The organism is Rathayibacter sp. PhB127 (genome assembly GCF_003751665.1).
GTDB lineage: Bacteria > Actinomycetota > Actinomycetes > Actinomycetales > Microbacteriaceae > Rathayibacter > Rathayibacter festucae.
In genome coordinates this window covers 1,962,731-2,020,401 of record NZ_RKHW01000001.1, presented here as the reverse complement: position 1 = coordinate 2,020,401, position 57,671 = coordinate 1,962,731, and the positions used below count along the sequence as shown (strand labels likewise).

Genomic DNA, 57,671 nt, shown 5'->3' with positions numbered 1-57,671 from the left:
GTGACCGACGGCACGCCGACGACGGCGATCTCCTCGATCGGGAAGCGGTCCGGCACGAGCGCCTCGGCGCTGCGCAGCGCGGGCTCGTCGACGAGGAGCCGCGCGAAGGTGCGCACGAGAGCGTCTCCCTCGGTGAAGCGGGTGAGCACGTGTGACGCGTCGCCGTCGCTCAGCACGGGGGCGGAGGACAGCGAGCCGACCAGGACGACGAACTGCGACGCCGTGGTGGTGTGCGCGCGGGGCGACCAGTGCGGCAGGACGCGGTCGCCGCGGAGGTCGGCCCAGAGCGCGGCGTCGGGGGAGAGGAAGAACGGGACGTAGCCGGCGACGCTGACCCCGTCCTTGACCTGGACGGCGCGGCGGTGCTCGCGGGTCGTCTCGGCGCTGACGTCGACCGCGGGGCGGCCCTCGAGGTTCTGGTCGGCCAGGACGGCGCCGGCGGCGACGATCGCCTCGAGGTTGTCGAGGTGTGTCACGTGGTAGATGCGCTGTGCGGTGATGTCCACCTGCGGGAGCGGCTTCTCGCGGGCGGTGCCGCGGGCGGCGGCGCGAGCGGTGGCCGCGCGGGACGTGCCGGGCACGCGCACCGGAGCTCGGGTGCGGCCCTGCGGCTCGGGGAGCTTGGCGGGGGAGCAGACGTCGCAGAGAGCGATGTCCAGACCGTGGATGCATTCTTCGGGCACGCGTGTAATCCTTCTGCGCGCGGTCTCGGGATTCCGGCGCAAGGTCGACGTTACGCGACCGCGGCGACCCCGTGCCGTCCCGGCGGTGATCCGCGGACCTCCGACGTGCCCGGCCGCGCATCGCCTGGGAGCGGGAGAGGCGCCGCCGTCCGCCCGCGTAGCGTGGGCCGGATGAAGCGCACACCCCCCGCCGAGGGACAGGAATCCGTCTGGGACTACCCGCGACCGCCCAGGGTCGAGCCGACCGCCGAGCACGTCGTGGTCCGGCTCGGCGGCGTCGTCGTCGTCGACACCCGGGAGGCGTTCCGCGTCCTCGAGACCAGCCACCCGCCGGTCTACTACCTGCCGCGCAGCGCGTTCGCCGAGGGCGCGCTCGAGCCCGCCCCCGGTCGCAGCATCTGCGAGTTCAAGGGCGCGGCCTCCTACCTGACGGTCCGCGGCGGCGCAGCCGTCGCCGAGGCGGCCGGCTGGATCTACCCCGAGCCGATGCCGGGCTTCGAGCAGCTCGTCGACACGGTCGCGCTCTACCCGGGGCGGATGGACTCCTGCACCGTCGACGGGGAGACGGTGCAGCCGCAGCCGGGTGACTTCTACGGCGGCTGGATCACCTCCCGCGTGGTCGGCCCGTTCAAGGGCGCGCCGGGGACGATGTTCTGGTGACACTCCGGCGACTCCGGCGTAACGGCGGGTAACCGCCCGACGCGCCGCCCGCCTCCTCTGCCACGGTGGTGCCCACTGCCGGAGGGCGGGCACGAGGGAGGCGGATCATGGCACGGCACGGGCACGCGAGCGAGGACGGCTGGGGCTTCTCGACACGGCAGCTGCACGCCGGAGCGGTCGAGGACGCGTTGCACGCGCGGCGCACCCCGATCTACCTCACGGCCGGCTTCAGCTTCGACTCGTTCGACGAGGCGCGCGACCGCTTCGCCGGCGCGGACGGCTACACCTACACCCGGGTCGGCAACCCGACCACCGACGCCGTCGAGCGCCGCCTCGCCGCCCTCGAGGGCGGAGTCGAGGCGCTCCTGGTCGGCAGCGGCCAGGCGGCCGTCTCGGTCGCCCTGCTCGCGCTCGCCTCCGCCGGCGATCACGTGGTCGCCGCCGCGAGCCTCTACGAGGGCACCCGCAACCTCCTGCTGGAGAACCTGGCCCGCCTCGGCGTTGGCGCCACGTTCGTCGAGGACGCCGACGACCCGCTCGCCTGGGCCGCCGCGATCACTCCGCGCACCCGCGCCGTCCTGATCGAGTCGATCCCGAACCCGCGCAACGACGTGGTGGACGTCCGGCTCGTCGCCAAGGTCGCGCACCGCGCCGGCGTCCCCGTCGTCGTCGACAACACCTTCGCGACCCCGTACCTCCTCCGCCCGCTGGAGCACGGGGCCGACATCGTCGTGCACTCGGCGAGCAAGTTCCTGGCCGGCCACGGCGCCGTCATCGCCGGGGTGATCGTCGACGGCGGCCGCTTCGACTGGCGCACGCCGCAGTACCCGCACCTCGCCGCGGCGATCGAGCGCGGCGGCGACCCCGAGCACGCCTTCGCCGACTACGCCCGCCACGTGGTCGCCGGCCGGATGGGGCCGACCGTTTCGCCGCTCACCGCTTTCCTGCTCGAGCAGGGGCTCGAGACGCTGTCGCTGCGGGTCCGCCACCAGTCGCGCAGCGCCCTCGCCGTCGCGCGCTGGCTGGAGGAGCGGCCCGAGGTCGCGAGCGTCGACTACAGCGGACTCGCCTCCAGCCCCTCACATGCGCTCGCCCGCCGCCTGCTGCCGCTCGGGCAGGGCTCGGTCTTCTCCTTCACCCTGCACGGCGGGGAGGAGGCGGCGCGCCGCTTCTCGGACGCGCTCGGCGTCTTCACCCGGATGACCCACCTCGGCGACGTCCGCTCGCTCGTGCTGCACCCGGCCTCGACCACGCACGTCGGCCGCACGGCCGAGCAGCTCGCGGCCGCGGGGATCGGCCCCGGTCTGCTGCGGCTCTCGATCGGCATCGAGGACGTCGAGGACCTCCTCGCCGATCTCGAGCTCGGGCTGCGCGCCTCGGCCGTCCGGCCGCTCGTGCTGGCGGAGGCGTCGTGAGCCGGCCGCAGCACTTCGCCTGGTTCCTCTCCCGCGGCTTCGGGCCGCAGGCCTGGGGGCAGCCCGGCTGGGAGTGGGACCACTCCTGGACGACGGCCGAGGTCTACCGGCGGAGCGCCCGCGAGCTCGAGCAGGCCGGCTTCGACCTCGTCATCATCGAGGACGCGCTCTCGCTCGGGAACGCCGGCACCCTCGACCTCCGGATCCGCCGCGCCTACGGCGGACCCAAGCATGACCCGCTGCTGCTCGCGCCGTCGCTCTTCGAGGCCACGCAGCACCTCGGCGTCGCGCCGACCGTGAATCCGATGGCCTACAGCCCGTATCAGGCGGCGCGCCAGTTCGCCACGCTGCAGCACCTCAGCGGCGGCCGGCTCGGGCTCAACGTCGTCACCGACGTCGGCAGCAGCAGGCACTTCGGCCTCGAGCCGCTGCCGCACGACGGCGCCTACGACCGCGCGCACGAGTGGCTCGACTCCCTGCGCGAGCTCTGGCGCAGCTGGGACGACGGCGCGCTCATCCAGGACGAGGCGACCGGCCGCTTCGCCGACGGCGACCGGCTGCACGCCCTGCAGCACCGCGGGACGCACTACTCCTTCGACGGCCCGCTGAACGCGCTGCCGTTCGGCGCTGGATCCTCCACGGGGGCCGCCGCCGGCCCCGGCGAGCCGATCATCGTCTCGCCCGGCGGCTCGCCGCGCGGCATCGACTTCGCCGGCGCGCAGTCCGAGATCCAGCTGGCCCTCGCCTCGCTCGACACCGCGGCGGTGCGCGCCTACCGCGAGCGGGCCCGCGCCGCGGTCGCCGCGCACGGCCGGAACCCCGACGACCTGACGATCCTCTTCGTCTTCAAGCCGATCATCGTCTCGAGCCGGGAGGAGGCGCAGCGCCTCGTCGACGCCTCCGCGCACCCCGACGATGCGGCGCTGCTCACCGCGGCGGCCGCCTGGTCGAGCGACCTCGAGACCGACCTGACCGCGCTGGACCTCGATCGACCGATCGACCCGTCGGTCTTCGGCGAGCACGTCTCGCGCGGCAGCATCGCCGGCCTCTACGGCGGTGCCGACGAGGACGCTCCGCTGCGCGCCCTGCTCACCGCGAAGGCGCGGCTCGGGCTGATCGCCGACCGGAGCGGAGTGGTGGGCACGGCGGAGGAGGTCGCCGACTTCGTCCAGGAGCTCGGTGACGACGCGGACAACGACGGCTTCGCCTTCTCCGGCGACTTCCACCCGGTGACGCTGCACCGGATGCTCGACGAGCTGGTGCCGATCCTGCGCCGCCGCGGGATCCTGCGGCGGGAGTACCCGGGCAGCGGCCTGCGCGGGAGCCTCGCGGAGTTCTGAGCGGCTCGGCTCGCCGGTTCTCGCTAGGAGTCCGCCGCCGGCTCGGCGATCAGGAGCGCACGGGCCGCCTCGAGGCCGGACACCTCGAGCGCCCACTCCGGGCGGCGGAACGTCTCGGGCGTGACGCGGAACCGGATCTCCTCGACCGCCACTCCGTCGGCGCCGACCGTGCGCTGCGTCCCGTTGGGCTCGTAGCCCAGCCCCGTCGACACCCGGACCGACGCCGTGTTCCAGGCCAGCGCGCTGCTCTCCGCCACCTCCGCACCGAGGTGGTCGAAGGCGAGCAGGAGGGCCGCCGCCCGCATCTCCCGGCCGAGGCCGCGGCCCTGCGCCGCGCGCGTGAGCCACGAACCGGAGGAGACGGTGCGCCGCGCCGCGAACTCGTCGGCGAGCAGGTCCTGGCAGCCGATCACCGCGCCGTCCTCGACGATCGCGAAGGCGACGCGCCAGGAGTCCGGCCGCGTCGCCGCACGGAGCGACCACTGGTAGCGGGCGAGATCGGCGGGCAGCTGCTCGGCGGGCACCTCGGCCCAGGCCGCGGGGAACGGCGAGCGGCCGGGCTCGTGGATCCCGGCGACGGCGGCCGCGGCGAGGACCGGCAGATCGGCGTCGCGGACCGGGTGCAGCTCGAGGCGCGGCGTGCGCAGCACGAGGGAGAAGAGCGGCCAGGCCGCCGAGCGATCGTCCATCCGGCGAGGCTAGCGAAGCGGCGACGCGCGCGGGGCGCCTGCGGTACCGGTGGTGGGACTCGAACCCACAAGCCCTCTCGGACAGAGCATTTTGAGTGCCCCGCGTCTGCCATTCCGCCACACCGGCTCATCACGAGCCTGTCGAGAATACCGTAGGCTCTTCGGCGTGACAGACCAGGAAACTCCGCAGACCGCACCCCGTCGGGTCGTCGTCGCAGAGGACGAATCGCTCATCCGCATGGACATCGTGGAGATCCTCCGCGACAACGGCTTCGAGGTCGTCGGTGAGGCGGGCGACGGCGAGACGGCCGTGGCCCTCGCCACCGAGCTGCGCCCCGATCTGGTGATCATGGACGTGAAGATGCCCCAGCTCGACGGCATCTCCGCCGCCGAGCGCCTCTCGAAGGCGCACATCGCCCCCGTCGTCCTGCTGACCGCCTTCAGCCAGAAGGAGCTGGTCGAGCGTGCGAGCGAGGCCGGCGCGCTGGCCTACGTGGTCAAGCCGTTCACGCCGAACGACCTGCTGCCGGCGATCGAGATCGCCCTCTCCCGCTACGCCCAGATCCTCACCCTCGAGGCCGAGGTCGCCGACATGGTCGAGCGCTTCGAGACCCGCAAGCTCGTCGACCGGGCCAAGGGCCTGCTCAACGAGAAGATGGGCCTCTCCGAGCCCGAGGCGTTCCGCTGGATCCAGAAGGCGTCGATGGACCGCCGCCTCACCATGCACGACGTCGCGCAGGCGATCATCGAGCAGCTCAGCCCCAAGAAGTAGGGCGGCCGCGGCCCGAAGGCCGCGCCGTCACGGCCAAAGGCGGGTGCGCTCCCACGGGGAGCCGCCCGCCTCCGTCGTTCCCGCATCCGTCGTTCCAGCCTCCGTCGTTCCCGCAGCGTCCGTCGCGCTGTACAGCAGGCGGGTGTGGTCCTGCTCCGCCCTGGTCGAGCCCTGCCAGAACTCGATCCGCTCGGGCACCACGCGGTAGACGGCCCAGTCGCGGTCGAGCGTGGCGGGGGAGCAGGAGACGGCGACGCCGGTCTGCAGCGTCACCAGGTCGAAGTCCTCGGCGCGCTTCATCGGCTCGCTCTGCCGGCCGACCAGCAGCGCCGTGCGCGCGGCCTCTGAGCGGCGTTGGAAGTCCTTCTTCGACTCCTCGGCCGACGCCCGCTCGACGCGGCCCTCCACTCGGACCTGCCGGCCCTGCACCGGCCAGAAGAAGGTCAGCGCGGCGTGCGGATTGGCCGCCATCGCGCGCCCCTTGGGGCTGGAGGCGTGGGTCGAGAAGGCCCAGCCGGCGTCGTCGATGTCCCGCAGCACGAGCACGCGGGCCGAGACGGTCCCGTCGGCGTCCGCGGTCGACAGCGTCGCGCCGTGGGGGAGGAGCTGGCCGGCGTCCTTCGCCGCCTCCAGCCACTGCCCGAACAGCTCGACCGGGTCGGCCGGAGCCGCCTCCGCATCGAAGTCGGGCAGCCCGGAGGGCATGGACGGCAGGGAGCGCAGCAGATCGCGGAAGGTCACGCCCCGAGCCTAGGTCGCCCGCCCCACGATCGCGGGGGCTTGCGGACTCGTCCCGGCCTCCTCGTCCGGAGCGGCCGACCATCGACCTGCGCCGGCTCTGTCGCGTGACGACCGGCACAGGGCGACAGCGGTTGCACCCGTCGGATCTCGTTGCTATTAATGCCATACCAGGATGGTCGTGTGTGTCGCGGAGATGGTCCGCCTTCTCCGATGAAGACACCGAGGCGTCCGGGTGGAGAGATCATCGTTCGAGTTCGACGAGGCCCAGCGACCGCAGGTGCAAGCTTTCTCGTGCGATGTCGACGCAATGGAGCGCACGATGAGAACACTGACAAGGCCGTCCTCCGTTCTTCTCACCGCTGTCGTCTTCGCGGCGGCCGCGCTCGGGAGCGCCCCTGCGGAGGCGAGTCCACGGTCGCTGTCGGAGTCGTCGGCGGCGAGTACCGCCGAGGACGGCAGGGATGCGCTGAACGCCCTGAACGAGCGCGACCTCCTGGCTTCCGGAGTGACGGGGCCCGAGGCGGGCATCGTCGCGGACGAGTCCGTGCCCCCACGCGAGGGGATCCACTCGGAAGGAGGGCGTGACCTCGCCTCCGAGGAACTCGACGATGTCGACGGACTGACGGTGTCCACACCGCAGGGGTCCCTCTCGCTGGCACCGGTGACGGAGTCGAGCGGAGAGGAGGTGCAGCCCGGTGTCCTCCTCTACGAGGGCGAGCACGCCGACTACGTGCTCACCAGTTCTGAGAAGACCGCGGCCGCCGCCGGCTACGTGGTCGTCAAGGGAGCGGAGGCGCCGGAGGAGTACCGCTTCGCGGTCACCGCTGCAGGCGCTGACGCGCACCTCGAGCTCACGAGCAGTGGCGGCATCACCGTCTCCGGGTCGCTCGGGAACGTCGTCAACACGATCGCGGAACCGTGGGCGGTCGACGCCGACGGTGCTCCTGTCGACACCTGGTACGAGATCGACGGCGCCGTCGTCGTCCAGCACGTGCAGCACGCGGGAGCCACCTATCCCGTCGTCGCGGATCCGAGTCTGGAATGCGATGCGGCCTTCTGCACGCTTCTCTACAGCCGGGCGGAGACACAGCGCATCGCTTCCGAATCGAGTTTCCCCGTCGCGGTGGCGACCGCCGCGTGCGGAACCGTCGGGTGGGCGTGCGGGCTCGGATTGGCAGCTGCGCTCGACACGGCCAACCGGGCGAACAATGAAGGGAAGTGCTTCGGGATCCGGCACTTCCACTACGTGGCAGTGGCGTTCTTCCCCGTCGTCGAGCCCTGCAAGGAATGAGCAGATGGCTCCGACTTCGACTCGCTTCTCGTCGCCGTGGGGCCCGCCCCGATCGAGAGCGGGGATCCTCGTTCTCGCAGTGGCGCTCGCTGTCCTCCTCGTCGTCGATCCGCCGTCCGGATCCTGGGGAGGTGCGGTGGAGGTGCCCTTCCCTCTCCTGCTCGTTCTCCTGGCTCTCGTTCCGCGGATGATTCCGCTCGTCGAGGGGTCGCGCCTCCTCGAGCGCTCCGCCCAGCGACCGACGCGCGCAGTGTTCGCCGCAGAGCTCGGCACTGCGCTGATCGGCTGGACGATGTCGGTCGTCGCCGGGTCGCCCGTGCCGTCCTTCGTCGCAGCCGGGCTCGTGCTCGTGCTCGGAGCGGCCTTCGCGCTCACGGCCTCGCGAGCGCTGAGCTGAACCTCGTCCGCGGGCCACGGGCCCGGGTCGCCCCTCGCGCTCGCGCGGACGGGGTCGGCGGCGCGGGCACGCCTCGCTGGAGCCCGTCGGCTGTTGGCCGGCGGGCGGCCCGCGCCATTCAGCTCACGTCGGGCGACAGGGCGGTACGGCCGATGCGGGCCGCCGCTAGAACGGACGAGGCACGGGTGCAGGACCCGTCCTCAGACGGGGGAGTCTTTCGTTGCGCCCTGCGAACCGACCACGGCAGCCGATCCGGCGCGCGTCCCGGTCCCGGCTCGGGGTGCTGCTCGTCACGGCCACCGTCGTGCTCGAGCTCATGCTCGGCGCCTTCCTGCCGGAGCTGTGGCGGACACCGCCGCTGGTGCTCCTCCCGCTCGTCGCCTCCCTCCTCGCGCTCCTGCCTCGCGCCTTCCCGGTCGTCGAGGACTCGTGGCTGCTGGAGCGCACGGGGGCGCGGCCGATGATCGTCGTGTGCTCCGCGGAGGTGGCGGTCGGTCTCGCGGGGGCGCTCCTGGCGGTCGCCATGGATTCACCGAAGCCCCTCGTCGCGGCGGCGGGCACGGTCCTCGTGCTCGGCTGCGTCGTCGTCGCCGTCGTTCCCAGCGCGGGCTGAGCGCAGCGGTCAGCGCGCGTCGCGGAGGATGTTCGTGATGCGGACCGTGCTGAGGCGGCGGCCCTGCTCGTCGCGGACGACGATCTCGTGCGTGGTGAGGGTGGAACCGAGGTGGATGGCGTCGCAGGTGGCGATCACGTGGCCGTGGGTGATCGAGCGGCTGTGGCTCGCGTTCAGCTCGATGCCCATCGCGAGGCGGCCCGCGCCGGCGTGCACGTTCGCGGCGATCGAGCCCATCGACTCGGCGAGGACGACGTGCGCGCCGCCGTGCAGGATGCCGACCGGCTGGCGGTTGCCCTCGACGGGCATCGACGCGACCGAGTGCTCGGGGGTGAGCTCGTGCCAGACGATGCCCATCCGCTCGGCGAGCTCGCCCATGCCGCGCCCGATGTGCGCCTCGAGGTCGAGAGCGGGCGGGCGGACCCAGAGGGCGGCGGTCGCGGCGGCGGGGGCGGATTCGGTCACGGTGCTCCTCGTGCTGGGCCTCCCGGAGGCCCTCCGCCGACGGGCGGGACCGGGCCCGAACCGGTGTCGGAGGCGCTGTGTAGTCTTGCCCTGTGTCAGATCCGGAACAGCCTACCCTCCTGCTCATCGACGGTCATTCGCTCGCGTTCCGGGCGTTCTACGCCCTCCCGGTCGACAGCTTCCAGACCCGCGACGGGCAGCACACGAACGCCATCCACGGCTTCCTGTCGATGCTGATCCTGCTGCTGAAGAACGAGAAGCCGACGCACCTCGGCGTCGCCTTCGACATCTCCCGCTACTCGTTCCGCACCCGCGAGTACCCCGAGTACAAGGGCACCCGCGGCGAGACCCCGCCCGAGTTCAAGGGCCAGGTCCCCCTCCTCGAGGAGGCGCTGCACGCGATGAACATCCGCACCGTCTCGAAGGAGGACTTCGAGGCCGACGACATCCTCGCCACGCTCGCCCGTCAGGGCGCAGAGGCGGGCTTCCGCGTGCTGGTCGTCTCGGGAGACCGCGACACCATCCAGCTGGTCACTCCCGACGTCACCCTGCTCTACCCGTCGACCCAGGGCGTCTCGCAGCTCACCCGCTACGACCGCGACAAGGTCTTCGAGAAGTACGGCGTCGAGCCGCACCAGTACCCCGAGATCGCTGCGCTCGTCGGCGAGACCAGCGACAACCTGCCCGGCGTCGACAAGGTCGGCCCGAAGACGGCCGCCAAGTGGGTCAACCAGTACGGCACCGTCGCCGACATCATCGCCCACGCCGACGAGATCAAGGGCGTCGTCGGCGAGAAGCTGCGCGAGCAGAAGGAGAACGCGCTCCGCAACCGCCGGCTCAACCGTCTGATCACCGACGTCGAGCTGCCGCTCGGTCCGGCCGACCTCGACCGCCGTCCGATCGACCCGGACGCGGTCCGCGAGATCTTCAGCCGGCTCGAGTTCAGGACGCTCCAGGAGCGCGTGCTCACGATCGCCGCCGACGAGGGCGTCGAGGGCGCGGCGGAGGCACTGGCGGGCGACACCGTCGTCACCGCGGCCCCGGCCGTGCGGAACCTGGTCGACGAGGAGCTCGCGCACTGGCTCGCCCGCGTCTCCGCGATCGGCACCGTGCCCGTCGCCGTGCAGGTGCAGCTCGGCGAGGGCGGCCTCGAGGGCATCGGACTGTCGGTCGAGGCGGAGTCGGCCTTCGTGCCCTGGGCCGCGGGCCGGCCGGACTACACCGCGCTCGAGGAGTGGCTCGCGAGCGACGCCCCGAAGTACTTCGCCGACGCCAAGCCGCAGGTCAAGGCGCTGCGCCGGGCCGGGCTCCCGGTGGCCGGACTCGCCTTCGACACCCGCATCGCGGCGTGGCTCCTGCAGCCCACCGGGCACGCGGCGACCCTGCCGGCCCAGGTCCAGCAGTACCTCGACGAGGCGATGATCCAGGGCGACCCGAACCAGCTCGTCCCGACCGCCCCGCCGATCGGCCCCGCGACCGAGGCCTGGTACGCGCACCGCCTGGTCGGCGTGCAGACCGAGCTGCTCGGCGAGGGCATGCTCTCGGTGCTCGTCGACATCGAGCTGCCGATCGTGCAGGTCCTCGCGACGATGGAGCTCACCGGCGTCGCGATCGACGCCGGGGTGCTCGCGCGCCTCCGCGGCGAGCTCACCGCGACCTCCGTCGACCTCGCGAACCGCGCCTTCGCCGAGATCGGGCACGAGATGAACCTCGGCTCGCCCAAGCAGCTGCAGCAGGTCCTCTTCGAGGAGCTGGCGATGCCGCGCACCCGCGCGACGAAGACCGGCTACACGACAGACGCGTCCGCCCTGGCGGACCTGCAGGAGTCGCACCCGCACCCGTTCCTCGGGCTGCTGCTCGAGCACCGCGACGCGACCAAGCTCAAGCAGATCATCGAGACGCTGGAGAAGTCGGTCACCGCCGACGGCCGGATCCACACCAGCTACGACCAGACCGGCACCGCGACCGGGCGGATCTCCTCGAACGACCCGAACCTGCAGAACATCCCGGTCCGCAGCGAGGTCGGCCGCCGCATCCGCACCGCGTTCGTGCACGGCGAGCAGGCGAGCACCCTGATCACCGCCGACTACTCGCAGATCGAGATGCGGATCATGGCGCACCTCTCCGGTGACGCCGGCCTGATCGAGGCCTTCCACAGCGGCGAGGACCTGCACCGCTTCGTCGGCGCGCGGATCTTCGGCGTCGAGCCGTCGGACGTCACCTCGGCGATGCGCAACAAGGTCAAGGCGATGTCCTACGGCCTCGCCTACGGACTGAGCGCCTTCGGCCTCTCCAAGCAGCTGCGCATCTCCAGCAACGAGGCGAAGCAGCTGATGACCGACTACTTCGTCCGATTCGGCGCGGTCCGCGACTACCTCCGCACGGTCGTCGAGCAGGCGCGGGAGACCGGCTACACCGAGACGATCTTCGGTCGCCGCCGCCCCTTCCCCGACCTCCAGAGCGGCAACCGCGTCCTCCGCGACAACGCGGAGCGCGCCGCGCTGAACTCGCCGATCCAGGGATCCGCCGCCGACATCATGAAGATCGCGATGATCGGGGTCCAGGCCGACATCGGCGAGAAGGGCCTGGAGTCGCGGATGCTGCTGCAGGTGCACGACGAGCTGATCTTCGACGTGGCTCCCGGCGAGGAGGACGTGCTCGAGGAGGTCGTCCGCGCACGGATGGCCGGTGCGGTCGATCTCTCCGTGCCGCTCGAGGTGCAGGTCGGCCACGGCTCCGACTGGGACGTCGCGGCGCACTGACGTCGCGCGGACCCGGGCCGTTCCACACCCCTGGCTAGGCTCGAAGGCATGACCTCCGACATCTCCCGCGAGCCCACCGCCGTCGACCTCGTCGCCGAGCGGTGGGTCGACACCCTGGTCGAGCTCGAGCCCACCCTCGGCACCTCGATCGGCCGTGCCGAGGCGAACCGCCGCCTCGGCGACTTGTCGCCCGAGGGCGTGGAGCGGGCGCGGGCGGCGACGGCCGCCGCGCTGGCCGAGCTCGAGTCCGCCGTGCCGGTCGACGCCGTCGACGCGGTGACGGTCGCCGATCTGGGGGCGGACCTGCGGCTGTCGCTCGAGGCGCACGCGGCGCAACTGCCGCTGCGCGATCTGAACGTGATCGCCTCGCCCGCGCAGGAGCTTCGCGACGTCTTCGACCTGATGCCGACCGACTCCGTGAGCGACTGGGAGGACGTGGCGGAGCGGCTCCTCGCCGTCCCGGCCGCCCTCGCCGGCTACGCGGAGACCCTCCGCGCGGGCATCGGCGCCGGAGTGACGCCGGCGCGCCGCCAGGTCGGCCTCGTCGCCGAGCAGGCCGAGACGATCGCCGGCCCGCGGGGGTTCTTCGCCGCGCTGGCCGCCGACGCCGCTCCGGCCACCGGTTCCCTGCCCGCATCCCTCTCGCTGCGGCTTGAGGAGGGCGCGCGCCGCGCCTCCGCCGCCTACGGCGGCCTCGCCCGGTTCCTCCGCACCGAGCTCGCCCCGGCCGCGACGGAGCAGGACGCGGTGGGCCGCGAGCACTACGCGCTGCAGTCGCGCCGCTTCCTCGGTGCGGTGGTCGACCTCGACGAGACCTACGAGTGGGGGATCGAGGAGCTCGCGCGGATGACCGCCGAGCAGGAGGCGATCGCCCGTGAGATCCTGCCCGGCGCGAGTGTCGCCGAGGCGATCGCGCACCTCGACACCGACCCCGCCCGCACCCTGCACGGCGTCGACGCGCTGCAGCGCTGGATGCAGGAGACCAGCGACCGGGCCGTGAGCGAGCTCGCGGGCACCGCCTTCGACATCCCGGACGAGCTCCGCCGCCTCGAGTGCCGCATCGCGCCGACCCAGGAGGGCGGCATCTACTACACCGGACCGAGCGACGACTTCTCCCGCCCCGGCCGGATGTGGTGGTCCGTCCCGCCGGGCGTCACCGAGTTCGCCACCTGGCGCGAGCTGACGACCGTCTACCACGAGGGCGTCCCCGGCCACCACCTGCAGGTGGGCCAGGCCGTCTGCAACCGCGCGAGCCTGAACACCTGGCGCCGCCAGCTCGCCGGCAGCTCGGGGCACGCCGAGGGCTGGGCCCTCTACGCCGAGCGGCTGATGGAGCGGTTCGGCTACCTGGACGACCCGGCCGACCGCCTCGGGATGCTCGACGGGCAGCGGATGCGCGCCGCCCGCGTCGTCATCGACATCGGCGTGCACCTGCAGAAGCGGATGCCCGGCTCCTCGGACGTCTGGACGGCCGAGTCCGCCCTCGCCTTCCTGCGCGCGAACGTCAACATGGACGACGCCTTCGTCCGCTTCGAGGTCAACCGCTACCTCGGCTGGCCCGGCCAGGCGCCCTCCTACAAGATCGGCCAGCGCATCTGGGAGGAGCTGCGGGACGAGGCGAGCGCGCGCGACGGGGCGGACTTCTCGCTCGCGTCGTTCCACCGTCGCGCCCTCGATCTGGGCGGTGTCGGGCTCGACACCCTGCGCGCGAGCCTCGGCGCCGTGGCCTGACCTCCGCCGGGCCGGCAGGGGACCGACGGAACCCGCCAGGACACGCGGAACGGGGACCCTCGAGATTGCTCTCACCCCGGTGGGTTCGATAGTCTGGAACGTCACATTCGTGGCGCCGCCGTGCCCACGGTGCGCTGGAGGTCCAGGATCACGGTCCCGGGTGTCGAGCTCTCCCGGGTCGCGGCATCCCCATCACCTCCGCAGTGGTCACCACCGCGTCACGCCCTCGGGCGTGTCGGTGCCCGCCGCCCGATACCCATCCATCCTGGAGCATCCCTTAATGACAACCGCAACGACCGAAAAGGCAACCAAGCAGGTCGCGATCAACGACATCGGGTCTGCTGAAGACTTTCTTGCCGCGGTCGAAAAGACTCTGAAGTTCTTCAACGACGGAGACCTCATCGAAGGCACCGTCGTGAAGATCGACCGCGACGAGGTCCTCCTCGACGTCGGTTACAAGACCGAGGGCGTCATCCCCTCGCGTGAGCTCTCCATCAAGCACGACGTCGACCCCTCCGAGGTCGTCAACGTGGGCGACAGCGTCGAAGCCCTCGTCCTGCAGAAGGAGGACAAGGAGGGTCGCCTGATCCTCTCCAAGAAGCGCGCGCAGTACGAGCGTGCGTGGGGCGACGTCGAGAAGATCAAGGAGTCCGACGGTGTCGTCACCGGTTCGGTCATCGAGGTCGTCAAGGGCGGGCTCATCGTCGACATCGGCCTCCGCGGCTTCCTCCCGGCCTCGCTCATCGAGCTGCGCCGCGTCCGCGACCTCACGCCGTACCTCGGCCAGGAGATCGAGGCGAAGATCCTCGAGCTCGACAAGAACCGCAACAACGTGGTCCTGTCGCGTCGCGCGCTCCTCGAGCAGACGCAGTCCGAGAGCCGCACCACGTTCCTGAACAACCTGCACAAGGGTCAGGTCCGCAAGGGCGTCGTGTCCTCGATCGTCAACTTCGGTGCGTTCGTCGACCTCGGCGGCGTCGACGGTCTCGTCCACGTCTCCGAGCTCTCCTGGAAGCACATCGAGCACGCTTCCGAGGTCGTCGAGGTGGGCCAGGAGGTCACCGTCGAGATCCTCGAGGTCGACCTCGACCGCGAGCGCGTGTCGCTCTCGCTCAAGGCGACGCAGGAGGACCCGTGGCAGGTCTTCGCCCGCACCCACGCGATCGGTCAGGTCGCCCCGGGCAAGGTCACGAAGCTGGTCCCGTTCGGTGCCTTCGTCCGCGTCGCGGACGGCATCGAGGGCCTCGTCCACATCTCCGAGCTCTCGGGCAAGCACGTCGAGCTCGCCGAGCAGGTCGTGTCGGTCGGTGAAGAGGTCTTCGTCAAGGTCATCGACATCGACCTCGACCGCCGTCGCATCTCGCTCTCGCTCAAGCAGGCGAACGAGAACGTCGACCCCGAGGGCACCGAGTTCGACCCGGCGCTCTACGGCATGGCCACCGAGTACGACGACCAGGGGAACTACAAGTACCCCGACGGCTTCGACCCGGAGACCAACGAGTGGCGCGAGGGCTTCGAGTCCCAGCGCGAGGCCTGGGAGCAGGAGTACGCCGCTGCTCAGGCTCGCTGGGAGGCCCACAAGGCCCAGGTCGCCAAGTCGCAGGAGGAGGCCGCCACGGTCTCCGAGGGCGTCTCGGTCGGCGGCGGCTTCACCAACACCGAGTCGGCTGCCGGCGGCGGAACCCTCGCCGACGACGAGTCGCTCGCCGCACTGCGCGAGAAGCTGTCCTCGAACAACTGATCCGCGGTATCACCACCACGACGAACGGCCGGTCCCCTCGGGGGGCCGGCCGTTCGGCGTTGCAGCAGCCAAGCAGGCCGTGCAGCGGACCGTGTTCATGCTGATCGAGTAGCCCGCGCAGCGGGCGTATCGAGATCCAGCCCCGCCCGCTGCGCTGCGCCGCTCGTTAGGCTTGCCGGGTGCATCTCGCAGCCCTCACCGGAGGCATCGCCTCGGGCAAGTCCACCGTCGCCCGCCGTCTCGCGGAGCTCGGAGCCGTCGTCGTCGACGCCGACCGGCTCGCCCGCGAGGTGGTCGAGCCGGGGGAGCCCGCGCTGGCCGCGATCGTCGAGCGGTTCGGCCCGGAGACCCTGCGCGCCGACGGCTCGCTCGATCGGGCGGCGCTCGGCGCGATCGTCTTCTCCGACTCCGCCGCCCGCGAGGATCTCAACGCGATCACCCACCCGGCGGTGTCGCTCCGCTCGCAGGAGCTGTTCGCCGCGGCGGCCGCCGCCGACCCCGCCGCGATCGTCGTCTACGACGTCCCGCTTCTGGCCGAGTCGCGCGGGGCGGGGGAGTTCGACGAGGTGATCGTCGTCCACGCCCCGCAGGAGACGCGCGTCGAGCGCCTCCTCCACCTGCGCGGCATGACCGAGGCCGACGCCCGCGCTCGTGTCGGCGCGCAGGCGAGCGACGAGGACCGCCTGGCCCTCGCGGACGCCGTGATCGACGCCTCCGGAACTCTGGAGGAGACCCTGAGCCAGGTCGACGCGCTCTGGGAGCGTCTGCGCCGCCCCTCAGTCTGAGCGCACCCGGCGGCGGGAGACCGTCAGGCCCTGCTCCTACAGTGGGAGGGCCGCAGCACGGGGGACGGCCCCAGCACGATCGCCGAGTCGAGGGGTACGACGCATGAGCGCTTCCGGAGCACGCCCGCCCGCCTCCGACTCCCGGCGCCTCCTGCTCGCCTCCGGGGCGGGCGTCCTGCTCGGTGCGGGCGCGGGAGCCGCCACGGGTGCGCTCACCGGCCGGACCGGACCGGCGCCGGTCCAGGTGATCAGCCGTCCCGCCGGCACGTCCCGCATCGTCGACGTGCACGACCACCTCGACGAGTCGCTCCCCGCGGGAGCCGCGCGCGACACCGCCGCCTGGCAGGCGGCGCTGGCGGCTGCCGCCGTGCCGGAGGACGGGGTCGACCCGGCCGAGCACCACGCCGTCGTCACCGCGACCGGTGGGAGCTTCGTCGTCGACGAGACGCTCTCCTGGGACGCCAGGGTGAGCATCGAGGGTCGCTGCGAGATCCGCTACGTCGGCACGGGCCCCGCGCTGCAGACCGTCGGCCCCGTGCTGCAGTCCTCCGCCGCCGGCTACACCCGCCAGCACCAGACCGTGCTGAGCGATCTGCACCTGATCGGCGACGGCTCGAACACCGGCATCGCCGTGAGCGCACCGTCCCACCTGCGCGAGCCCGGGCCGAAGCCCGCCTACCTCTCGTTCGCGAACGTCGTCGCGCGGAGCTTCGACACCGCGGTCGAGCTCGGGTCGCACGCCTATCTGCTCGAGTTCCGCTCGTGCTCGTTCCAGGGGAACCGCGTGGGAGTCGTGGCGGTGGAGGACGCCGTCGACTCGGGCGAGCGCATCGCCTTCCAGGGCTGCGACCTGACCAGCAACACCGAGAGCGCGCTCCAGATCCACGGCGACCAGGAGTTCTTCGTCGACCAGTGCTCGTTCGACACCTTCTCGACGAACCAGGGCCGCGCGGTCACGATCTCGCGCGGCCAGGCCCACTTCTCGCACTGCCACTTCGAGATGCAGATCCCCGACAACCACGGCTGGTTCGAGCTGGACGGCTGGGGCGCCCTGCTCTCGCTCACCGACTGCCGCTTCCTCGTCCGGGCGCGGAAGGAGGTCGACGGCGACGCCGAGCGCGGACTGATCCAGTTCTCCGGGGCAGGGGGCCAGCGGGCCGTCGTCCGGGGCGGGCAGTTCCAGGGCGGCAACTCGCGGCTGCCCTTCCTGGCGCGCGGCGACGGCGTCCTGACGATCTCGGACACGTCGGCGCTGCCCTCGACCGCGCTGCGGTTCCACGCGGCCGAGCGGATCCGCGGCGTGCTCGATCCGCACGGCTCGCGCTCGGTGCTCGCCGATGACTGGACGGCCGAGGGCGGGGCGTCCGTCGCGCCGGGGGACTCCCCGGTCGCGGGGCTCCGCGCGCTCGCACTCGAGGACGGGTCCGGCTCCGGCGCGGTCCACCTCTTCGTGCCGATCGCCACCGGAGCGCGGGTGCTCGCGTCGCTGGACGCGCTCTACGAGGGCTCCGGATCCGTCTCGATCGATCTCGGCTTCTCGACGGCGCGACGGGCCGACGGCCTGGGTCGGGACTGGTACTCGGCGACCGACGTCTCGGCCCGCGACTCCTTCGCCGGCGTCCGGCTCGACGACGCCTACTCCCTCCCCGCGCCGGAGTGGGCGGTCTGCGCGGTGCTCCGCGTGCGCACCGACGGCATGGCCGCGGGCGACCGCCTCCACCTGCGCGACCTGCGCGTCTCCCGCCTCTGATCGGGCGCCCTCCTGCTGGTCGGTCTGCAGACCCGGCTTCCGGGCCTGGTGGATCTCGATACGCGCGCTGCGGGCGCTACTCGATCAGCATGCAAGTGGCAGGGCATGCGTTCGCCACGTGCTGGACGCCCATGGTGGTCGAGTAGCCCCGCAGGGGCGTATCGAGACCCGGCGCTCGAAGGCGGGCGGTCTGCCGACGGGGCCGGCGCGAGCCCCGTTCGCCGTCGGCGCAGGGCCGCCCCGATGTCGGTGGTCGCGGTTACGCTTCGAGCATGGAGCCAACCCGTGCCGTGCACCCCTTCGAGGTCATCAGCGAATACCAGCCGAGCGGGGACCAGCCCGGAGCCATCGCCGATCTGAGCGCCCGGATCAACGCCGGCGAGACCGACGTCGTCCTGCTCGGCGCCACCGGTACCGGCAAGTCCGCGACCACCGCCTGGCTCGTCGAGGCCGTCCAGCGGCCGACCCTCGTCCTCGCGCACAACAAGACGCTCGCCGCGCAGCTCGCGAACGAGTTCCGCGAGCTCTTCCCGAACAACGCGGTCGAGTACTTCGTCTCCTACTACGACTACTACCAGCCCGAGGCCTACGTCCCGCAGACGGACACCTTCATCGAGAAGGACAGCTCGGTCAACGCCGAGGTCGAGCGCCTGCGGCACTCGACGACCAACTCCCTGCTCAGCCGGCGCGACGTCATCGTCGTCTCGACCGTCTCCTGCATCTACGGCCTGGGCCAGCCGGAGCAGTACCTCGAGGCGATGGTCGCGCTCCAGGTCGGCCAGCGGGTCGACCGCGACCGCCTGATCCGCAAGTTCGTCTCGATGCAGTACGCCCGCAACGACGTCGACTTCGCCCGCGGCACCTTCCGGGTCCGCGGCGACACGATCGAGATCATCCCGATGTACGAGGAGCTCGCGATCCGCATCGAGATGTTCGGCGACGAGATCGAGGCGCTCTACACGCTGCACCCGCTCACCGGGAACGTCGTGAAGAAGCTCGAGTCCGTCTCCGTCTTCCCCGGCTCGCACTACGTCGCCAGCCAGGACGTGATGCACCGCGCCATCGACACCATCCAGCAGGAGCTCGAGGTCCGCCTCGCCGACCTCGAGAAGCAGAACAAGCTCCTCGAGGCGCAGCGGCTCCGGATGCGCACCACGTTCGACCTCGAGATGATGCAGCAGATCGGCTTCTGCTCCGGCATCGAGAACTACTCGCGCCACATCGACGGCCGCGAGTCCGGCGAGGCACCGCACTGCCTGCTCGACTACTTCCCCGACGACTTCCTCGTCGTCATCGACGAGTCGCACGTCACCGTGCCGCAGATCGGCGCGATGTACGAGGGCGACGCCTCGCGCAAGCGCACCCTGGTCGAGCACGGCTTCCGGCTGCCCTCGGCGATGGACAACCGCCCGCTGAAGTGGGAGGAGTTCAAGGGCCGCGTCGGCCAGACCGTCTACCTCTCGGCCACCCCCGGCCGCTACGAGATGGGCATCGCCGACGGCATCGTCGAGCAGATCATCCGCCCGACCGGCCTCATCGATCCCGAGATCGTCGTCAAGCCGACCAAGGGCCAGATCGACGACCTGCTCGAGGAGATCAAGCTCCGCACCGAGCGCGACGAGCGCGTCCTCGTCACCACCCTCACCAAGCGGATGGCGGAGGAGCTCACCGACTTCCTCACCGAGGCCGGAGTCCGGGTGCGCTACCTGCACTCCGACGTCGACACGCTGCGACGGGTCGAGCTGCTCTCCGAGCTGCGCGCCGGCGTCTACGACGTCCTCGTCGGCATCAACCTCCTCCGCGAGGGCCTCGACCTGCCCGAGGTGTCGCTCGTCGCGATCCTCGACGCCGACAAGGAGGGCTTCCTCCGCTCGTCGACCTCGCTCATCCAGACCATCGGCCGCGCCGCCCGCAACGTCTCGGGCGAAGTGCACATGTACGCGGACAAGATGACCGACTCGATGAGGCTCGCGATCGACGAGACCGATCGCCGCCGCGAGAAGCAGGTCGCCTACAACCTCGACCACGGCATCGACCCGACGCCGCTGCGCAAGAAGATCGCCGACATCACCGACGCGCTCGCCCGCGAGGGAGCCGACACCGCGAAGCTCCTGGCCGGCCGCGACGCCAAGAAGAAGAGCCCGACGCCCAACCTGCGCCGCCAGGGTCTCGCCGCGAACGGCGGCAACGACCTCGAGGCGATCATCGCCGACCTCAACGGCCAGATGCTGCAGGCCGCGGGCGAGCTGAAGTTCGAGCTCGCCGCGCGCCTGCGCGACGAGGTCTCCGAGCTCAAGCGCGAGCTGCGGCAGATGGAGAAGGCCGGGCACCTGTCCTGACCGATCCGGGTCGGCCCCCACGGGCCGGCCCGCCGGTGCGGGCGGGGTCGACGAGCGCAAGTCGCGGGGTCCGGGATCAGCGGCCAGCGAACGCCCCGGGCGATGTCGGTGGCTCCGCATACACTTTCGAGGTGTCGATCCTGAACGCCGTTACGGACCCTTCCACCACCCCCTCACCCTCCTTCCACCGCTTCGTCTCCTCGCTGGACGAATCGGTGTCGAAGCTGGTGGTGAGCGGGGCCAGAGTGCACAACCTGCGCGATGTCGACCTCGAGATCCCGCGCGACTCGATGGTCGTCTTCACCGGACTGTCCGGGTCGGGCAAGTCCTCGCTCGCCTTCGACACGATCTTCGCCGAGGGCCAGCGCCGCTACGTCGAGTCGCTCTCCGCCTACGCGCGGCAGTTCCTCGGCCAGGTCGACCGGCCCGATGTCGACTTCATCGAGGGCCTCAGCCCCGCGGTGTCGATCGACCAGAAGTCGACCAACCGCAACCCGCGCTCGACCGTGGGCACGATCACCGAGATCTTCGACTACATGCGCCTGCTCTGGGCGCGCATCGGGATCCCGCACTGCCCCGTCTGCAGCGAGCCGATCTCTGCGCAGACCGTGCAGCAGATCGCCGATCAGCTGATGGAACTGGAGGAGGGCACCCGCTACCAGATCCTCAGCCCGGTCGTCTCGCAGAAGAAGGGCGAGTTCGTCGACCTCTTCAAGGAGCTGACCGCGGGCGGCTACTCGCGCGCCATGGTCGACGGGAAGCTCATCCAGCTGAGCGAGCCGCCGGTGCTCAAGAAGCAGTACAAGCACGACATCTCCGTCGTCGTCGACCGCCTCGTCGCCGGCCCGGACATCCTCGGCCGCCTGACCGACTCGCTCGAGACGGCACTGCGTCTCACCGACGGCATCGTGCAGATCAACTTCGTCGACGGCGAGGGTGACGGCGCGTGGACGACGTACTCCGAGAAGCTGTCCTGCCCCAACAACCACCCGATCTCGCTCACCGAGATCGAGCCGCGCACCTTCTCCTTCAACGCCCCGTTCGGCGCCTGCCCCGAGTGCTCCGGCCTCGGCACGCGGATGTCGGTCGACGACGAGCTGCTGCTCGGCGACCCCGACCTCAGCATCGCCGAGGGCGTCATCATCCCGTGGACCACCCAAGGCAAGGGCCTCTTCCAGTACTACGAGAAGCTGCTCGACGGCCTCTCCCGCGACCTCGGCTTCAAGCTGACCACCCCGTGGAAGCGCCTCAGCTCGGAGGTGCAGCAGGCCGTGCTGCACGGCGACAACTTCGAGGTCAAGGTCAAGTGGAAGAACCGCTACGGCCGGGAGATGAGCTACACCTCCGGCTTCGAGGGCGTCGTGCCCTACATCGAGCGGCAGTACGTGCAGGCCGAGACCGACGTGCAGCGCTCGCGCTGGGCCGAGTTCCTCCGCGAGGTGGCCTGCCCCGTCTGCAAGGGCTCCCGGCTCAAGCCCGAGGTGCTCGCCGTCCTCGTGCACGGCGCGAGCATCGCCGACGTCGCCGACCTCAGCCTCGGCGACGCCCAGTCGTTCATGAGCGAGCTGCAGCTCACCCCGCGCGAGGCCACCATCGCCGCTCAGGTGCTCCGCGAGATCCGCGCGCGCCTCGACTTCCTGATCGAGGTCGGGCTCAACTACCTCAACCTCTCCCGCGCTGCGGGCTCGCTCTCCGGCGGCGAGGCGCAGCGCATCCGGCTCGCCACCCAGATCGGCTCCGGCCTCACCGGCGTGCTCTACGTCCTCGACGAGCCCAGCATCGGCCTGCACCAGCGCGACAACCGCCGGCTGATCGACACCCTGATCAAGCTGCGCGATCTCGGCAACACCCTCATCGTCGTCGAGCACGACGAGGACACCATCCGCACCGCCGACTGGATCGTCGACATCGGCCCCGGCGCCGGCGTCAACGGCGGCCAGGTCGTGCACTCCGGCTCCTACGAGTCGCTGCTCGAGAACACCCACTCGCTCACCGGCGACTACATCGCCGGCCGCCGCTCGATCGAGCTGCCGAAGAAGCGCCGCAAGATCGACCGCAAGCGCGTGATCAAGGTCGTCGGCGCCAACGCGAACAACCTGCAGAAGGTCGACGTCGAGTTCCCGCTCGGCACCTTCGTCGCGGTCACCGGCGTCTCCGGCTCCGGCAAGTCGACGCTCGTGAACGACATCCTCTACCGGGTGCTCGCCAACCAGCTCAACGGCGCCCGCAAGGTGCCGGGCAAGCACACCCGCGTCACCGGGCTCGAGAACCTCGACAAGGTCGTGCACGTCGACCAGAACCCGATCGGCCGCACCCCGCGCTCCAACCCGGCGACCTACACCGGCGTGTTCGACCGCATCCGCAACCTCTTCGCCGAGACCACCGAGGCGAAGGCCCGCGGCTACCTGCCCGGCCGGTTCAGCTTCAACGTCAAGGGCGGGCGCTGCGAGGCCTGCTCGGGCGACGGCACGATCAAGATCGAGATGAACTTCCTGCCCGACGTCTACGTCGCGTGCGAGGTCTGCGGTGGAGCGCGCTACAACCGCGACACCCTGACCGTGCACTACAAGGGCAAGAACATCGCCGAGGTGCTCGACATGCCGATCGCCGAGGCGGCCGAGTTCTTCGAGCCGATCACCTCGATCCACCGGTTCCTCAAGACGCTGGTCGAGGTCGGCCTCGGCTACGTCCGGCTCGGGCAGAGCGCCACCACGCTCTCCGGCGGCGAGGCGCAGCGCGTCAAGCTCGCCACCGAGCTGCAGCGCCGCTCGAACGGGCGCAGCGTCTACGTGCTCGACGAGCCGACCACCGGTCTGCACTTCGAGGACGTCCGCAAGCTCCTGCTGGTGCTCAACGGACTCGTCGACAAGGGCAACACGGTCATCACGATCGAGCACAACCTCGACGTGATCAAGTCGGCCGACTGGCTGATCGACATGGGTCCCGAGGGCGGCGCGGGCGGCGGCCGGGTCGTCGCCATCGGCACCCCCGAGCACGTCGCGAAGGTCAAGGAGAGCCACACCGGCACCTTCCTCGCCGAGATCCTGCCGTGAGCCGCGGCCACCGGTCCGGCGGGGGAGCGGGGGCGGCGCGGGCATGACGCAGACCGTCGACTTCCGGCCGAAGCCGGGCGAGATCCCGACCCTGCCGGGCGTCTACCGCTTCAAGGACGCCCGCGGCCGCGTGCTGTACGTGGGCAAGGCCAAGAACCTCCGGGCCCGGCTCAGCAACTACTTCGCGCCGCTGCCGAGCCTGCACGAGCGGACCCGGAGGATGGTCACCTCGGCGTCCGGCGTCGAGTGGACCGTCGTCGGCACCGACGTCGAGGCGCTGCAGCTCGAGTTCACCTGGATCAACGAGTTCGATCCGCCCTTCAACGTCAAGTTCCGCGACGACAAGTCGTACCCGTACATGGCGGTGACCCTCGGCGACGAGGCGCCGCGGGTGATGGTGACACGCAACTCGAAGATCCGCGGGGCGCGCTACTTCGGCCCGTACCCGAAGATCTGGGCGATCCACGAGACGATCGACCTGATGATCAAGGCGTTCCCGATCAGGACCTGCAACGACTCCAACTACAAGCGGGCGATGCAGAGCGGGAAGCCCTGCTTCGCCTCGCAGATCGGCCGCTGCGGCGGTCCGTGCTCGCACCGGGTCACCTTCGCGGAGCACCGCGCGATCGTCGACCGCTTCGTCGCGTTCATGGGCAGCCACGACCGCAAGATGATCGGCGAGCTCGAGCGCGAGATGCGCGAGGCCGCCGAGGCGATGCAGTACGAGCGCGCCGGCAAGCTGCGCGATCAGGCCGCGGCGCTCGACGCCGTGCTCGCCAAGAGCGCGGTCGTGCTGAAGGACAACGTCGACGTCGACCTGTACGCGATCGTGCACGACGAGCTGGCCGCCTCGGTGCAGCAGTTCCGCGTGCGCGGCGGCCGGATCCGCGGTGAGCGCGGCTGGGTCGTCGACAAGGAGCTCGACATGAGCACCGCCGAGCTCGTCGACACGGCCCTGCAGGCGGCCTACGAGGGCGGCGACATCCCGCCGCGCGAGGTCGTCGTGCCCGAGCTGCCGGAGGACTCCGAGGCGCTCGAGGAGTGGCTGGGCTCCCTCCGCGGCGCCAACGTGCGGCTGCGTGCGGCGCAGCGCGGCGACAAGGCGGCCCTGCTCGAGACCGCGACGCAGAACGCCAAGCACTCGCTGATGCTCTACAAGACCCGGCGGTCCGCGGACTTCACGGCGCGCACGCAGGCCCTGGAGGACATCCGGGACGCCCTCGGGATGGCCGAGGCACCGCTGCGGATGGAGTGCTACGACGTCTCGCACCTCAGCGGCACGAACATCGTCGCGTCGATGGTCGTCTTCGAGGACGGCCTGGTGCGCAAGGACCAGTACCGCCGGTTCAGCATCGCCGAGTCGACCGACGACACCGAGTCGCTGCACCAGGTGCTGACCCGGCGCCTCGCCTACCTCAAGGAGCCGACGGAGCCCGCCGAGATCGATCCCGAGACGGGGGAGGCGAAGCGGCGCAAGTTCTCCTACCCGCCGAACCTGCTCATCGTCGACGGCGGGCAGCCGCAGGTCGCGGCCGCCCAGCGCGCGCTGGACGAGTCCGGCGTCACCGGGATCACGCTCTGCGGGATCGCCAAGCGGCTGGAGGAGATCTGGCTGCCCGACTCCGACTTCCCGGTGATCCTGCCGCGCAACAGCGACGCGCTCTTCCTGTTCCAGCGCATCCGGGACGAGGCGCACCGCTTTGCGATCACCCACCAGCGCCAGCGGCGGAAGCGCGACATCTCGTCGCAGCTGGCCGAGATCCCGGGGCTCGGCGGGACGCGCGTGCGCGACCTGCTGAAGCACTTCGGCTCGGTGACCCGCCTGAGGGAGGCCAGCGACGCCGAGATCGCGGAGGTGAAGGGCATCGGGCCGACGCTCGCGGCCGCGATCCACGGGCACCTGCATCCCTGAGGCACCACCTTCCGCCGGGTGCTCCGCTCAGGGCCACACCCTAGGCTGGAGGCCCGCCCTCCCCGAAGGAGGGTCCGCGACCACCCCACACGAGCACGGAGACCCCATGAGCACCGAGAGCGAGCAGCAGAACGTGCTGATCGTCACCGGGATGTCCGGAGCCGGACGATCCACCGCCGCCAATGCGCTGGAGGACCTCGGCTGGTACGTGGTCGACAACCTCCCGCCGCAGATGCTGCGTCCGCTGGTGGACCTCGCCCAGCGCGCGGGTGACACCGTGCCCAAGGTCGCGGCCGTCGTCGACGTCCGCGGGCGCGACTTCTTCGCCGACCTCGGCGAGATCGTCCGCGAGCTGCGCGTCGGCGTCGATCTGCGCGTCGTCTTCCTCGAGGCCGCCGACGCCGCTCTCGTCCGCCGCTTCGAGCAGGTCCGCCGCCCCCACCCGCTGCAGGGGCGCGGCACCCTCCTCGACGGCATCTCCGCCGAGCGGACCCGCCTGGCGCAGCTGCGCGAGTCGGCCGACATCGTGATCGACACCTCCGACCTCAATCCGCATCAGCTCGCGACCACGATCACCGCGCGGTTCGCCGAAGCCGGCCGCGCGGGGCTGCAGATCACCGTGATGAGCTTCGGCTTCAAGTACGGCCTGCCGACCGACGCCGACATGGTCGCGGACGCGCGCTTCCTGCCCAATCCGTACTGGATCCCGGAGCTCCGCCCGCACACCGGTCTCGACGAAGAGGTGAGAGACTACGTGCTGGCCCAGCAGGGCGCGGAGGAGTTCATCGACTCCTACTCGCGCGCCCTCCGGCCGGTGCTCGACGGCTACCAGCGCGAGAACAAGCGCCACGCGACCATCGCCATCGGCTGCACCGGCGGCAAGCACCGCTCGGTCGCCGTCGCCGGCCGCGTCGCGGCCCGACTGGCCGAGCTGCCGGGTGTCGCCGTCAACGTGGCGCACCGCGACCTCGGCCGAGAATGATCCCTGCGCGCTCCGCCGCGCACCCGACGTAAGGAAAGAAGACTCCGTGGCCCTCACTGCAGATGTCAAGGGCGAACTGGTCGCGATCGTCTCGCGCAAGAACACCGTCCGTGCCGCTGAACTGGCGACCATCCTCCGTTTCTCCGGAGGACTGCACATCATCTCGAACCGCCTCGCGGTCGAGGTCGAGCTCGACTCGGCACCCCTGGCCACCCGCGTCCGCCGCGATCTCGCCGAGCTCTACGGAGTCCGCAGCGAGGGCAGCATCGTCTCCGCCGGCGGATCCCGCCGCACGACCAGCTGGCTGGTGCGCGTGGTGGAGGGCGGCGACACCCTCGCCCGCCAGACCGGTCTGCTCGACCAGCGCGGACGCCCCGTGCGCGGCCTGCCGAACCGGCTGACCACCGGGACGCGGGAGGAGCTCGCCGCCGTCTGGCGCGGCGCCTTCCTCGCCCAGGGCTCGCTCACCGATCCCGGCCGCTCGGCCGCCCTCGAGGTGATCTGCCCCGGCAACGAGGCGGCGATGGCCATCGTGGGCGCGGCGGGCCGCCTCGGCGTCCAGGCCAAGTCGCGCGAGGTGCGCGGCGTGCACCGCGTGGTCGTCCGCGACGGCGAGAGCATCAGCGCGATGCTCACCCTGATGGGCGCGACCTCCACCGTCGCCAGCTGGGAGGAGCTGCGCCAGCGCCGCGAGGTGCGGGCGACCGCCAACCGCCTGGTGAACTTCGACGACGCGAACCTCCGCCGCTCCGCGCAGGCCGCCGTCGCCGCGTGCTCCCGCGTCGAGCGCGCGATGGAGATCCTCGGCGAGGACATCCCCGAGCACCTCCGCTACGCCGGCCGGCTCCGGCTCGCCCACCGCGACGCGAGCCTGGACGAGCTCGGCCACCACGCCGACCCGCCGATGACGAAGGACGCGGTCGCCGGCCGCATCCGACGCCTGCTCGCGATGGCCGACAAGCGCGCCACCGACCTCGACATCCCCGGCACCGACGCGAACCTCCCCGCCGAGCTCCAGGACCTCTGAGCCCCGCGCGGGTCGACGGGCCGTCGGACGCACGAACGCTGAGTGTCTCCTGGTTGAACGGAGGAAACGCTCCGAGTGCGGAGGGCGGCTCTCACTAGACTGGAAAGGTCGCTCAGGACACCCCGGCACACCCTCCCGCACAGCGGTGAGGGGCCGTGAGACCCGGCGGATCACTGAGGTCGACGACCACGAACAGGAGATCGCACATGGCTGACTACACGCTCGCCGAACTGCCCTACGACTACTCGGCTCTCGAGCCGCACATCAGTGGACGGATCATGGAGCTCCACCACGACAAGCACCACGCGACGTACGTGGCCGGGGCGAACACCGCCCTCGCCGCGCTGCAGGAGGCTCGCGACAGCGAGAACCTCGCGAACGTCAACAAGCTCCAGAAGGACCTGGCGTTCAACCTCGCCGGTCACGTGAACCACACCGTGTTCTGGAACAACCTCTCGCCCGACGGCGGCGACAAGCCGACCGGCGAGCTCGCCGCGGCGATCGACGAGAACTTCGGCTCGTTCGACAAGTTCAAGGCCCACTTCACCGCCTCGGCCCTCGGCATCCAGGGCTCCGGCTGGTCGATCCTGGCCTGGGACTCCCTCGGCCAGAAGCTGCTCATCGAGCAGCTCTACGACCACCAGAGCAACCACGCCGCCGCGACCGTGCCGGTCCTGCTGCTGGACATGTGGGAGCACGCCTTCTACCTCGACTACGTCAACGTGAAGGCCGACTACGTCAAGGCGTTCTGGAACATCGTGAACTGGGCGGACGTCTCCGCGCGCTTCGAGAAGGCCCGCCAGAACACTTCCGGCCTCCTGCTACTGTCGTAGCGATTCCGGCGTCCCGGGTCCCGATCCGGGACGCCGCTCTCGCAGCGATCCACACCCTCCACTGCACCGTCGAGGTGCCCTTCCATTCCAGGAGATATCTGTGTCCGTCAAGATCGGCATCAACGGCTTCGGCCGTATCGGCCGTAACTTCCTCCGTGCGGCCCTCGCCAAGGGCAGCGACCTCGAGATCGTCGCGGTCAACGACCTCACCGACAACAAGGCGCTCGCGCACCTCCTGAAGTACGACTCCATCACCGGCCGCCTCGACGCGACCGTGGAGCTGGACGGCGACAAGATCGTCGTCAACGGCAAGCCGATCATCGTGCTCGAGGAGCGCGACCCCGCGAACCTCCCCTGGGGCGAGCTGGGCGTCGACGTCGTCATCGAGTCGACCGGCCGCTTCACCAAGTCGGAGGATGCGCGCAAGCACATCACCGCCGGCGCCAAGAAGGTCATCGTCTCGGCTCCCGCCACCGGCGACGACGTCGCGACCATCGTCCTCGGCGTCAACGAGGGCACCTACGACCCCCAGGTCCACGACATCGTCTCGAACGCGTCGTGCACCACGAACTGCCTCGCGCCGCTCGCCAAGGTCCTGCTCGACAACTTCGGCATCGAGCGCGGTCTGATGACCACGGTCCACGCCTACACCGCCGACCAGAACCTGCAGGACGGCCCGCACAGCGACCTCCGTCGCGCTCGTGCCGCCGCGGTCAACATCATCCCGACCTCGACCGGTGCCGCCAAGGCCCTCGGCCTCGTCATCCCCGAGCTCGTCGGCAAGCTCGACGGCTACGCGCTGCGCGTCCCGGTCCCGACCGGCTCGATCACCGACCTCACGGTCGAGCTGTCGAAGTCGGCCACGGTCGAGGAGATCAACGCGGCCTACAAGGCCGCCGCCGAGGGCGACCTCAAGGGCATCCTCAAGTACACCGAGGACCCGATCGTCTCCAGCGACATCGTCACCGACCCGCACTCCTCGATCTTCGACGCCGGCCTGACCAAGGTCATCGGCAACCAGGTCAAGGTCGCCTCCTGGTACGACAACGAGTGGGGCTACTCCAACCGCCTCGTCGACGTCGCCGAGCTCGTCGCCGGCAAGCTCTGAGTCACGACTCCGTGACGAGTGACACCGTGACGCTCCGCACTCTGGACTCACTGGGCTCCCTCGCCGGCACGCGGGTCGTCGTCCGCTGCGATCTGAACGTCCCCCTGAAGGACGGAACGATCACGGACGACGGCCGCGTGCGCGCGTCGGTGCCCACCCTCCAGCGGCTCGTCGCCGAGGGCGCCCGAGTCGTGGTCGTGAGCCACCTCGGCCGTCCCGACGGCGCCCCCGACTTGAAGTACAGCCTTGCGCCGGTCGCGGAGCGCCTCGGCGAGATGCTCGGCGCCCCCGTCTTGTTCGCCGAGGACACCGTCGGCGAGGCGGCCTCCGCCGCCGTCGACGCCCTCGAGGACGGCCAGGTCGTCGTGCTCGAGAACCTCCGCTTCAACCCGGGGGAGACCAGCAAGGACGCGGACGAGCGCCGCGCCTTCGCCGAGAAGCTCGCCGCCTTCGGCGACGCGTTCGTCTCCGACGGCTTCGGCGTCGTGCACCGCAAGCAGGCGAGCGTCTACGAGCTCGCCCAGCTGCTGCCCAGTGCCGCCGGAACGCTGATCGCCGCCGAGCTCGAGGTCCTGGACCGCCTGACCGAGAAGCCGGAGCGCCCGTACACGGTCGTTCTCGGCGGCTCGAAGGTCTCGGACAAGCTCGGCGTCATCGAGCACCTGCTGCCGCGGGTCGACTCGATCCTCATCGGCGGCGGCATGCTTTTCACCTTCCTCAAGGCCCAGGGCCACGAGGTCGGCAACAGCCTGCTCGAGGCCGATCAGATCGACACCGTCCTCGGCTACCTCGCGAAGGCGAAGGAGCTCGGGGTCGAGATCGTCGTCCCCACGGACGTCGTCGTCGCCTCGAAGTTCGGAGCCGACGCCGAGTACGTGACGGCCCCCGCCGACGCGATCGAGGACACCGCGTTCGGCGCGGACGGCCTCGGTCTCGACATCGGACCGGACACCGCGAAGCGGTTCGCCGAGGTCGTCGCGGCCTCGAAGACCGTGTTCTGGAACGGCCCGATGGGCGTCTTCGAGCTCGAGCCGTTCGCGGCCGGCACGAAGGCCGTCGCTCAGGCCCTCACCGAGGTCGACGGACTCAGCGTCGTCGGCGGCGGCGACTCGGCCGCCGCGGTGCGCGCCCTCGGCTTCGAGGACGGGCAGTTCGGCCACATCTCGACGGGAGGCGGAGCCAGCCTCGAATTCCTCGAGGGGAAGCGCCTCCCCGGACTGGAGGTCCTCGGATGGCAGTGACATCCCGCATCCCGCTCATCGCCGGCAACTGGAAGATGAACCTGGACCACCTCCAGGCCATCGCCTTCGTGCAGAAGCTCGCGTGGAGCCTCAAGGACGCCGACCACGACTTCGACGGCGTCGAGGTCGCGGTGTTCCCGCCGTTCACCGATCTGCGCCCCGTGCAGATCCTCGTCGACTCCGACAAGCTGCCGCTCAAGTACGGCGCGCAGGACCTGTCGAAGTTCGACAGCGGGGCCTACACCGGTGAGATCTCCGGCCAGTTCCTCAAGCAGCTCGACTGCGACTACGTCATCGTCGGCCACTCGGAGCGTCGCACGCTCCACGGCGAGACCGACGCGGACATCGCTGCGAAGACGGCCGCGGCCGTCAAGCACGGCGTGCCGCCGATCGTCTGCGTCGGCGAGACCGCCGAGGACCTCGAGAAGCACGGCCCGTCCGCGGTGCCGGTCGCGCAGCTGAAGGAGGCCCTCACCGGCCTGCCGGCGGACGCCGACCTCGTCGTCGCGTACGAGCCCGTCTGGGCCATCGGCTCCGGCCAGGCCGCCACGCCCGAGCAGGCCCAGCAGGTCTGCAAGGCCCTTCGCGACGTCGTCGCCGACATCCTCGGCGCCGACACCGCGGTGAAGACGCGCATCCTCTACGGCGGCAGCGTCAAGTCCGGCAACATCGCCGGCTTCATGCGCGAGCCCGACGTCGACGGCGCCCTCGTCGGAGGCGCCAGCCTCCAGGTCGAGGAATTCGCCGCCATCGCAAGGTTCCGCAACCACGTAGGCGTCTGAGCTACTGCGACGAAGATGGGCGGGCCCACTGGGCCCGCCCCTCTTCGTCGTCCAGGCCGCTCCCTGCGCGGCCTGGCGCGGTCGGCTCTTCGAAGTGGTCGCGTCCCGTAGAGCGTCCTGCGTCCGGCCACGACGATTCGCTGGCACGCGAATCGCCGGTGCTGTGCCCTTTTCCAGGCCGCTCCCTGCGCGGCCTGGCGCAGTCGGCTCGGTCGTGTGGTTGGGTCCTGTAGAGCGTCCTGCGTTCGGCCACGGCGATTCGCTAGCACGCGAATCGCCGGTTGCCCTCGCCGCCGCGCGGCGGACTTCCGTCTCCGCGGTACTTCTCACCCCAGTGCTGGTGGGCGCCTCGCGCCGGCGCGGGCGGAGGGGATGGCCTCGTCGCGGCGACCGGCTCGGGTCTGGCGGGCGCCCGAAGGGCGCGGGAAGGCGCCGCGACGAGGCCATCCCCTCCGCCCCTCACCAGAAGTCGCACCCCTCGCGTATACAGCGGACAGAACACAGGGCGACGCGATTCCCCGGGGGTTCGCAGGCGCCGTTATACTCGTCGAGGCGTGCAACGCGCCAGAACTTCGAAAGGTACCGCGTGGACATCCTCCAGGTCGTGCTCCAGGTCGTCCTGGGCATCACGAGCCTCCTGCTCACCATGCTGATCCTGCTCCACAAGGGGCGCGGCGGCGGACTGTCCGACATGTTCGGCGGTGGAGTCACCTCGAACCTCGGTGCCTCGGGCGTCGCAGAGCGCAACCTGAACCGCATCACCGTGATCCTCGGCCTCGTCTGGCTCGCGTGCATCGTGGTGCTCGGTCTTCTCACCAAGTTCGACACCGGAGCATAGGGGTAAACGGAATGGCATCAGGCGGCAGTGCAATCCGCGGTTCGCGCGTCGGCGCGGGACCCATGGGCGAGCAGGACCGGGGCTACCACGCGGAGCGCGTCGCGGTCTCCTACTGGGACGCCCTCGGCAACGAGACGGTGCGCCACTTCTCGGCGGCGCTCCCCGAGGACGAGATCCCCGAGGTGATCGACTCTCCGCAGTCCGGTCTCCCCGCGGGACGAGACCGGGCGAACCCGCCGCAGGTCGCGAAGTCGGAGCCCTACAAGACGCACCTCGCGTACGTGAAGGAGCGCCGCACCGAGGCCGAGGCCGCTCAGCTCCTCGAGGAGGCGCTGCAGCAGCTGCGAGCCCGCCGGGGTACCGCGACCCCCTCCTGAGCATCGCCGGCCTCAGAGCCGGTGCAACGACGAAGGGCCCGTCCTCCAGTGGAGGCGGGCCCTTCGTCGTTCCCGGAAGAGCCGGGGGGAGAGCTCAGTAGCTCGGCGCGATCAGCGACTCGGGCACCTCGGCCGCGGCCTCCTGGTCGACGAAGAACACCGTGCGCTTGCGGCCGAACGCGCCGGCTGCCGGCACCTCGTTCGTGCTCGCGCCCGCGAGGGCGAGGCCGAGCGCGGAGGCCTTGTCGGCGCCGGCGAGGACCATCCAGATCCGGTCGGACTGGTTGATCAGCGGCAGGGTGAGCGTGAGGCGCTCGGGCGGCGGCTTCGGGGAGTTGCGGACCGCCAGCACTCCCGGCTGCGGGTGGCGGATGGCCGAGCGCTCCGGGAAGAGCGAGGCGATGTGGCCGTCGGGCCCGACACCGAGGAAGGTGATGTCGAAGCGGGGGTAGTCGCGCCCCTCGGTGGCGTGCGCGCGGAGCTCGGCGTCGTACGCCGCGGCCGCGCCGTCGAGGTCGAGGCCCTCGTCGGACGCGGGGTAGGAGTGCACGTTCTCGGTCGGCACCTCGAGACGCTCGAAGAGGTCGCCCGCCTGCACGTCGTTGCGGTCCTCGTGGCCGCGGGGCACCCAGCGCTCATCGCCCCACCAGAAGTGCACGCGGGTCCAGTCGACATTGCCCGCGGCGGAGGAGCCGCCGATCTCCTTGAGAGTCGCCGCCCCCATCGTCCCGCCGGTGAGGACCACGTTCGCCGTGCCCAGGTCGTCGAGGATGTCGATCGTCTTCGTCAGGAAGCGCGCGGCGACCGAGCCCGCGAGGGTCTGCTTGTCTCGGTGGACGAGCACACGGCGGTCAGTGGTCATCGGGGTCTCCTTCGGGTCGGTCGCCATCGGCGGATGGCCGTCTCTCCGGCCGCCGCGCCTGGCGTGCAGGGTGCGGCGGCCGGGGAGTGCGGCGGTGTCAGGACGCGCTGCGAGCGTCGTTCTTCTCGGTGAGCATGTCCACACCGCGCGAGATCACTTCACCGTACAGGTCATCCGGGTCGAGCCTGCGCAGCTCCTCCGCCAGGCAGTCGCGGAGGCTCCGGCGCGGCAGGGAGATGTCGTGGACGGGCTGGTCCGGCTGCGTCAGCGTCGCGACGTTCGGGATCGAGCGTTCGAGCTCGATCACGCCGGATTCGCGGAAGAGGCGCACCCCGTGGATCCCGCTGGACCCGGTCGCACTGATGGTGAGCTCGTGGTCGACGGGGATGTCGAGCTCGAGCTGCAGCCAGGCGGCGAGCAGGATCGTCGAGGGGGAGTCGGGCGCACCGGAGACCTCGACGGCCGTGATCGGCTCGTACGGCGGCTGGTCGAGCACCGCGGCGAGCTGGGCGCGCCACAGGGTGAGGCGCGTCCAGGCGAAGTCGGTGTCGCCGGGGGCGTAGGTCGAGGCCAGGTGGTGCAGAGCCTCGGCCGGGTTGGACTGCGCGGAGGCGTCGGTGATCCGGCGCGTCGCGATGCGGCCGATCGGCGACTTCGAGGCGCTGTCGGGCGCGCTGTTCGGCCACCAGGCGACCACGGGCGCGTCGGGGAGCAGGAGCCCGGTGACCAGGCTCTCCTCGTCCGTCGCGGCGTCGCCGAACGGGCGGAGCACGACGACCTCGCTCGCACCGGCGTCGCCACCCACGCGGATCTGCGCGTCGACGCGCGGGGTGGCGTCGACGGGGACCGTGGTCAGCCCGTCGTCCTTCGAGACGACGATGACGCGCATCGGGTGCTCGCGGGACGCGTCGTTGGCGGCGTCGATCGCCTCCTCCTCGTGACCCCGGGAGGTCGCGATGATGAGGGTGAGCACGCGGCCGAGGGCGACGGCGCCGCCCTCCTCGCGGATCTTGACGAGGGTCTTCGAGACCTCGCTCGTCGTGGTGTCGGGCAGATCGACGATCACGGGCGCCTCCAGGTGCGGCCGTCGCGAGCGAGGAGCTCGTCGGCGGAATCGGGGCCCCAGGTTCCGGGGCGGTACTGCTCGGGCTGGCCCTGCGTGGCCCAGTACTCCTCGATCGGGTCGAGGATCTTCCAGGAGAGCTCGACCTCCTCGTGCCGCGGGAAGAGCGGCGGCTCGCCGAGGAGGACGTCGAGGATCAGGCGCTCGTAGGCCTCGGGGCTCGCCTCGGTGAAGGCGTGGCCGTAGCCGAAGTCCATCGTCACGTCGCGGACCTGCATGCCCGCGCCGGGCACCTTCGAGCCGAAGCGCATGGTGACGCCCTCGTCGGGCTGTACGCGGATGACCAGGGCGTTCTGGCCGAGCGAGGTGGTCTGGCTCTCGGCGAAGAGCTGCTGCGGCGCGCGCTTGAAGACCACGGCGATCTCGGTGACGCGGCGGCCCAGGCGCTTGCCGGCGCGCAGGTAGAACGGCACGCCGGCCCAGCGGCGGGTGCCGATGTCCAGGCGCATCGCGGCGAAGGTCTCGGTCGTCGAGGTCGGGCTCATGCCGTCCTCCTCGAGGAAGCCGAGCACCTTCTCGCCGCCCTGCCAGCCGCCGGAGTACTGCCCGCGGGCGGTGACGGTCGAGAGGTCCTTCGGCAGCCGGACGGCCGCGAGGACCTTCTCCTTCTCGGCGCGGAGGTCCGCGGCGTCGAACGAGATCGGCTCCTCCATCGCCGTGAGGGCGAGCAGCTGGAGCAGGTGGTTCTGGATGACGTCGCGCGCGGCGCCGATGCCGTCGTAGTAGCCGGCCCGGCCGCCCACTCCGATGTCCTCGGCCATGGTGATCTGCACGTGGTCGACGTAGTTCGAGTTCCAGAGCGGCTCGTACATCATGTTGGCGAAGCGCAGCGCCAGGATGTTCTGGACCGTCTCCTTGCCGAGGTAGTGGTCGATGCGGAAGACGGAGTCCGGCGGGAAGACCGACTCGACGACGGCGTTGAGCTCGCGCGCGGTCTTCAGGTCGCTGCCGAAGGGCTTCTCGATGACGACGCGGCGCCACTGGCCGTCCTTCTGCTCCGCGAGGCCCGAGTTGCGCAGCTGCTCGGTGACCTGGGGGAAGGACTTCGGCGGGATCGAGAGGTAGAAGGCGAAGTTGCCGTTCGTGCCGCGCTCGCGGTCGAGCTCGTCGACCGTCGTCTTCAGGCGGCTGAAGGCCTCGGGGTCGTCGAACTCGCCCTGCACGAAGCGGATGCCCTGCGCGAGCTGGGTCCAGACCTCCTCGTGGAACTCGGTGCGGGCGTGCTTCTTGACGGAGTCGTGCACGACCTTCTCGAAGTCCTGGTCGTCCCAGTCGCGCCGGGCGAAGCCGACGAGCGCGAATCCGGGCGGCAGCAGGCCGCGGTTGGCGAGGTCGTAGACCGCCGGCATGAGCTTCTTGCGGGAGAGATCGCCGGTGACGCCGAAGATGACGAGGCCGCTCGGCCCCGCGATCCGGTTCAGCCGTCGGTCGAAGCTCAACCGCAGCGGGTTGAACTCGGGAGTGATGTCCACAGACATGTGCAGTGTCCTTCTGTGTGCCGCGGGCCGGCGGAGCCGGCGCCTCGGCGCACTGCTATCGGTGACGGAGGGGGAGTGGTGACGCCTGCCCGCTCCGCTGAGGGCTTGCGAGCGCGGTCGGGGCGGACCGCGCGGACGACCGCGGGCGCGGCGTCCCGCCTCCCGGAGGAGGTCGGGACGCCGCGCCCGGCGGATCAGGTGTTGAGCGCCTCGAAGAGGGCCTCGAGGTCGGCCTCGGGGTCCGTCAGGGTCAGCGTCAGGACCGGGCGGCCGTGCTCGGCGAGCACGCTCGCGTCGCCCGCGGCCTGGGCCTGGATCAGCTGGCCGAAGGTGAACGGGCTCTCGGGGATCTCGAGATCCGTGCTCGCGCGCTCGGCGATCTGGAGGAAGACGCCGGTCGGCGCTCCGCCCTTGTGGTACTGACCGGTCGAGTGCAGGAAGCGCGGGCCCCAGCCGAAGGTCACCGGACGCTTCGACTGCGCGGCGAGGAGGTCGCGGACGCCCTCCAGCTGCGGCAGCGCGAGGCGGTCGACGTAGGCCTGGATCGACACGTAGCCGCCCTCGCCCAGCTGGGCGAGGAGGCGGTCGACGGCGGCGGCGATGGTCGAGACGCCCTCGGTGACGTTCGACGTGCCGGTCACCTCGATGCCCGCGTCCGTGAAGGCCGGGGTCGCCGGCTCCGGGCGCTTCTCGAGCAGGGCCCGGGTCGCGACCTTCGCCGACTCGACGTCGGGCTGGTCGAACGGGTTGATCCCGAGTAGGCGCCCGGCGACCGCGACCGCGTACTCCCAGGTCAGCATCTGCGCGCCGAGCGAGCCGGACAGGAGGATCTCGCCCTCGTGCCGGTCGCGCGGGAACAGGTGCAGCGCGCTCGCGTCCTCGACCAGGCGGACGACCTGCACGTCGGCGAGGTCCTCCGACAGCTCGGGGGCGAGGGTGCCGAGGACGACGGGGAGGATGCCCGTGCCGTCCTTGCCGGTGGACTCGGCGATGAGCTGCTCGGCCCAGTCGGCGAAGCCCACGATGTGCGTGCCGTCGGCCACGATCGCGAGCTTGTCGCGGCGGGGGCTGGTGGCGGCGATCGCGGCGCCGAGGAGCAGACCCGGGTTCTCCGGGGTGTCCACGGCCAGGCCGAGGGACGCCTCCGCCGCCTCGTCGAGGAGGGCCTCGATGTCGGCGCCGGCGAGTCCGGACGGCACGAGGCCGAACGCGGAGAGCGCCGAGAAGCGGCCGCCGATGTTCGGGTCGGCGTTGAAGACCCGGTAGCCGGCCTCGCGCGAGGACGAGTCGAGCGGCGAGCCGGGGTCGGTCACGATGACGATGCGGTCGAGCGGGTCGATGCCGGCCTCGGTGAACGCCTTCTCGTAAGCCTTCTTCTGGCTGGCGGTCTCGACCGTCGAGCCGGACTTCGACGAGATGACGACCGCGGTCGACGCGAGGCGGTCGTTCAGGGCCGCGAGGACCTGCCCGGGCGCGGTGGAGTCGAGCACGGTGAGCTCGACGCCGGCGGTCCGGGTGATGACCTCGGGCGCGAGCGAGGAGCCGCCCATGCCGCCGAGCACGATGTGGTCGATGCCCTTGGCCTGGAACTCCTCGCGGAGCGCCAGGATCTCGGGGATCAGCGGGCGGGAGACGGTGGTCGACTCGGTCCAGCCGAGGCGCTTCGCCGACTCCTCCTCGGCCGCCGCACCCCAGAGGGTGGGGACCTGGGCGGTGATGCCCGAGGCGACCTCGTCGGCGACGAGCTCCGGCACGACGCGGTCGGCGGCCTTCTCGGCGTCGCCGCTGAGGTGGATCTGGATCGTCATGCTCAGGCCTTCGCCTTCGCGCCCTCGAGCGCGGCGGTGACGGTGTCGAGCAGCTCGTTCCAGGAGACGACGAACTTCTCGACGCCCTCCTTCTCGAGCAGCTCGGTGACCTCGGCGTAGGAGACGCCCTGCGCGGCGACGGCGTCGAGGACGGCGTTGGCGTCGGCGTAGGAGCCGGTCACCGTGTCGCCGGCGATGACGCCGTGGTCGAAGGTCGCCTCGAGGGTCTTCTCGGGCATCGTGTTGACGACGCCCGCCGCGACCAGCTCGGTCACGTAGAGGGTGTCGGGGAGGTCGGTCGACTTGACGCCGGTCGAAGCCCACAGCGGACGCTGGCGGTTGGCGCCGGACTCCTGCAGGAGCAGCGCGCGCTCGGTGGCGAACGCCTCGACGAAGACCTCGTAGGCGAGCTGCGCGTTGGCGACGCCGGCCTTGCTCTTCAGCGCGAGGGCCTCGTCGGTGCCGACGGCCTCGAGACGCTTGTCGATCTCGGTGTCGACGCGCGACACGAAGAACGAGGCGACGGAGTGGATGGTCGACAGGTCGATGCCGGCGTCCTTGGCCTTCTCGAGGCCGGCCAGGTACGCGTTGATGACGGCGCGGTAGCGGGCGAGCGAGAAGATCAGCGTGACGTTGACCGAGATGCCGGAGCCGATGGCCTCGGTGATGGCCTCGAGGCCCTCGACGGTCGCGGGGATCTTGATCATCGCGTTCGGGCGGTCGACCTTGGCCCAGAGGGCCTTGGCCTGCTCGATGGTGCCCTGCGCGTCGTGCGCGAGGCCCGGCTCGACCTCGATCGAGACGCGGCCGTCGTAGCCGTTCGTCGCGTCGTAGATCGGGCGGAAGACGTCGGAGGCGGCGGCGACGTCGTCGGTGGTGATCGCGAAGACCGCGTCGGTCACCGAGGTGTCGGCGGCGGCGAGCTCCTCGACCTGCTCGTCGTAGGACTCGCCCTTGGCGAGGGCCGCGGCGAAGATCGTGGGGTTGGTGGTGACTCCGACGACGTTCTTCTCGTCGATGAGCTTCTGCAGCCCGCCGCTCGAGATGCGCGAGCGCGACAGGTCGTCGAGCCAGATGCTGACGCCGGCGGCGGAGAGGTCTGCGGTGGGGGTGTTCTCGGTCATGTCTCTTCTTCTCGCTAGATGGTGCGGGTCGGTGGGGAGTCGTGGGCCCGACGGCGAAGGCCGCGCCCGGGTGGACGCGGCCTTCGTGGTCAGGACGCCGCGAGCGACTCCTTGGCGGCGGTGATGGCCGCCTCGGTGGTGATCCCGAACTCGCGGAACAGGGTCTTGTAGTCGGCGGAGGCGCCGAAGTGCTCGATGGAGACCGAGCGGCCGGCGTCGCCGACGTACTTCTGCCAGCCGAGGCTGAGGCCGGCCTCGATCGAGACGCGCGCCTTCACGGCGGAGGGCAGCACCTTCTCGCGGTACTCGGCGTCCTGCTCCTCGAACCACTCGAGCGAGGGGGCCGAGACGACGCGGGCGTTGACGCCCTCGCCCTTGAGCAGCTCGCGCGCCTCGACGGCGATCTGCACCTCGGAGCCGGTGGCGATGAGGATCACGTCGGGGGTGCCGTTCGGCGCCTCGGCGAGGATGTACGCGCCGCGGGCGACGTTCGACGCGTGGGCGAAGGTCTCGCCGGTGGCGTCGCCCTCTCCGCGCTCGAAGACCGGGATGTTCTGGCGGGTCAGCGCGAGGCCGGCGGGGCCCTCGCGGCGCTCCAGGATCGTCTTCCAGGCGTAGGCGACCTCGTTGGCGTCGCCGGGGCGGACGATGTCCAGTCCCGGGATCGCGCGGAGGGCCGCCAGCTGCTCGACCGGCTGGTGCGTCGGGCCGTCCTCGCCGAGGGCCACGGAGTCGTGGGTCCAGACGTAGATGGCCGGCGCCTTCATGAGCGCGGCGAGACGGACTGCCGGGCGCATGTAGTCGGAGAAGATCAGGAAGGTGCCGCCGAAGGGGCGGGTGTTGCCGTGCAGGACGATGCCGTTGAGGATCGCGCCCATGGCGTGCTCGCGGATGCCGAAGTGCAGCACGCGGCCGCCCTTCTTGCCGGTCCACTCGTGGGTCGAGAACTCGCTCGGCACGAAGGAGCCGGCGCCCTCGATGGTCGTGTTGTTCGACTCGGCGAGGTCGGCGGAACCGCCCCAGAGCTCGGGCACGACGCCGGCGAGGGCGTTGATGACCTTGCCGGACGCTGCGCGGGTCGACACCTCCTTGCCGGGCTCGAAGACGGGGAGGGCCTCCTGGACGCCCTCGGGGAGGTCGCCGCTCAGGACGCGGTCGAGCAGGACCTTCTTCTCGGGGTTCGCGGTCGCCCACGCCTCGAGCGTCTCGTTCCATTCGGCGTGCTGCGCCTGGCCGCGCTCGACGGCCTTGCGGGTGTGCTCGAGGACCTCGTCGGCGACGTCGAAGGTCTTCTCGGGGTCGAAGCCGAGCACCTCCTTGAGGCCGCGGAGCTCGTCGGCGCCGAGGGCGGAGCCGTGGATCTTGCCGGTGTTCTGCTTCTTCGGCGAGGGCCAGCCGATGATCGTGCGCAGGATGATGAGCGACGGCTTGTCGGTCTCGCCCTTGGCGGCCTCGATCGCGGCGTGCAGCTCGGCGACGTCCTCGTGGTACTCGCCGGTCTTCTTCCAGTCGACGACCTGGACCTGCCAGTCGTAGGCCTCGTAGCGGGCCTTGACGTCCTCGGTGAAGGCGATGTTGGTGTCGTCCTCGATCGAGATCTGGTTGGAGTCGTAGATGACGACGAGGTTGCCGAGCTGCTGGTGGCCGGCGAGCGAGGAGGCCTCGCTGGTGATGCCCTCCTGCAGGTCGCCGTCGCCGGCGATGACGTAGACGAAGTGGTCGAACGGCGAGGTGCCTGCGGCGGCCTCGGGGTCGAACAGGTCGCGCTCGAAGCGCGCGGCGTAGGCGAAGCCGACGGCCGAGGCGAGGCCCTGGCCGAGCGGGCCGGTGGTGATCTCGACGCCGTCGGTGTGGCCGTACTCGGGGTGGCCCGGGGTCTTCGAGCCCCAGGTGCGCAGCGCCTTGAGGTCGTCGAGCTCGAGGCCGTAGCCGCCCAGGTAGAACTGGACGTACTGCGTCAGCGAGGAGTGGCCGACCGACAGGATGAAGCGGTCGCGGCCGATCCAGGTGGCGTCGGACGGATCGCGGCGCATGACCTTCTGGAACAGGAGGTACGCGGCCGGCGCGAGGCTCATGGCGGTGCCGGGGTGGCCGTTGCCGACCTTCTCGACCGCGTCCGCGGCGAGAACCCTCGCCGTGTCGACTGCCTTCTCGTCAATGGAATCCCATTGCAGTTCTGACACTAGGTACTGACCCTTCTCGAGACGTGGGGCAGACGGGGACCGTCCGCCCTCTCGCATGGTGGAGCGCGCATGACGACTTCGACACGATGCTTCCGACGACGCCCCGTTCGGCCTCGCGCGACTGATCAGTCGGGCGGAACTCGGGTGCGGGCCGGGCGCTCTGGCGAGCAGTTCCGAGTATACGGAGGGGGGTGCGCCGGGGATCGGGGGTTGCGCCTCGCATATGTCGGCGTCCGATTGGACAAGCGTGCACTCCGGGCCCGCCCCCATCCGGCGCGCATTACACTCGTTCGGGATCATCGATCGTTAGAGGAGCAATGGACGTAGTCGCAGAGACCACCGCGATCGAGCGGGGAGGGCCCGTCCGGTCGCCCCTGTCGCGCAAGGTGAGGGCGTACGTCGCGCTGACGAAGCCGCGGGTGATCGAGCTGCTGCTCGTGGTCACCGCGCCCACGATGATCCTGGCGCAGGGCGGGATCCCGAACCTGCTGCTGGTCCTCAACGTCCTCATCGGCGGGGCGCTCAGCGCCGGGTCGGCCGGCGCGTTCAACTGCTACATCGACCGCGACATCGACCGCGTGATGAAGCGGACCCGCAACCGCCCGCTCGTCACCGGCGAGGTCTCCGACCGGGAGGCGCTGGTCTTCGCGACCACGATCGGCGTGCTGTCGATCGTCTGGCTCGGCCTGACCGCCAACTGGCTGGCCGCGTCGCTCTCGCTCGCCGCGATCCTCATCTACGTGCTCTTCTACACGCTGTTCCTCAAGCGCCGCACGCCGCAGAACATCGTCTGGGGCGGCATCGCGGGCTGCATGCCCGTGCTGATCGGCTGGGCCGCGGTCACGAACTCGCTCGACTGGGCGCCGATCATCCTGTTCTCGGTCATCTTCCTCTGGACGCCGCCGCACTACTGGCCGCTCTCGATGAAGTACCGCGAGGACTACCGCGCCGCCGGCGTGCCGATGCTCGCCGTCGTCCGCGGACGCAGCATCGTCGGTCTCCAGGTCATCCTCTACGCGTGGGCCACCGTCGCGTGCTCGCTGCTGCTCATCCCCGTCGCCGGCATGGGCGTCGTCTACACGGTCGTCGCCCTCGCGAGCGGCGTCTGGTTCATCGCCGAGACGCACCGCCTCTACAGCCTCGCGATCCGTCACGAGCACGTCTCGCCGATGCGCGTCTTCCACGGCTCGATCGGCTACCTCACGCTGCTGTTCCTCGCCGTCGGCATCGACCCGCTGCTGCCGTTCTGATGGTGACGCCGTTCTCGTTCCTCGCCGAGCGGGTCACGCTGAGCCCCCGCGCCCTGCGCTGGGGGACGACGGCCGCCCTGGTCGCGAGCATCCTGATCATCTTCTTCGGCGGCGTCGTGCGCCTGACCGGCTCGGGCCTCGGCTGCCCGACCTGGCCCGCCTGCGATGCGGGCTCGCTGACCTCGACGCCCGAGCTCGGGATCCACGGCTTCATCGAGTTCACCAACCGCGCCTTCACCGGCGTGCTGATCGTCGCGGTCGGCTGGGCCATCACCGCGGCCCGGCTGCAGAAGCCGCGCGACCGCACGATGACCCGCCTGGCCTGGTCGCAGTTCTGGCTCGTGGTCGCGAACGCGCTCGCGGGCGGCGCGACCGTGCACTCGGGCCTCAACCCGTACATCGTCGCGGGTCACTTCATGCTCGCGATCGCCCTGCTGACGACCACGGCGCTGACCTGGCACCGCGCGCACCGCTCGCAGTCCGTCGCGTTCGAGCCGGATGCACTCACCCGAGGGGTGAGCATCGCGCTCGTCGCGGTGACGCTGGCCGTGATCGCCGTCGGCACCCTGGTGACCGGCACCGGCCCGCACGCGGGCGACTCGGCCGAGGTCCCGCGGATGCGGTTCCACTGGGAGAGCGTCACCGTCGTGCACGGGGTCCTCGGGACGGCCACGCTCGTGCTCGGCCTCGCGTTGCTGGTGCTGCTGGCGCGCGTGCCGGGCTCCGAGCTGGCACGGCGGCGCGTGATCACCTTCCTCGTCGTGGTGGGGCTGCAGGCGCTCGTGGGCGTCGCCCAGTCGCTCCTCGCCCTGCCGGAGGCGCTCGTCGCCGTCCACCTGCTCGGCTCCGCGTTCGTCTGGGTCGGTGCGCTGCGGGTCCTGCTCGACGTGAATCCGCGGCTCTTCACGGTGCGCGCTCAGCGTCGGCAGGCCGTCGAGGAGCTCGCGCCCGCGCTCTGACTCGGGCGGTGGCCGGCTCGGAGGCCCTTCCCGCCGGACCGCAGGTGCCGGCGCAGCCGGACCAGCGCGAGCGCGAGCCGCGGCAGCGGGAGGCTCCGCGCGAGCGGCTCGGCCAGGGCACCGAAGTCGCGTGCGGGCCTCGGCTCCAGGCCGGTGCGCGCGAGCGCGAGGAGGAGGCGGGGGAGGGTCGGGATGCTGTCGTCGTTCGTCATGCGGACACTCCAGCACGGACCACCGACACGGGTGTGGTCATGCGGGTCTGGCGGCGCGGGCTCCAGTGCCCGGGCGACACCCAGGTGAAGAGGTTCCACTGGAAGCACGGCTTCCGTAGAATGAGTAGTTGGTTCAGGTTCGACGCGGGACGCGTCGATCGCCGTGACGGCGAGACCCGGACCTCGGCCCGATGGAGCGCCACCGCAAGCCTCAGGACTTCCCGGGACGCACCGCTCCGCTCCGCCCATCGACTCGATGGCGTGGTCGGCCCGGATGTGCTCCTCGGATCCCCCTCGGGGAATGACTCCGGAACCCGACCGGTTACCAGTGGGTAGGAAACGAGGTACTTATGTCAGACATCCTGATCGACCGCCCCGAGCTCGCGAGCCTGGGCGTCTACGAGTTCGGCTGGTCCGACTCGGACTCCGCCGGCGCCTCCGCGCGCCGCGGCATCTCGCCCGAGGTCGTCTCCGACATCTCCGCGCTCAAGAACGAGCCGGCCTGGATGCGCGAGCGGCGCATGAAGGCGCTCGCCCTCTTCGAGCGCAAGCCGATGCCCACCTGGGGCGCCGACCTGTCGGACATCGACTTCGACAACATCAAGTACTTCGTCCGCTCCACCGAGAAGCAGGCGCAGACCTGGGAGGACCTCCCGGACGACATCAAGAACACGTACGAGAAGCTCGGCATCCCCGAGGCGGAGCGCCAGCGCCTCGTCGGCGGCGTGGCCGCGCAGTACGAGTCCGAGGTCGTCTACCACCAGATCCGCGAGGACCTGGAGGAGCAGGGCGTCATCTTCATGGACACCGACACCGCCCTCCGCGAGCACCCCGAGATCTTCGAGGAGTACTTCGGCACCGTCATCCCGGCCGGCGACAACAAGTTCGCCGCGCTGAACACGGCGGTCTGGTCGGGCGGCTCGTTCGTGTACGTCCCCAAGGGCGTGCGCGTCGATATCCCGCTGCAGGCCTACTTCCGGATCAACACCGAGAACATGGGCCAGTTCGAGCGGACGCTGATCATCGCGGACGAGGGCAGCTACGTCCACTACATCGAGGGCTGCACGGCGCCGATCTACAAGTCGGACTCGCTGCACTCGGCCGTCGTCGAGATCATCGTGAAGAAGAACGCCCGCGTGCGCTACACGACGATCCAGAACTGGTCGAACAACGTCTACAACCTCGTCACCAAGCGCGCGATCGCTCACGAGGGCGCGACGATGGAGTGGATCGACGGCAACATCGGCTCCAAGGTCACCATGAAGTACCCGTCGATCTTCCTGGTCGGCGAGCACGCCAAGGGCGAGACCCTCTCCGTCGCGTTCGCGGGCCCCGGCCAGCACCAGGACGCCGGCGCGAAGATGATCCACATGGCTCCGTACACGCAGTCGTCGATCGTCTCCAAGTCGATCGCCCGCGGCGGCGGCCGGGCCGGCTACCGCGGCGAGGTCCGGGTGGACGCCAACGCGCACCACTCCGCGAACACGGTGCGCTGCGACGCGCTCCTGGTCGACACGATCTCGCGCTCGGACACCTACCCGGCGATCGACATCCGCGTGGACGACGTCCAGCTCGGCCACGAGGCCACGGTCTCGAAGGTCAGCGAGGAGCAGCTCTTCTACCTGATGTCCCGCGGCATGCCGGAGGACGAGGCCATGGCCATGATCGTCCGCGGCTTCATCGAGCCGATCGCGCGCGAGCTGCCGATGGAGTACGCCCTCGAGCTCAACAAGCTCATCGAGATGGGGATGGAGGGCAGCGTCGGCTGACGCTCGCCCCACCGGCCCCGAGGCCGCCCGAGTCGGGCGGCCAGCACCCTTCGAAAGGAACCACCGCCTGATGACGGTCCCCACGAGCGCCCCGACGTCCCCTGCGATCGACGGCGCGGACGCCGCCGCGCGCCTGGGCATCGCCGCGCACTCCGACGGGGCGTTCACGCCCGTGCAGACCCGCTCCGAGCGCTTCGCGTCCACCGACGTCGACGCCTTCGAGACGGTCACCGGTCGCGAGATCGCCTGGAAGCTGACCCCGGTCGCCCGCCTCGGCGACCTGATCGACGGCCCCCTCGACGGCTCGCCGACTCCGCTGGAGTCGGCGGCGGTCGAGGGCGTCGACGTCTCCTGGGTCGGCCGCGACGACGCGCGGATCGGCACCGCCGGCCTCCCCGAGGACCGCGCCGCCGCGAACGCCTGGTCGCAGTTCGAGCAGGCGCTCTCGATCCGGGTGACCGGCGAGGACGAGAAGGTCGCGACGCTCGTGCGCACCGGTCTCGGCTCCGCTCCCCGTGCCGCGCACACGATCATCGAGGCCGCGCCGTATGCGCGCGGCGTCGTCGTGCTGCAGAACGAGGGCGAGGCGACTCTCGCCGAGAACGTCGAGGTGCTCGTCGGCGAGGGCGCGCAGCTGACCATCGTCACGCTGCAGGAGTGGGCCGACGACGCCCGCCACCTCGCGAACCACTTCCTCCGCGTCGGCCGCGACGCGAAGGTCAAGCACATCGTCGTCACGCTCGGCGGCTCGATCGTCCGGGTGAACCCCTCGGCGCACCTCGTCGAGCGCGGTGCGGACGGCGAGCTCCTCGGCCTGTACTTCGCCGACGGCGGCCAGCACCTCGAGCAGCAGGTCTACGTCGACCACGACGCCCCCGACACCCGCAGCCGCGTCACCTACAAGGGTGCGCTGCAGGGCCAGGGCGCGCGGACGGTCTGGATCGGCGACGTGCTGATCCGCCAGAGCGCGAACGGCACCGACAGCTACGAGCAGAACCGCAACCTGGTCCTCTCGGACGGCACGCGGGCCGACTCGATCCCGAACCTCGAGATCGAGACCGGCGACATCGCCGGGGCGGGCCACGCCTCGGCGACCGGCCGCTTCGACGACGAGCAGCTCTTCTACCTGCAGTCGCGCGGCATCCGCGAAGACGAGGCGCGCCGCCTGGTCGTCCGCGGCTTCCTCAGCGAGATCGTGCAGCAGATCGGCGTGACCGAGCTCGAGGACCGCCTCCAGCTCGCGATCGAGGCCGAGCTGGCCGGCAGCGCCGGGCAGACCGGCGCGTACAGCCCGGAGGTGTCCGCATGAGCGACGCCGCCCGGATCTGCGCCGCCTCGGAGCTGATCCCGAACCAGGCCGTCCGCTACGTCGTCGACGGCATCGCCATCGCGATCGTGCAGGACACGGCCGGCGAGATCCACGCCATCGGCGACACCTGCACGCACGGCGAGGTCTCCCTCGCCGAGGGCTTCGTCGAGGACGACACCCTCGAGTGCTGGGCCCACGGCTCGGCGTTCTCGCTGCGCACCGGCGCCCCCCTGAACCTGCCGGCCTTCGAGCCGGTTCCCGTCTTCGTCGTCGAGGTCATCGACGGCGACGTCTACATCGACCCGACCGTCACGAAGGAAGTCTGAATGTCCGTTCTCCAGATCAGCGATCTCCACGTCAGTGTCGAGACCGAGCAGGGGACCAAGCAGATCCTCCGCGGTGTCGACCTCACCATTAACCAGGGTGAGATCCACGCCGTGATGGGCCCGAACGGGTCCGGCAAGTCCACCCTCGCGTACACGATCGCGGGCCACCCGAAGTACCACGTCGACGGCGGCTCGATCACGCTCGACGGCGTCGAGGTCCTCGACATGACCGTCGACGAGCGCGCTCGCGCCGGCCTCTTCCTCGCCATGCAGTACCCGGTCGAGATCCCCGGCGTCACCAACACCAACTTCCTCCGCACGGCCAAGACCGCGATCGCGGGCGAGGCGCCGGCGATCCGCACCTGGACCAAGGACGTCAAGAAGGCCATGGCCGACCTGCGCATGGACCCGTCCTTCGCGGCGCGCAACGTCAACGAGGGCTTCTCGGGCGGCGAGAAGAAGCGCAACGAGATCCTCCAGCTCGAGCTGCTCGCCCCGCAGTTCGCCGTCCTCGACGAGACCGACTCCGGACTCGACGTCGACGCGCTGAAGATCGTCTCGGAGGGCGTCAACCGCGCTCACGCCTCGACCGGTCTCGGCGTCCTGCTGATCACGCACTACACGCGGATCCTGCGCTACATCCAGCCCGACTTCGTGCACGTCTTCGTCGCCGGCCGGATCGCCGAGCAGGGCGGCAAGGAGCTCGCGACCCGCCTCGAGGACGAGGGCTACGACCGCTTCCTCGCTCCGGCGACGGCCTGATCATGGCGGTCACCACGCTCGACCCGAAGCTCTTCGACCAGGTCGAGGAGGCGCTCAAGGACGTCATGGACCCCGAGCTCGGCGTCAACGTCGTCGACCTCGGTCTGATCTACGACCTGGGCTGGGACGACGAGAACGACGCCCTGGTCATCCACATGACGCTGACCTCGGCGGGCTGCCCGCTGACCGACGTGCTCGAGGAGCAGACCGCGGAGTCGCTCGACGGCGTCGTGGAGGCGTTCCGGATCAACTGGGTCTGGATGCCGCCGTGGGGTCCGGACCGGATCACCGAGGACGGCCGCGACATGATGCGCGCGCTCGGCTTCTCGATCTAGAGCCGCGCCGCTCGATCGGCGTCAGGTACGGGGAAGGGCCCGGAGGATCATCCTCCGGGCCCTTCGCCGTGCGTGCGGGGCGGGTCAGCCCTTGCGGCGGCCGAGCAGCGCCCACGTGGTGGGCAGGAGCGCGGCGGCGAGCAGGATCTTGAGGGTGTCACCGACGAGGAAGGGCACGAGGCCGGCGGTCAGCACCGAGCCGAGGTCGGCCGGGTAGCCCATCGAGCTGAGCGCGGTGGCGAGCCAGGGGAGTCCGACCAGGTAGATGGTGGCGGTGCCGGCGAGGAAGGTCACGACGGTGCCGACGACGCGGCGGTCCCATTGGCGCTGGGCGAGCCAGCCGGTGACGATCGAGGCGAGGACGAAGCCGACGATGTAGCCGCCGGTCGGGCCGGCCAGGACGGCCCAGCCGCTCGAGCCCTCGGTGAAGATCGGGGCGCCGAGGGCGCCGACGAGCGCGTAGACGCCCATCGAGAGGGCACCGCGGAGGGCGCCGAGCGTGGTGCCGACGAGCAGGACGGCGAAGGTCTGGCCCGTGATCGGGACCGGCCACATCGGGATGTACAGCTGCGCCATGCCGGCGGTGAACGCGGCGGCGGCGAGGACGAGCACCAGATCGGTGACCAGCGAGCGGGTGAGCAGCCGGTCCGCCAGGACCGGTCGCGACGGGGCGAGAGAGTAGCTGGACATGTCTGTTCTCCAAAGACCGTGTCGCCCGAGAGCGAGGAGCGAGCGCGTCCGCGGTGAGCGGACGTGGATCCGCCCCGCGGCTCAGGAAATATACTAGGGGGCTGCCGCTCCGCGGCCTCTTGCCCCACACCTCCCGAACCGAACGCCATTTCTTGGCGGGAACGGACAGCACAGTGCTCAGCGTGCACGACCTCGAACTCCGAGTCGGCGCCCGACTCCTGATGGAGAACGTGTCCTTCAGAGTCGGCGACGGCGACAAGGTCGGCCTCGTCGGCCGCAACGGCGCGGGCAAGACGACGCTGACCAAGGTCCTCGCCGGCGACCTCATCGCCGCGAAGGGATCGGTCGACCGCGGCGGCGAGATCGGCTACCTGCCGCAGGACCCGCGCTCCGGCGACCCCGAGGAGCTGGCGCGCACGCGCATCCTCGACGCCCGCGGCCTCGGCCAGCTGGTGCTGGGCATGCAGGAGGCCACCGTCGCGATGTCGAGCAGCGAGACGGCCGTCAGCGAGGCCGGGATGAAGAAGTACGGCAACCTGACCGACCGCTTCCTCTCGCTCGGCGGCTATGCGGCCGAGGCCGAGGCGGCCTCGATCGCGAGCAACCTCAACCTGCCGGACCGGATCCTCGACCAGCCGCTGAAGACGCTCTCGGGTGGTCAGCGTCGCCGCATCGAGCTCGCGCGCATCCTCTTCTCCGACGCGCAGACGCTCATCCTCGACGAGCCGACCAACCACCTCGACGCCGACTCGGTCGTCTGGCTCCGCGAGTTCCTGAAGAACTACCGCGGCGGCTTCATCGTGATCAGCCACGACATCGAGCTGGTCGGCGAGACCGTGAACCGCGTCTTCTACCTGGACGCCAACCGCCAGGTCATCGACGTCTACAACATGAACTGGAAGAACTACCTCCGCCAGCGCGCGGCCGACGAGGAGCGCCGGAAGAAGGAGCGCGTCAACGTCGAGAAGAAGGCCGGGGCACTTCAGCTCCAGGCCGCCCGCTTCGGCGCGAAGGCGTCGAAGGCCGCGGCCGCGCACCAGATGGTCGCGCGCGCCGAGCGGATGCTCAGCGGCCTCGAGGAGGTCCGTGCCGTGGACCGCGTCGCCAAGCTCCGCTTCCCGACCCCGTCCGCCTGCGGCCGCACCCCGCTGCAGGCGCAGAACCTCTCGAAGAGCTACGGATCGCTCGAGATCTTCACCTCCGTCGACCTCGCGATCGACCGCGGCTCGAAGGTCGTCATCCTCGGCCTGAACGGTGCGGGCAAGACGACTCTGCTGCGCATCCTCGGCGGCGTGGACGCGCCCGACACCGGCGTGATCGAGGCCGGCCACGGCCTGCGCATCGGCTACTACGCCCAGGAGCACGAGACGATCGACGTCAAGCGCTCGGTGCTGGAGAACATGGTCTCCTCGAGCCCGAACCTCACCGAGACCGAGGCCCGCCGCGTGCTGGGCTCGTTCCTCTTCACCGGCGACGACTCGCACAAGCCGGCCGGCGTGCTCTCCGGCGGTGAGAAGACCCGCCTCGCCCTGGCGATGATCGTCGTCTCGGGCGCCAACGTGCTGCTGCTGGACGAGCCCACCAACAACCTCGATCCGGCCAGCCGCGAGGAGATCCTCGACGCGCTCGCGCACTACGAGGGCGCGGTCGTCCTGGTCAGCCACGATGAGGGAGCCGTGGAGGCGCTCAACCCCGAGCGCGTGCTGATCATGCCCGAGGGCACCGAGGACCACTGGACCGCGGACTACCTCGACCTGATCATGCTGGCCTGATCTTCGGCGTCCAGGGATCCCCGAGTCCCGGCGCCGTGGGTCTCGATACGCCGCGTGCCGCGGCTACTCGACCAGCATGTGGCTCATGTGGGTCCCGTACACCGCGTGCCGCGGCTACTCGACCAGCATGTGGCTCATGTCGGTCCCGATACACCGCGTGCCGCGGCTACTCGACCAGCACGTGGCTCACGCTGATCGAGTAGCCCGCGAAGGGGCGTATCGAGATCCACCGGCATCAGAGCTCGAGTCTGCAGACCCACCCTGCTGGTGATGGTGGGTCTCGATACGCACCTTCGGGGCTACTCGACCAGCATGCATGCGGGCGGGCGTCATCTCGGTGGATCCCGCTCCGTCAGCGGGCGTCGAGCAGCTCGTCCTCGATCTCGGCGTCGGTGCGGCCGCGGCGGAGGCGGCGCTGCTCGCGGCGCTCCTCGGCGGCGATGACCTCGGGGTCGTCGGCGTTGCGGATCCGGTACTCGTGCCGGATCGCCCAGGCGAGACCGCCGAAGCCCATGATCGCGAAGAGCACCCACTGGATCGCGTAGCTGATGTGCAGACCCTCGTCGGCGACCGGCTTGATCGCGGCGAGGGGCCGCTCCTCGATCGGAGCCGGGTCCTCCTGGACCAGCAGCCCGTAGCCCGCGGTGCGCAGCGGCTCGTCGAGCTGGGCGGAGAGATCGTCGAGCTGGATCGTGGCGATCTGGCCGGCGGGGGCACCGCGGCCCTCGATGCGACCCTCGCCCGGCTTGAGTCGCGCCGTCACCGTGACCTCGCCCTCGGGCGGGGCCGGGACGACGTCGGGGGAGTCCTGGGTGGAGCCGACCGGGACCCAGCCGCGATCGACGACGAAGACGCTGCCGTCCGCGAGGCGCAGCGGCGTGAGGATCTCGAAGCCGGGATTGCCGTTGTACGGCCGGTTGCGGACCAGCGTCTCGCCGTCGGTCTCGTAGACGCCGCTGACCTCGACGGGCCGGTACTCGAGCGCATCGTTCCAGCTCGCTCCCTCGGGGAGCAGCCCGTCGAGTGCGACGGGGTCCGCGTTCCAGTTGGCGGTGACGAGCCGGTTGGTGCTCGCCGCCTCGTCGAGCCGCGCGACCTGCCAGCGCGAGAGCAGCACGCAGGCGACGGCGAAGACGATCGTGAGGGCCAGGTAGCCGAACCAGCGGCGCGAGAAGGCGAAGCGCCAGGACGGCCGCGTCGCCGTGGCGCTCACAGAGCGGCTCCGCGGTCCACCGTCAGCAGCGGCTTCACCTCGAGCGGGAACTCCCGGGCCGCGAGGAACTCGCGCAGGTAGTCGAGGTGCTCACCGCAGGCGAGCCAGGTCTTCCGGCGGTCCGCGGTGTGGATGCGCGGGTTCCGCCACTCGATCGCCCAGGTCGCGATCTGCGGGCAGCCGGCGCGCGAGCAGGCGTGCTGATCGGGCACGCCGCCGAGCGGGATCACCGTCGTCCCTCGCTCGGGTCGCCGCCCTCGGGCGCGTCGGCGGAGGGTGCGGCGTCGTCCGCCGCGGGCGGCACGTACGGCGGCACCGGCCGGGACAGCACGATCGCGCCGGGACGCTCGACCGTGCCGCTCTCGCCGGCGCTGCCGACGTTGGCGAGCACGACCGCGAAGTACGGGAGCACGATCGCGCCGAGGGCGAAGAAGAGCAGCCACCAGCCCTGGGCGAAGATCAGGCAGATCACGCAGACCATCCTGATGCCCATGGCGATGGAGTACTTGATCGCGCGGGAGCGACGCGCGGCACTGGGCGACGGCGGGAGGGAGGTGAGCGATTCGCGTGATTTCACAGCCCGACAAGACTACGTCGTGCGCGCCAAGCGAAGGCTGAGACGGCCCTATCCGCGGATGTGTTGCGCCGAGCGCCTCTAAGATGTACGGGTCGTCCGGAGCCGCCCGCGCACCGGCGGAGAGGGACACCATGACCACGCCGCGCACCGTTCTCGTCACGGGGGGCAACCGGGGGATCGGCTACGCCATCGCCGAGGAGTTCGTGGCGGCCGGTCACCGGGTCGCGGTCACCGCCCGCTCCGGCTCGGGCCCCGAGGGCTCCTTCACCGTCGTCGCCGACGTCACCGACTCCGCGTCCATCGACGCCGCCTTCTCGCAGATCGAGGCCGAGCTCGGCCCCGTCGAGGTCGTCGTCGCGAACGCCGGCATCACCCGCGACATGCTGCTGCTGCGCATGTCGGAGGAGGACTTCACCTCCGTGATCGACACCAACCTCACCGGAGCCTTCCGGGTCGTCAAGCGGGCGTCGAAGGCGATGCTGAAGCAGAAGTTCGGCCGCATCGTCCTGATCTCGAGCGTCGTCGGCCTCTACGGCGGACCGGGCCAGATCAACTACTCCTCGTCCAAGGCCGCGCTGGTCGGCTTCGCCCGGTCGCTGACCCGCGAGCTCGGTGCCCGCAACATCACGGCGAACGTCGTCGCACCCGGGTTCATCGAGACCGACATGACGGCGGAGCTCCCGGCGGAGCAGCAGGCGGAGTACCGCAAGAGCATCCCGCTGGCCCGCTACGGCACGGCCGCCGAGGTCGCGAAGGTCACCCGCTGGCTGGCGAGCGACGAGGCGGACTACATCTCCGGCGCCGTCATCCCCGTCGACGGCGGCCTCGGGATGGGTCACTGACCGTATCAGCTGAGAGCTTATATCTGAGGGATATCAGCTGTAGGCTTATGCGGTGACCGAAACCCCCGTCGTCGCGGTGCTGCTCGACCTGGTCGACTCCCGGGAGATCACCGCGCGGTCCTCCGTGCAGCGCGAGATCGAGCGCGGCTTCGCGGCGGTCGACGCGGCGGTCCCGGCACTCGAACCGCTGCACCCGACGGTCGGGGACGAGTTCCAGGCGGTCTACGCCTCCGTCTCCGCGGCCCTCGGGGCGACCCTGCAGGCGCGGCTCGCACTGCCGCCCGGGGTGGACTGCCGGGTCGGCCTCGGCCGCGGCGAGGTCCGGGTGGTCGGCTCGGGCATCGCCGGCGACCTGCAGGACGGGCCCGGCTGGTGGCGCGCGCGAGCGGCCATCGAGCGGGCGCACGCCCTCGAGGACGGAGCCGTGCCGACCGCCCGGGGCTGGTTCATCGCCTCGGACGCCCCGGACGCGCAGGAGGCCGCGGTGAACGCCTACCTCCTCGCGCGTGACGCCCTCGTCGGCGAGATGAGCGACCGCGACCGACGGCTCGTGCTCGGCATCGCGCGCGGGCTGCCGCAGAAGGTCCTGGCCGAGCAGGAGTCGATCACGCAGTCGGCGGTGTCGCAGGCGCTGAAGCGTGCGGGCGCCGGCGCCCTGCTCACCGGCGCGCGGCTGCTGGCGGACGCGTGCTGACCGCGCTGCTGCTCGCGCTCGTCGGACTGGCCGACCTCGCGCGGACGCACCTCGGCAGGCCGGTCGCTGCCGGGGCTGTCGTCGTGCTCTGGGTGGGAGCAGTGCTCTCCGCCGTGCTGGGCCTCGGGGCTCCGCCGCTCGGGGTCGCGACCGTCGCGGTCCTCGCCGGAGTCTGGCTGCTGCTCACGACGACCGCGGCGGGCACCCGGCCGCCCGGTGGGCTCCGACCCGCCGTCGGCCTCGTCGTCGCGGTCCTCGTGCTCTCGGTGCTGGATCGCGCGGCCGGGCCCGCCGCCGGCCCCCTGGTCGACGCCTATGCGGGGCTCGGGCGCTCCGGGCCGGTGCCGCCGATCGCCCAGGCGCTGCTCGCCGGGAGCGCCGCGCTCTTCCTCCTGGAGAGCGCCAACGTCGTCGTGCGCGCTGCGCTCTACCGCGAGCTGCCGCAGCCGGTCGCCGCCCGCAGCCGCTTCTCGCTCCGCGCACGCTTCGCCCGGCTGGCGCCCCAGGAGGTGCGCGTCCCGGATCTCCGCGGCGGTCGCGCGATCGGGCCGCTGGAGCGGCTCCTCGTGGCCGGGCTCACCCTCGCCGGAGCGATCGGGCTGGCCGGCGCCGTCTTCGCGGCGAAGGGCATCGTGCGCTTCCCGGAGATCTCCCGCGACGGCGAGGGCGGCTCGAAGGCGGAGTACTTCCTGGTCGGCTCGCTGGTCAGCTGGGCGCTGGCCCTGGGCGCGGCGGCGCTGGTCGCGACCGCGGGCGGCTGAGGCGCCGCCCCAGCGTCAGCCGCGGAGGCCGAGGACCGGCAGCAGCTGGCTGAGGTCGAGGCCGTCGACGACGAGGTCGGCGCGCTCGCGGACGACGGGCTTCGCGTTGAAGGCGACCGAGAGGCCGGCCACCCGCATCATCTCGAGATCGTTCGCGCCGTCGCCGACCGCGATCGCCCGCCGGAGCGGGACGCCGGACTCCGCCGCCCACTCGCACAGCGCGGCGGCTTTCGCGGCGGCGTCGATGACCGGGCCCTCGACGGAGCCGGTGAGGCGGCCGTCGCGGCTGCCGAGCCGGTTGGCGCGGACGAAGTCGAGGCCGAGGGCCCCGGCGACCGGATCGAGCACCTCGTGGAAGCCGCCCGAGACGACGCCGATCCGACCACCGGCGGCGTGGATGCCGGCGATCAGCTCCTCCACTCCCGGGGTGACCCGGACGCGGCCGCTCACTCCAGCGCAGACGTCGTCGAGGACGCCGGCCAGAGTGGCGACGCGCTCGCGCAGGCTCTCGCCGAAGTCGATCTCGCCGTGCATCGCGCGCTCGGTGATCGCGGCGACGCGCTCCTCGGAGCCAGCGTGCGCGGCGAGCAGCTCGATCACCTCGTCCTGCAGCAGCGTGGAGTCGGCGTCGACGACGACCAGGAAGCGGGCGGGTGTGCGCAGAGGCTCACTCAAGGACGGGCCAATCGGTCGGGTCCGCGCGCCGGCAGGGCCGGCGGCGCGGAAGCGCAGTGCTCTCGACCCGCGGGGGTGCTACGGGCGGACGACGACGCCCTTGCCGACGACGGTGATGCCCGACTCGGTGACGGTGAACCCGCGCTCGCGGTCGTGGTCGTGGTCCACGCCGACACGGGCGCCGGGCTCGACGACGACGTCCTTGTCGAGGATAGCGCGGGCGACCACGGCGTCCGGGCCGATCCGGACCTTGTCGAAGACGACCGAGTCGGAGACCGTGGCGTTCGACTCGATGACCGCCCAGGGGCCGACGACGCTGCGCTCGATGTGGGCACCGGAGATGACGGTGCCCAGAGAGACGACCGAGTCGACGGTGGTGCCGAGGTTGCCCTTGCCGTCGCGCACGATCTTCGCGGGCGGCGAGTTGAGCTGCGACGAGAAGATCGGCCACTGCTGGTTGTAGAGGTTGAAGACGGGCAGCGCCGAGATGAGGTCCTGGTGCGCCTCGAAGAACGAGTCGATCGTCCCCACGTCGCGCCAGTAGTAGCGGTCGCGGTCGGTGGAGCCGGGGACCTCGTTGAGCTTGAGGTCGTAGACGCCGGCCTCGCCGCGCGCGACGAAGTCGGGGATGATGTCGCCGCCCATGTCGTGGTCGGAGGTGGAGAGCTCGCCGTCACGGATGACCGCGTCGATCAGGGCGTCGGCGTCGAAGACGTAGTTGCCCATCGAGGCGAGGACCTCGTGCGGGGAGTCGGCGAGGCCGACCGCGTCCTTGGGCTTCTCGAGGAACTCGGCGATCTTGGTCGGGACGATGCCGTCGCCGGCCTCGTCGCCCGCGAGCTGGATGACGCCGAACTGGTCGGCGAGCTCGATCGGCTGGCGGATCGCCGCGACGGTCGCCTTGGCGCCGGACTTGATGTGCGCCTCGATCATCTGCGAGAAGTCCATGCGGTAGACGTGGTCCGCGCCGACCACGACGACGATGTCGGGCTTCTCGTCGCGGATCAGGTTGAGGCTCTGCAGGATCGCGTCGGCCGAGCCGCTGAACCAGCGCTTGCCGAGCCGCTGCTGCGCCGGGACGGACGCGACGTAGGAGTTGAGCAGCCCCGACAGCGTCCAGGTCTGCGAGACGTGGCGGTCGAGCGAGTGCGACTTGTACTGGGTCAGCACCACGATCTGGGTCAGGCCCGAGTTGATCAGGTTGGACAGCGCGAAGTCGATCAGACGGTACTGCCCGCCGAACGGCACCGCGGGCTTGGCCCGGTCCGCCGTCAGGGGCATGAGCCGCTTGCCTTCGCCACCCGCGAGGACGATGCCGAAAATCTTCTTTGACTGCATGGCTCCACAGTAGGGGTTGGCGGAGGTCCGCGAACCCGCGCGGATGCGGCTGTCGCCGGGGGATCGCGCTGTACTACGGTTCGGGGTGTGCGAGTCGATCTGCTGACCAAGGAATATCCGCCCGAGGTGTACGGGGGAGCCGGTGTGCACGTGGCCGAGCTCACCAAGGCCCTCCGCCACGACATCGAGGTCGTGGTGCGCTGCTTCGGCGCGCCGAGGGACGAGGAGGGGGCGTTCGCGTATCCGGTGCCCGCCGAGCTGGCGCAGGCCAACGGCGCGCTGCAGACCCTGGGCGTCGATCTCCAGATCGCCCAGGACGCGGCCGGAGCCGATCTCGTGCACTCGCACACCTGGTATGCCAACGCGGCCGGGCGCCTCGCGCAGCTGCTGCACGGCATCCCGCACGTCGTCTCGGCGCACAGCCTCGAGCCGCTGCGCCCGTGGAAGGCCGAGCAGCTCGGCGGCGGCTACCGCGTCTCGAGCTGGATCGAGCGCGAGGCCTACGAGAGCGCCGATGCGGTGATCGCGGTCTCCGGCGGGATGCGGAACGACATCCTCCGCTCGTACCCGGCTCTGGACCCGGGGAAGGTGCACGTGGTCTACAACGGCATCGACCTCGACGCGTGGCACCCGGTGGAGGACGAGGCCGTCCTCGCCGAGCTGGGCATCGACCCGTCGCGTCCGTCCGTCGTCTTCGTCGGCCGGATCACCCGGCAGAAGGGGCTGCCCTATCTGCTGCGCGCGGCCGCGATGCTGCCGCCGGAGGTGCAGCTGGTGCTCTGCGCCGGCGCCCCGGACACTCCCGAGATCATGGCCGAGGTCACCGCGCTGGTGCGGGGGCTCCAGCAGGAGCGCACCGGCGTCGTCTGGATCGACCGCCACCTGCCGCGCCACCAGCTCTCCGCGGTGCTGACCGCCGCGACGACCTTCGTCTGCCCGTCGATCTACGAGCCGCTGGGCATCGTGAACCTCGAGGCGATGGCGTGCGGTGCCGCGGTCGTCGGGACCGCGACCGGCGGCATCCCGGAGGTCGTCGTCGACGGCGTCACCGGGCGCCTGGTGCCGATCGAGCAGGTGACGGACGGCACCGGCACACCGGTGGATCCGGAGCGCTACGTCGCGGACCTCGCGGCCGCGATGGCCGAGGTCGTCGCCGACCCGGCCGCCGCCAAGCGGATGGGCGAGGCCGGACGCCTGCGCGCGCAGAGCGACTTCAGCTGGACGCAGATCGCCCGGGACACCCGTGCCATCTACGACTCGCTCGTCTGAGCCCGCCGCCCGC

Annotated in this window: 52 protein-coding genes and 1 tRNA gene (1 of these 53 cut by a window edge); 35 read left to right on the top strand and 18 right to left on the bottom strand. The window is 71.0% G+C overall.

All coding sequences use genetic code 11. The features are described from left to right. Positions 1-683: the 5' portion of a DarT ssDNA thymidine ADP-ribosyltransferase family protein gene (locus EDF22_RS09675; RefSeq protein WP_159422559.1), read on the bottom strand. 100 nt of this gene lie to the left of the window's left edge; the window shows 683 of its 783 coding nt (coding positions 1-683); the start codon lies at positions 681-683; its stop codon lies beyond the left edge, outside the window. Positions 684-854: 171 nt separating this feature from the next. On the opposite strand from EDF22_RS09675, the gene EDF22_RS09670 reads away from it, so the two are divergent. The 3 genes from EDF22_RS09670 (at position 855) to EDF22_RS09660 (ending at position 4,098) form a co-directional block, all read left to right on the top strand. Continuing rightward, complete coding sequence (locus EDF22_RS09670; RefSeq protein WP_123704344.1) at positions 855-1,343, top strand: DUF427 domain-containing protein; 489 nt, start codon at positions 855-857, stop codon at positions 1,341-1,343. Between the two features lie 107 nt (positions 1,344-1,450). Then, a complete protein-coding gene (locus EDF22_RS09665) occupies positions 1,451-2,758 on the top strand; it encodes an O-acetylhomoserine aminocarboxypropyltransferase/cysteine synthase family protein (protein WP_123704342.1) in 1,308 nt (435 codons plus the stop codon). Then, the gene (locus tag EDF22_RS09660; protein WP_123704340.1) at positions 2,755-4,098 is read left to right on the top strand and encodes an NtaA/DmoA family FMN-dependent monooxygenase; all 1,344 of its coding nucleotides are present in this window, start codon (positions 2,755-2,757) and stop codon (positions 4,096-4,098) included. Before EDF22_RS09665 ends, EDF22_RS09660 begins: the two co-directional genes overlap by 4 nt. Positions 4,099-4,121: 23 nt before the next feature. Here EDF22_RS09660 and EDF22_RS09655 read toward each other — a convergent pair whose 3' ends face one another. Together EDF22_RS09655 and EDF22_RS09650 are read right to left on the bottom strand one after the other, a co-directional pair. Next, the gene (locus EDF22_RS09655; RefSeq protein WP_123704338.1) at positions 4,122-4,787 is read right to left on the bottom strand and encodes a GNAT family N-acetyltransferase; all 666 of its coding nucleotides are present in this window, start codon (positions 4,785-4,787) and stop codon (positions 4,122-4,124) included. 44 nt (positions 4,788-4,831) lie between these two features. Further along, positions 4,832-4,914: transfer RNA gene (locus EDF22_RS09650), tRNA-Leu, on the bottom strand. A 39-nt stretch (positions 4,915-4,953) separates the two neighbouring features. Here EDF22_RS09650 and EDF22_RS09645 point away from each other — a divergent pair. Beyond that, a complete protein-coding gene (locus EDF22_RS09645; RefSeq protein ID WP_123446252.1) occupies positions 4,954-5,559 on the top strand; it encodes an ANTAR domain-containing response regulator in 606 nt (201 codons plus the stop codon). Positions 5,560-5,586: 27 nt separating this feature from the next. Here EDF22_RS09645 and EDF22_RS09640 read toward each other — a convergent pair whose 3' ends face one another. Continuing rightward, positions 5,587-6,300 (bottom strand): pyridoxal 5'-phosphate synthase, encoded by a 714-nt coding sequence (locus tag EDF22_RS09640; protein ID WP_123704336.1) that lies wholly within the window; start codon positions 6,298-6,300, stop codon positions 5,587-5,589. Between the two features lie 232 nt (positions 6,301-6,532). Here EDF22_RS09640 and EDF22_RS09635 point away from each other — a divergent pair, with 232 nt between their 5' ends. The 3 genes from EDF22_RS09635 to EDF22_RS09625 all read left to right on the top strand — a co-directional run bounded on the left by EDF22_RS09635 (position 6,533) and on the right by EDF22_RS09625 (position 8,601). Next, positions 6,533-7,591 carry a hypothetical protein gene (locus EDF22_RS09635; protein WP_123704334.1) on the top strand — a complete coding sequence of 353 codons (1,059 nt, stop codon included), beginning with the start codon at positions 6,533-6,535 and terminating at the stop codon, positions 7,589-7,591. Between the two features lie 187 nt (positions 7,592-7,778). Continuing rightward, positions 7,779-7,988: a hypothetical protein gene (locus tag EDF22_RS09630; protein WP_133962535.1), complete on the top strand. Its 210-nt coding sequence runs from the start codon at positions 7,779-7,781 to the stop codon at positions 7,986-7,988. Between the two features lie 280 nt (positions 7,989-8,268). Further along, positions 8,269-8,601: a hypothetical protein gene (locus tag EDF22_RS09625; RefSeq protein WP_123704330.1), complete on the top strand. Its 333-nt coding sequence runs from the start codon at positions 8,269-8,271 to the stop codon at positions 8,599-8,601. 9 nt (positions 8,602-8,610) lie between these two features. Here the strand turns inward: EDF22_RS09625 and EDF22_RS09620 are convergent, their stop codons facing one another. Continuing rightward, a complete protein-coding gene (locus EDF22_RS09620; protein WP_397460143.1) occupies positions 8,611-9,066 on the bottom strand; it encodes a PaaI family thioesterase in 456 nt (151 codons plus the stop codon). Positions 9,067-9,158: 92 nt separating this feature from the next. Between EDF22_RS09620 and polA the strand changes: the two genes are divergently transcribed. The 16 genes from polA to EDF22_RS09540 all read left to right on the top strand — a co-directional run bounded on the left by polA (position 9,159) and on the right by EDF22_RS09540 (position 32,327). Beyond that, positions 9,159-11,828 (top strand): DNA polymerase I, encoded by a 2,670-nt coding sequence (gene polA, locus EDF22_RS09615; protein WP_123704328.1) that lies wholly within the window; start codon positions 9,159-9,161, stop codon positions 11,826-11,828. A 48-nt stretch (positions 11,829-11,876) separates the two neighbouring features. After that, positions 11,877-13,559: a DUF885 domain-containing protein gene (locus tag EDF22_RS09610; RefSeq protein ID WP_123704326.1), complete on the top strand. Its 1,683-nt coding sequence runs from the start codon at positions 11,877-11,879 to the stop codon at positions 13,557-13,559. Between the two features lie 280 nt (positions 13,560-13,839). Beyond that, the gene (gene rpsA, locus EDF22_RS09605) at positions 13,840-15,300 is read left to right on the top strand and encodes a 30S ribosomal protein S1 (RefSeq protein ID WP_123446259.1); all 1,461 of its coding nucleotides are present in this window, start codon (positions 13,840-13,842) and stop codon (positions 15,298-15,300) included. 179 nt (positions 15,301-15,479) lie between these two features. Further along, positions 15,480-16,085, top strand: a complete 606-nt coding sequence (gene coaE, locus EDF22_RS09600; RefSeq protein ID WP_123704323.1) for a dephospho-CoA kinase — start codon at positions 15,480-15,482, stop codon at positions 16,083-16,085. A 103-nt stretch (positions 16,086-16,188) separates the two neighbouring features. Further along, positions 16,189-17,835 carry a hypothetical protein gene (locus EDF22_RS09595; RefSeq protein ID WP_123704321.1) on the top strand — a complete coding sequence of 549 codons (1,647 nt, stop codon included), beginning with the start codon at positions 16,189-16,191 and terminating at the stop codon, positions 17,833-17,835. Positions 17,836-18,107: 272 nt separating this feature from the next. Next, positions 18,108-20,174, top strand: a complete 2,067-nt coding sequence (gene uvrB, locus EDF22_RS09590; protein WP_123704319.1) for an excinuclease ABC subunit UvrB — start codon at positions 18,108-18,110, stop codon at positions 20,172-20,174. 203 nt (positions 20,175-20,377) lie between these two features. After that, positions 20,378-23,227 carry an excinuclease ABC subunit UvrA gene (gene uvrA / locus EDF22_RS09585; protein WP_123704871.1) on the top strand — a complete coding sequence of 950 codons (2,850 nt, stop codon included), beginning with the start codon at positions 20,378-20,380 and terminating at the stop codon, positions 23,225-23,227. A 43-nt stretch (positions 23,228-23,270) separates the two neighbouring features. Next, positions 23,271-25,139, top strand: coding sequence for an excinuclease ABC subunit UvrC (uvrC, locus tag EDF22_RS09580; RefSeq protein WP_123704317.1), 1,869 nt, complete (start codon positions 23,271-23,273; stop codon positions 25,137-25,139). Positions 25,140-25,245: 106 nt separating this feature from the next. Continuing rightward, positions 25,246-26,121 carry an RNase adapter RapZ gene (rapZ, locus tag EDF22_RS09575; RefSeq protein WP_123704315.1) on the top strand — a complete coding sequence of 292 codons (876 nt, stop codon included), beginning with the start codon at positions 25,246-25,248 and terminating at the stop codon, positions 26,119-26,121. A gap of 46 nt (positions 26,122-26,167) precedes the next feature. Further along, positions 26,168-27,148 (top strand): DNA-binding protein WhiA, encoded by a 981-nt coding sequence (gene whiA / locus EDF22_RS09570; RefSeq protein WP_123446265.1) that lies wholly within the window; start codon positions 26,168-26,170, stop codon positions 27,146-27,148. Between the two features lie 206 nt (positions 27,149-27,354). After that, complete coding sequence (locus EDF22_RS09565; protein WP_123704313.1) at positions 27,355-27,981, top strand: superoxide dismutase; 627 nt, start codon at positions 27,355-27,357, stop codon at positions 27,979-27,981. Between the two features lie 100 nt (positions 27,982-28,081). Then, complete coding sequence (gene gap / locus EDF22_RS09560; RefSeq protein WP_123446267.1) at positions 28,082-29,089, top strand: type I glyceraldehyde-3-phosphate dehydrogenase; 1,008 nt, start codon at positions 28,082-28,084, stop codon at positions 29,087-29,089. A gap of 26 nt (positions 29,090-29,115) precedes the next feature. Beyond that, positions 29,116-30,330 carry a phosphoglycerate kinase gene (locus tag EDF22_RS09555; protein WP_123704311.1) on the top strand — a complete coding sequence of 405 codons (1,215 nt, stop codon included), beginning with the start codon at positions 29,116-29,118 and terminating at the stop codon, positions 30,328-30,330. Then, positions 30,321-31,112, top strand: coding sequence for a triose-phosphate isomerase (gene tpiA, locus EDF22_RS09550; protein WP_123704309.1), 792 nt, complete (start codon positions 30,321-30,323; stop codon positions 31,110-31,112). Before EDF22_RS09555 ends, tpiA begins: the two co-directional genes overlap by 10 nt. A gap of 586 nt (positions 31,113-31,698) precedes the next feature. Then, on the top strand, positions 31,699-31,950 hold the full coding sequence (gene secG, locus EDF22_RS09545) for a preprotein translocase subunit SecG (protein ID WP_123446270.1): 252 nt from the start codon (positions 31,699-31,701) through the stop codon (positions 31,948-31,950). 11 nt (positions 31,951-31,961) lie between these two features. Beyond that, the gene (locus tag EDF22_RS09540; protein WP_123446271.1) at positions 31,962-32,327 is read left to right on the top strand and encodes an RNA polymerase-binding protein RbpA; all 366 of its coding nucleotides are present in this window, start codon (positions 31,962-31,964) and stop codon (positions 32,325-32,327) included. 94 nt (positions 32,328-32,421) lie between these two features. On the opposite strand, the gene pgl is transcribed toward EDF22_RS09540, so the two are convergent. The 6 genes from pgl to tkt form a co-directional block, all read right to left on the bottom strand. After that, positions 32,422-33,189, bottom strand: a complete 768-nt coding sequence (pgl, locus tag EDF22_RS09535; protein ID WP_123704869.1) for a 6-phosphogluconolactonase — start codon at positions 33,187-33,189, stop codon at positions 32,422-32,424. 97 nt (positions 33,190-33,286) lie between these two features. Further along, positions 33,287-34,255 carry a glucose-6-phosphate dehydrogenase assembly protein OpcA gene (locus EDF22_RS09530; RefSeq protein WP_123446272.1) on the bottom strand — a complete coding sequence of 323 codons (969 nt, stop codon included), beginning with the start codon at positions 34,253-34,255 and terminating at the stop codon, positions 33,287-33,289. Beyond that, a complete protein-coding gene (zwf, locus tag EDF22_RS09525) occupies positions 34,252-35,790 on the bottom strand; it encodes a glucose-6-phosphate dehydrogenase (RefSeq protein WP_123704307.1) in 1,539 nt (512 codons plus the stop codon). The genes EDF22_RS09530 and zwf overlap by 4 nt, the downstream gene beginning before the upstream one ends. A gap of 194 nt (positions 35,791-35,984) precedes the next feature. Continuing rightward, entirely contained in the window at positions 35,985-37,598 is a 1,614-nt protein-coding gene (locus EDF22_RS09520; RefSeq protein WP_123704305.1) for a glucose-6-phosphate isomerase, read from the bottom strand. Positions 37,599-37,600: 2 nt separating this feature from the next. After that, on the bottom strand, positions 37,601-38,722 hold the full coding sequence (gene tal, locus EDF22_RS09515) for a transaldolase (RefSeq protein WP_123446275.1): 1,122 nt from the start codon (positions 38,720-38,722) through the stop codon (positions 37,601-37,603). An 89-nt stretch (positions 38,723-38,811) separates the two neighbouring features. Beyond that, a complete protein-coding gene (gene tkt, locus EDF22_RS09510) occupies positions 38,812-40,905 on the bottom strand; it encodes a transketolase (protein ID WP_123704303.1) in 2,094 nt (697 codons plus the stop codon). A 317-nt stretch (positions 40,906-41,222) separates the two neighbouring features. Here tkt and EDF22_RS09505 point away from each other — a divergent pair, with 317 nt between their 5' ends. Beyond that, positions 41,223-42,155 carry a heme o synthase gene (locus tag EDF22_RS09505; protein ID WP_123704301.1) on the top strand — a complete coding sequence of 311 codons (933 nt, stop codon included), beginning with the start codon at positions 41,223-41,225 and terminating at the stop codon, positions 42,153-42,155. Then, complete coding sequence (locus tag EDF22_RS09500) at positions 42,155-43,114, top strand: heme A synthase (protein WP_123446278.1); 960 nt, start codon at positions 42,155-42,157, stop codon at positions 43,112-43,114. Before EDF22_RS09505 ends, EDF22_RS09500 begins: the two co-directional genes overlap by 1 nt. Here EDF22_RS09500 and EDF22_RS09495 read toward each other — a convergent pair. Then, a complete protein-coding gene (locus tag EDF22_RS09495; protein ID WP_123704299.1) occupies positions 43,072-43,326 on the bottom strand; it encodes a hypothetical protein in 255 nt (84 codons plus the stop codon). The two genes, EDF22_RS09500 and EDF22_RS09495, sit on opposite strands and share 43 nt — an antisense overlap. A 350-nt stretch (positions 43,327-43,676) precedes the next feature. On the opposite strand from EDF22_RS09495, the gene sufB reads away from it, so the two are divergent. The 5 genes from sufB to EDF22_RS09470 all read left to right on the top strand — a co-directional run bounded on the left by sufB (position 43,677) and on the right by EDF22_RS09470 (position 47,827). Next, positions 43,677-45,095, top strand: coding sequence for a Fe-S cluster assembly protein SufB (sufB, locus tag EDF22_RS09490; RefSeq protein WP_123446280.1), 1,419 nt, complete (start codon positions 43,677-43,679; stop codon positions 45,093-45,095). Positions 45,096-45,165: 70 nt separating this feature from the next. Beyond that, positions 45,166-46,404 (top strand): Fe-S cluster assembly protein SufD, encoded by a 1,239-nt coding sequence (sufD, locus tag EDF22_RS09485; RefSeq protein ID WP_123704297.1) that lies wholly within the window; start codon positions 45,166-45,168, stop codon positions 46,402-46,404. Further along, entirely contained in the window at positions 46,401-46,730 is a 330-nt protein-coding gene (locus EDF22_RS09480; RefSeq protein WP_123446282.1) for a non-heme iron oxygenase ferredoxin subunit, read from the top strand. Before sufD ends, EDF22_RS09480 begins: the two co-directional genes overlap by 4 nt. After that, positions 46,731-47,492 carry a Fe-S cluster assembly ATPase SufC gene (sufC, locus tag EDF22_RS09475; RefSeq protein ID WP_123446283.1) on the top strand — a complete coding sequence of 254 codons (762 nt, stop codon included), beginning with the start codon at positions 46,731-46,733 and terminating at the stop codon, positions 47,490-47,492. Between the two features lie 2 nt (positions 47,493-47,494). Further along, positions 47,495-47,827, top strand: a complete 333-nt coding sequence (locus EDF22_RS09470; RefSeq protein ID WP_123446284.1) for a metal-sulfur cluster assembly factor — start codon at positions 47,495-47,497, stop codon at positions 47,825-47,827. An 84-nt stretch (positions 47,828-47,911) separates the two neighbouring features. Here EDF22_RS09470 and EDF22_RS09465 read toward each other — a convergent pair whose 3' ends face one another. After that, a complete protein-coding gene (locus EDF22_RS09465) occupies positions 47,912-48,517 on the bottom strand; it encodes a biotin transporter BioY (RefSeq protein WP_123704295.1) in 606 nt (201 codons plus the stop codon). 173 nt (positions 48,518-48,690) lie between these two features. Between EDF22_RS09465 and EDF22_RS09460 the strand changes: the two genes are divergently transcribed. Next, a complete protein-coding gene (locus EDF22_RS09460) occupies positions 48,691-50,289 on the top strand; it encodes an ABC-F family ATP-binding cassette domain-containing protein (protein WP_123704293.1) in 1,599 nt (532 codons plus the stop codon). 352 nt (positions 50,290-50,641) lie between these two features. On the opposite strand, the gene EDF22_RS09455 is transcribed toward EDF22_RS09460, so the two are convergent. The 3 genes from EDF22_RS09455 to EDF22_RS09445 are packed head-to-tail and all read right to left on the bottom strand — an operon-like array spanning position 50,642 to position 52,079. Beyond that, on the bottom strand, positions 50,642-51,502 hold the full coding sequence (locus EDF22_RS09455) for an SURF1 family protein (RefSeq protein ID WP_123704291.1): 861 nt from the start codon (positions 51,500-51,502) through the stop codon (positions 50,642-50,644). Further along, positions 51,499-51,732, bottom strand: coding sequence for a hypothetical protein (locus tag EDF22_RS09450; protein ID WP_260303371.1), 234 nt, complete (start codon positions 51,730-51,732; stop codon positions 51,499-51,501). Before EDF22_RS09450 ends, EDF22_RS09455 begins: the two co-directional genes overlap by 4 nt. Next, positions 51,729-52,079, bottom strand: a complete 351-nt coding sequence (locus EDF22_RS09445; RefSeq protein ID WP_123704289.1) for a DUF3099 domain-containing protein — start codon at positions 52,077-52,079, stop codon at positions 51,729-51,731. The genes EDF22_RS09450 and EDF22_RS09445 overlap by 4 nt, the downstream gene beginning before the upstream one ends. A gap of 131 nt (positions 52,080-52,210) precedes the next feature. Here EDF22_RS09445 and EDF22_RS09440 point away from each other — a divergent pair, with 131 nt between their 5' ends. Genes EDF22_RS09440 through EDF22_RS09430 form a run of 3 tightly spaced genes read left to right on the top strand, consistent with a single transcriptional unit; the run spans position 52,211 to position 54,376 of the window. Then, entirely contained in the window at positions 52,211-52,921 is a 711-nt protein-coding gene (locus EDF22_RS09440; protein ID WP_123704284.1) for a beta-ketoacyl-ACP reductase, read from the top strand. Positions 52,922-52,973: 52 nt separating this feature from the next. Next, a complete protein-coding gene (locus EDF22_RS09435; RefSeq protein WP_243839949.1) occupies positions 52,974-53,615 on the top strand; it encodes a SatD family protein in 642 nt (213 codons plus the stop codon). Continuing rightward, a complete protein-coding gene (locus EDF22_RS09430; RefSeq protein ID WP_123704282.1) occupies positions 53,609-54,376 on the top strand; it encodes a hypothetical protein in 768 nt (255 codons plus the stop codon). The genes EDF22_RS09435 and EDF22_RS09430 overlap by 7 nt, the downstream gene beginning before the upstream one ends. Positions 54,377-54,391: 15 nt before the next feature. Here EDF22_RS09430 and serB read toward each other — a convergent pair whose 3' ends face one another. Together serB and EDF22_RS09420 are read right to left on the bottom strand one after the other, a co-directional pair. Further along, positions 54,392-55,051, bottom strand: coding sequence for a phosphoserine phosphatase SerB (serB, locus tag EDF22_RS09425; protein ID WP_123704280.1), 660 nt, complete (start codon positions 55,049-55,051; stop codon positions 54,392-54,394). 78 nt (positions 55,052-55,129) lie between these two features. Then, positions 55,130-56,389, bottom strand: coding sequence for a glucose-1-phosphate adenylyltransferase (locus EDF22_RS09420; RefSeq protein ID WP_123446293.1), 1,260 nt, complete (start codon positions 56,387-56,389; stop codon positions 55,130-55,132). A gap of 87 nt (positions 56,390-56,476) precedes the next feature. Here EDF22_RS09420 and glgA point away from each other — a divergent pair, with 87 nt between their 5' ends. Further along, positions 56,477-57,658, top strand: a complete 1,182-nt coding sequence (gene glgA / locus EDF22_RS09415) for a glycogen synthase (protein WP_123704278.1) — start codon at positions 56,477-56,479, stop codon at positions 57,656-57,658. Positions 57,659-57,671: the final 13 nt, after the last annotated feature.

Bases quoted from the DNA above. Each gene is read 5' to 3' on its own strand.
- EDF22_RS09670 (WP_123704344.1), top strand. From the start codon at position 855: ATGAAGCGCACACCCCCCGCCGAGGGACAGGAATCCGTCTGGGACTAC.
- EDF22_RS09665 (WP_123704342.1), top strand. From the start codon at position 1,451: ATGGCACGGCACGGGCACGCGAGCGAGGACGGCTGGGGCTTCTCGACA.
- EDF22_RS09655 (WP_123704338.1), bottom strand. From the start codon at position 4,787: ATGGACGATCGCTCGGCGGCCTGGCCGCTCTTCTCCCTCGTGCTGCGC.
- EDF22_RS09630 (WP_133962535.1), top strand. From the start codon at position 7,779: ATGATTCCGCTCGTCGAGGGGTCGCGCCTCCTCGAGCGCTCCGCCCAG.
- EDF22_RS09610 (WP_123704326.1), top strand. From the start codon at position 11,877: ATGACCTCCGACATCTCCCGCGAGCCCACCGCCGTCGACCTCGTCGCC.
- rpsA (WP_123446259.1), top strand. From the start codon at position 13,840: ATGACAACCGCAACGACCGAAAAGGCAACCAAGCAGGTCGCGATCAAC.
- EDF22_RS09595 (WP_123704321.1), top strand. From the start codon at position 16,189: ATGAGCGCTTCCGGAGCACGCCCGCCCGCCTCCGACTCCCGGCGCCTC.
- uvrB (WP_123704319.1), top strand. From the start codon at position 18,108: ATGGAGCCAACCCGTGCCGTGCACCCCTTCGAGGTCATCAGCGAATAC.
- uvrC (WP_123704317.1), top strand. From the start codon at position 23,271: ATGACGCAGACCGTCGACTTCCGGCCGAAGCCGGGCGAGATCCCGACC.
- rapZ (WP_123704315.1), top strand. From the start codon at position 25,246: ATGAGCACCGAGAGCGAGCAGCAGAACGTGCTGATCGTCACCGGGATG.
- EDF22_RS09565 (WP_123704313.1), top strand. From the start codon at position 27,355: ATGGCTGACTACACGCTCGCCGAACTGCCCTACGACTACTCGGCTCTC.
- tpiA (WP_123704309.1), top strand. From the start codon at position 30,321: ATGGCAGTGACATCCCGCATCCCGCTCATCGCCGGCAACTGGAAGATG.
- EDF22_RS09540 (WP_123446271.1), top strand. From the start codon at position 31,962: ATGGCATCAGGCGGCAGTGCAATCCGCGGTTCGCGCGTCGGCGCGGGA.
- pgl (WP_123704869.1), bottom strand. From the start codon at position 33,189: ATGACCACTGACCGCCGTGTGCTCGTCCACCGAGACAAGCAGACCCTC.
- zwf (WP_123704307.1), bottom strand. From the start codon at position 35,790: ATGTCTGTGGACATCACTCCCGAGTTCAACCCGCTGCGGTTGAGCTTC.
- EDF22_RS09520 (WP_123704305.1), bottom strand. From the start codon at position 37,598: ATGACGATCCAGATCCACCTCAGCGGCGACGCCGAGAAGGCCGCCGAC.
- tal (WP_123446275.1), bottom strand. From the start codon at position 38,722: ATGACCGAGAACACCCCCACCGCAGACCTCTCCGCCGCCGGCGTCAGC.
- EDF22_RS09505 (WP_123704301.1), top strand. From the start codon at position 41,223: ATGGACGTAGTCGCAGAGACCACCGCGATCGAGCGGGGAGGGCCCGTC.
- EDF22_RS09500 (WP_123446278.1), top strand. From the start codon at position 42,155: ATGGTGACGCCGTTCTCGTTCCTCGCCGAGCGGGTCACGCTGAGCCCC.
- EDF22_RS09495 (WP_123704299.1), bottom strand. From the start codon at position 43,326: ATGACGAACGACGACAGCATCCCGACCCTCCCCCGCCTCCTCCTCGCG.
- sufB (WP_123446280.1), top strand. From the start codon at position 43,677: ATGTCAGACATCCTGATCGACCGCCCCGAGCTCGCGAGCCTGGGCGTC.
- sufD (WP_123704297.1), top strand. From the start codon at position 45,166: ATGACGGTCCCCACGAGCGCCCCGACGTCCCCTGCGATCGACGGCGCG.
- EDF22_RS09480 (WP_123446282.1), top strand. From the start codon at position 46,401: ATGAGCGACGCCGCCCGGATCTGCGCCGCCTCGGAGCTGATCCCGAAC.
- sufC (WP_123446283.1), top strand. From the start codon at position 46,731: ATGTCCGTTCTCCAGATCAGCGATCTCCACGTCAGTGTCGAGACCGAG.
- EDF22_RS09470 (WP_123446284.1), top strand. From the start codon at position 47,495: ATGGCGGTCACCACGCTCGACCCGAAGCTCTTCGACCAGGTCGAGGAG.
- EDF22_RS09465 (WP_123704295.1), bottom strand. From the start codon at position 48,517: ATGTCCAGCTACTCTCTCGCCCCGTCGCGACCGGTCCTGGCGGACCGG.
- EDF22_RS09440 (WP_123704284.1), top strand. From the start codon at position 52,211: ATGACCACGCCGCGCACCGTTCTCGTCACGGGGGGCAACCGGGGGATC.
- EDF22_RS09420 (WP_123446293.1), bottom strand. From the start codon at position 56,389: ATGCAGTCAAAGAAGATTTTCGGCATCGTCCTCGCGGGTGGCGAAGGC.